The organism is Streptomyces spinosus, assembly GCF_020400655.1.
In the GTDB taxonomy this organism is placed as follows: domain Bacteria; phylum Actinomycetota; class Actinomycetes; order Streptomycetales; family Streptomycetaceae; genus Streptomyces; species Streptomyces argyrophylli.
Genome location: NZ_JAINRC010000007.1, coordinates 171470 through 228734, shown reverse-complemented (window position 1 = coordinate 228734; position 57265 = coordinate 171470). Strand labels below are relative to the sequence as shown.

At 74.1% G+C, this 57265-nt stretch carries 51 protein-coding genes and 1 pseudogene (2 of these 52 cut by a window edge); 29 read left to right on the top strand and 23 right to left on the bottom strand.

From position 1 onward, the window contains the following. Together LG395_RS15565 and LG395_RS15560 are read right to left on the bottom strand one after the other, a co-directional pair. Positions 1-592, bottom strand: partial view of a glutamate-cysteine ligase family protein gene (locus LG395_RS15565; RefSeq protein ID WP_171150310.1) — the 5' portion only. It extends 887 nt beyond the left edge of the window; only the first 592 of its 1479 coding nucleotides appear in the window; the start codon lies at positions 590-592; its stop codon lies off the left edge, out of view. A 360-nt stretch (positions 593-952) separates the two neighbouring features. Further along, complete coding sequence (locus LG395_RS15560; protein ID WP_225810137.1) at positions 953-1750, bottom strand: SAM-dependent methyltransferase; 798 nt, start codon at positions 1748-1750, stop codon at positions 953-955. A 622-nt stretch (positions 1751-2372) separates the two neighbouring features. Here LG395_RS15560 and LG395_RS15555 point away from each other — a divergent pair. Both LG395_RS15555 and LG395_RS15550 read left to right on the top strand, forming a co-directional pair. Next, positions 2373-3077, top strand: coding sequence for an SDR family oxidoreductase (locus LG395_RS15555; RefSeq protein ID WP_225810136.1), 705 nt, complete (start codon positions 2373-2375; stop codon positions 3075-3077). 126 nt (positions 3078-3203) lie between these two features. Further along, positions 3204-4655: a WGR domain-containing protein gene (locus LG395_RS15550; RefSeq protein ID WP_225810134.1), complete on the top strand. Its 1452-nt coding sequence runs from the start codon at positions 3204-3206 to the stop codon at positions 4653-4655. 358 nt (positions 4656-5013) lie between these two features. On the opposite strand, the gene LG395_RS15545 is transcribed toward LG395_RS15550, so the two are convergent. Next, a complete protein-coding gene (locus tag LG395_RS15545; protein WP_225810133.1) occupies positions 5014-6594 on the bottom strand; it encodes a glycerol-3-phosphate dehydrogenase/oxidase in 1581 nt (526 codons plus the stop codon). Continuing rightward, a complete protein-coding gene (locus LG395_RS15540) occupies positions 6591-7202 on the bottom strand; it encodes a TetR/AcrR family transcriptional regulator (protein WP_171150305.1) in 612 nt (203 codons plus the stop codon). The genes LG395_RS15545 and LG395_RS15540 overlap by 4 nt, the downstream gene beginning before the upstream one ends. A gap of 126 nt (positions 7203-7328) precedes the next feature. On the opposite strand from LG395_RS15540, the gene LG395_RS15535 reads away from it, so the two are divergent. From LG395_RS15535 to LG395_RS15520, 4 genes are all read left to right on the top strand, one after another. Further along, positions 7329-8921, top strand: a complete 1593-nt coding sequence (locus LG395_RS15535) for an FAD-binding oxidoreductase (RefSeq protein ID WP_171150304.1) — start codon at positions 7329-7331, stop codon at positions 8919-8921. Between the two features lie 39 nt (positions 8922-8960). Then, positions 8961-9842, top strand: a complete 882-nt coding sequence (locus LG395_RS15530; RefSeq protein ID WP_225810132.1) for a diacylglycerol kinase family protein — start codon at positions 8961-8963, stop codon at positions 9840-9842. 78 nt (positions 9843-9920) lie between these two features. Then, positions 9921-10289 carry an NUDIX domain-containing protein gene (locus LG395_RS15525; protein ID WP_225810131.1) on the top strand — a complete coding sequence of 123 codons (369 nt, stop codon included), beginning with the start codon at positions 9921-9923 and terminating at the stop codon, positions 10287-10289. A 188-nt stretch (positions 10290-10477) separates the two neighbouring features. Continuing rightward, positions 10478-12991, top strand: coding sequence for an ATP-dependent Clp protease ATP-binding subunit (locus tag LG395_RS15520; RefSeq protein WP_225810130.1), 2514 nt, complete (start codon positions 10478-10480; stop codon positions 12989-12991). A gap of 24 nt (positions 12992-13015) precedes the next feature. Here LG395_RS15520 and LG395_RS15515 read toward each other — a convergent pair whose 3' ends face one another. After that, on the bottom strand, positions 13016-13420 hold the full coding sequence (locus LG395_RS15515) for an STAS domain-containing protein (protein ID WP_171159493.1): 405 nt from the start codon (positions 13418-13420) through the stop codon (positions 13016-13018). 240 nt (positions 13421-13660) lie between these two features. On the opposite strand from LG395_RS15515, the gene LG395_RS15510 reads away from it, so the two are divergent. The 3 genes from LG395_RS15510 (at position 13661) to LG395_RS15500 (ending at position 17214) form a co-directional block, all read left to right on the top strand. Next, positions 13661-14707 carry a class I SAM-dependent methyltransferase gene (locus LG395_RS15510; protein WP_225810127.1) on the top strand — a complete coding sequence of 349 codons (1047 nt, stop codon included), beginning with the start codon at positions 13661-13663 and terminating at the stop codon, positions 14705-14707. A 129-nt stretch (positions 14708-14836) separates the two neighbouring features. Beyond that, positions 14837-15145 (top strand): hypothetical protein, encoded by a 309-nt coding sequence (locus LG395_RS15505; RefSeq protein ID WP_225810125.1) that lies wholly within the window; start codon positions 14837-14839, stop codon positions 15143-15145. Between the two features lie 356 nt (positions 15146-15501). Further along, positions 15502-17214 (top strand): LCP family protein, encoded by a 1713-nt coding sequence (locus LG395_RS15500; RefSeq protein ID WP_225810123.1) that lies wholly within the window; start codon positions 15502-15504, stop codon positions 17212-17214. Between the two features lie 20 nt (positions 17215-17234). On the opposite strand, the gene LG395_RS15495 is transcribed toward LG395_RS15500, so the two are convergent. Then, on the bottom strand, positions 17235-18080 hold the full coding sequence (locus LG395_RS15495; protein ID WP_225810120.1) for a DUF1206 domain-containing protein: 846 nt from the start codon (positions 18078-18080) through the stop codon (positions 17235-17237). Between the two features lie 178 nt (positions 18081-18258). Here LG395_RS15495 and LG395_RS15490 point away from each other — a divergent pair, with 178 nt between their 5' ends. Next, positions 18259-18870, top strand: a complete 612-nt coding sequence (locus LG395_RS15490) for a hypothetical protein (RefSeq protein ID WP_225810119.1) — start codon at positions 18259-18261, stop codon at positions 18868-18870. A gap of 242 nt (positions 18871-19112) precedes the next feature. Beyond that, complete coding sequence (locus tag LG395_RS15485; protein ID WP_225810115.1) at positions 19113-19730, top strand: sigma-70 family RNA polymerase sigma factor; 618 nt, start codon at positions 19113-19115, stop codon at positions 19728-19730. A gap of 90 nt (positions 19731-19820) precedes the next feature. Here the strand turns inward: LG395_RS15485 and LG395_RS15480 are convergent, their stop codons facing one another. Then, complete coding sequence (locus LG395_RS15480) at positions 19821-20954, bottom strand: MFS transporter (protein WP_263982625.1); 1134 nt, start codon at positions 20952-20954, stop codon at positions 19821-19823. Between the two features lie 291 nt (positions 20955-21245). Between LG395_RS15480 and LG395_RS15475 the strand changes: the two genes are divergently transcribed. The 3 genes and pseudogenes from LG395_RS15475 (at position 21246) to LG395_RS15465 (ending at position 24681) form a co-directional block, all read left to right on the top strand. Then, complete coding sequence (locus LG395_RS15475) at positions 21246-21908, top strand: ScbR family autoregulator-binding transcription factor (RefSeq protein ID WP_225810111.1); 663 nt, start codon at positions 21246-21248, stop codon at positions 21906-21908. 163 nt (positions 21909-22071) lie between these two features. Continuing rightward, positions 22072-22383: pseudogene (locus tag LG395_RS15470) on the top strand (SAM-dependent methyltransferase); the annotation flags it as partial. A 117-nt stretch (positions 22384-22500) separates the two neighbouring features. After that, positions 22501-24681, top strand: a complete 2181-nt coding sequence (locus LG395_RS15465) for an MMPL family transporter (protein WP_225810110.1) — start codon at positions 22501-22503, stop codon at positions 24679-24681. 306 nt (positions 24682-24987) lie between these two features. On the opposite strand, the gene LG395_RS15460 is transcribed toward LG395_RS15465, so the two are convergent. Then, positions 24988-25911 (bottom strand): SDR family oxidoreductase, encoded by a 924-nt coding sequence (locus tag LG395_RS15460; protein ID WP_225810108.1) that lies wholly within the window; start codon positions 25909-25911, stop codon positions 24988-24990. Between the two features lie 85 nt (positions 25912-25996). Between LG395_RS15460 and LG395_RS15455 the strand changes: the two genes are divergently transcribed. Further along, positions 25997-26563, top strand: a complete 567-nt coding sequence (locus LG395_RS15455; protein ID WP_171150293.1) for a TetR/AcrR family transcriptional regulator — start codon at positions 25997-25999, stop codon at positions 26561-26563. Positions 26564-26637: 74 nt separating this feature from the next. On the opposite strand, the gene LG395_RS15450 is transcribed toward LG395_RS15455, so the two are convergent. Beyond that, positions 26638-27042, bottom strand: coding sequence for an ACT domain-containing protein (locus LG395_RS15450; RefSeq protein WP_171150292.1), 405 nt, complete (start codon positions 27040-27042; stop codon positions 26638-26640). 196 nt (positions 27043-27238) lie between these two features. Here LG395_RS15450 and LG395_RS15445 point away from each other — a divergent pair, with 196 nt between their 5' ends. The 5 genes from LG395_RS15445 to LG395_RS15425 all read left to right on the top strand — a co-directional run bounded on the left by LG395_RS15445 (position 27239) and on the right by LG395_RS15425 (position 30347). Further along, positions 27239-27961, top strand: a complete 723-nt coding sequence (locus LG395_RS15445) for an FAD binding domain-containing protein (RefSeq protein ID WP_225810106.1) — start codon at positions 27239-27241, stop codon at positions 27959-27961. A gap of 64 nt (positions 27962-28025) precedes the next feature. Continuing rightward, complete coding sequence (locus LG395_RS15440; protein WP_225810104.1) at positions 28026-28607, top strand: AAA family ATPase; 582 nt, start codon at positions 28026-28028, stop codon at positions 28605-28607. Between the two features lie 90 nt (positions 28608-28697). Then, entirely contained in the window at positions 28698-29621 is a 924-nt protein-coding gene (locus LG395_RS15435; protein ID WP_225810102.1) for a glyoxalase, read from the top strand. Positions 29622-29632: 11 nt separating this feature from the next. After that, a complete protein-coding gene (locus LG395_RS15430) occupies positions 29633-30082 on the top strand; it encodes a DUF5709 domain-containing protein (RefSeq protein WP_171159490.1) in 450 nt (149 codons plus the stop codon). Between the two features lie 34 nt (positions 30083-30116). Next, complete coding sequence (locus tag LG395_RS15425; RefSeq protein WP_225810100.1) at positions 30117-30347, top strand: hypothetical protein; 231 nt, start codon at positions 30117-30119, stop codon at positions 30345-30347. Positions 30348-30408: 61 nt separating this feature from the next. Here the strand turns inward: LG395_RS15425 and LG395_RS15420 are convergent, their stop codons facing one another. From LG395_RS15420 to LG395_RS15380, 9 genes are all read right to left on the bottom strand, one after another. Continuing rightward, positions 30409-31224 carry a carbohydrate ABC transporter permease gene (locus LG395_RS15420; protein WP_225810099.1) on the bottom strand — a complete coding sequence of 272 codons (816 nt, stop codon included), beginning with the start codon at positions 31222-31224 and terminating at the stop codon, positions 30409-30411. 11 nt (positions 31225-31235) lie between these two features. Beyond that, positions 31236-32162, bottom strand: coding sequence for a carbohydrate ABC transporter permease (locus LG395_RS15415; protein WP_225810097.1), 927 nt, complete (start codon positions 32160-32162; stop codon positions 31236-31238). Then, positions 32134-33384 carry an ABC transporter substrate-binding protein gene (locus LG395_RS15410; RefSeq protein WP_225810095.1) on the bottom strand — a complete coding sequence of 417 codons (1251 nt, stop codon included), beginning with the start codon at positions 33382-33384 and terminating at the stop codon, positions 32134-32136. The genes LG395_RS15415 and LG395_RS15410 overlap by 29 nt, the downstream gene beginning before the upstream one ends. A 133-nt stretch (positions 33385-33517) precedes the next feature. After that, positions 33518-34222 carry an alpha/beta hydrolase gene (locus LG395_RS15405; RefSeq protein WP_308071261.1) on the bottom strand — a complete coding sequence of 235 codons (705 nt, stop codon included), beginning with the start codon at positions 34220-34222 and terminating at the stop codon, positions 33518-33520. A 124-nt stretch (positions 34223-34346) separates the two neighbouring features. Next, the gene (locus tag LG395_RS15400; protein ID WP_225810093.1) at positions 34347-37094 is read right to left on the bottom strand and encodes an ATP-binding protein; all 2748 of its coding nucleotides are present in this window, start codon (positions 37092-37094) and stop codon (positions 34347-34349) included. A gap of 134 nt (positions 37095-37228) precedes the next feature. Further along, positions 37229-38293, bottom strand: a complete 1065-nt coding sequence (locus LG395_RS15395; RefSeq protein WP_225810092.1) for a helix-turn-helix domain-containing protein — start codon at positions 38291-38293, stop codon at positions 37229-37231. 124 nt (positions 38294-38417) lie between these two features. After that, complete coding sequence (locus LG395_RS15390; protein WP_225810090.1) at positions 38418-39269, bottom strand: NmrA/HSCARG family protein; 852 nt, start codon at positions 39267-39269, stop codon at positions 38418-38420. 1117 nt (positions 39270-40386) lie between these two features. Continuing rightward, positions 40387-40962 (bottom strand): Dps family protein, encoded by a 576-nt coding sequence (locus LG395_RS15385; RefSeq protein WP_030640487.1) that lies wholly within the window; start codon positions 40960-40962, stop codon positions 40387-40389. Between the two features lie 134 nt (positions 40963-41096). Beyond that, the gene (locus tag LG395_RS15380; protein WP_225810088.1) at positions 41097-41540 is read right to left on the bottom strand and encodes an SsgA family sporulation/cell division regulator; all 444 of its coding nucleotides are present in this window, start codon (positions 41538-41540) and stop codon (positions 41097-41099) included. A 272-nt stretch (positions 41541-41812) separates the two neighbouring features. On the opposite strand from LG395_RS15380, the gene LG395_RS15375 reads away from it, so the two are divergent. From LG395_RS15375 to LG395_RS15340, 8 genes are all read left to right on the top strand, one after another. Then, the gene (locus LG395_RS15375) at positions 41813-42802 is read left to right on the top strand and encodes a pirin family protein (protein WP_225810086.1); all 990 of its coding nucleotides are present in this window, start codon (positions 41813-41815) and stop codon (positions 42800-42802) included. A 21-nt stretch (positions 42803-42823) separates the two neighbouring features. Then, a complete protein-coding gene (locus LG395_RS15370) occupies positions 42824-43162 on the top strand; it encodes a GNAT family N-acetyltransferase (protein ID WP_225810084.1) in 339 nt (112 codons plus the stop codon). 266 nt (positions 43163-43428) lie between these two features. Next, positions 43429-45705, top strand: coding sequence for a xanthine dehydrogenase family protein molybdopterin-binding subunit (locus LG395_RS15365; protein ID WP_225810083.1), 2277 nt, complete (start codon positions 43429-43431; stop codon positions 45703-45705). After that, positions 45702-46634, top strand: coding sequence for an FAD binding domain-containing protein (locus LG395_RS15360; RefSeq protein WP_225810081.1), 933 nt, complete (start codon positions 45702-45704; stop codon positions 46632-46634). Before LG395_RS15365 ends, LG395_RS15360 begins: the two co-directional genes overlap by 4 nt. Next, positions 46631-47113, top strand: a complete 483-nt coding sequence (locus tag LG395_RS15355) for a (2Fe-2S)-binding protein (RefSeq protein WP_225810080.1) — start codon at positions 46631-46633, stop codon at positions 47111-47113. The genes LG395_RS15360 and LG395_RS15355 overlap by 4 nt, the downstream gene beginning before the upstream one ends. A 65-nt stretch (positions 47114-47178) precedes the next feature. Further along, a complete protein-coding gene (locus LG395_RS15350) occupies positions 47179-48168 on the top strand; it encodes an amidohydrolase family protein (RefSeq protein WP_225810078.1) in 990 nt (329 codons plus the stop codon). A gap of 20 nt (positions 48169-48188) precedes the next feature. Continuing rightward, complete coding sequence (locus LG395_RS15345) at positions 48189-49427, top strand: XdhC family protein (protein WP_225810077.1); 1239 nt, start codon at positions 48189-48191, stop codon at positions 49425-49427. A gap of 78 nt (positions 49428-49505) precedes the next feature. Then, positions 49506-51248, top strand: coding sequence for a pyruvate dehydrogenase (locus LG395_RS15340; protein WP_225810074.1), 1743 nt, complete (start codon positions 49506-49508; stop codon positions 51246-51248). A 12-nt stretch (positions 51249-51260) separates the two neighbouring features. On the opposite strand, the gene LG395_RS15335 is transcribed toward LG395_RS15340, so the two are convergent. Beyond that, a complete protein-coding gene (locus LG395_RS15335; RefSeq protein ID WP_225810072.1) occupies positions 51261-52910 on the bottom strand; it encodes an MFS transporter in 1650 nt (549 codons plus the stop codon). 202 nt (positions 52911-53112) lie between these two features. Here LG395_RS15335 and LG395_RS15330 point away from each other — a divergent pair, with 202 nt between their 5' ends. Continuing rightward, positions 53113-54078 carry an AraC family transcriptional regulator gene (locus LG395_RS15330; protein WP_225810070.1) on the top strand — a complete coding sequence of 322 codons (966 nt, stop codon included), beginning with the start codon at positions 53113-53115 and terminating at the stop codon, positions 54076-54078. Positions 54079-54150: 72 nt separating this feature from the next. Here LG395_RS15330 and LG395_RS15325 read toward each other — a convergent pair whose 3' ends face one another. From LG395_RS15325 to LG395_RS15310, 4 genes are all read right to left on the bottom strand, one after another. Then, entirely contained in the window at positions 54151-54888 is a 738-nt protein-coding gene (locus tag LG395_RS15325; protein ID WP_171150273.1) for a YoaK family protein, read from the bottom strand. Next, on the bottom strand, positions 54869-55393 hold the full coding sequence (locus LG395_RS15320) for a DoxX family protein (RefSeq protein WP_171150272.1): 525 nt from the start codon (positions 55391-55393) through the stop codon (positions 54869-54871). The genes LG395_RS15325 and LG395_RS15320 overlap by 20 nt, the downstream gene beginning before the upstream one ends. A 51-nt stretch (positions 55394-55444) precedes the next feature. Further along, positions 55445-56107, bottom strand: coding sequence for a hydrolase (locus LG395_RS15315; RefSeq protein ID WP_171150271.1), 663 nt, complete (start codon positions 56105-56107; stop codon positions 55445-55447). A 109-nt stretch (positions 56108-56216) separates the two neighbouring features. Beyond that, positions 56217-57265, bottom strand: the 3' portion of a protein-coding gene (locus LG395_RS15310) for an amidohydrolase (RefSeq protein ID WP_225810235.1). Its footprint extends 820 nt past the window's final position; 1049 of the gene's 1869 nt are visible here — the last part of the coding sequence; its start codon lies beyond the right edge, outside the window; the stop codon is at positions 56217-56219.

The window sequence follows — 57265 nt, the reverse complement described above, 5'->3', positions numbered from 1 at the left end:
GGGACACCTGGAGATGAAACTGCGTGCTCGTGCACGCGGCCTCCGGGGTGATCGTGTCCGCGTAGGTGCGCAGCCGGTCGGCTCCGTCGATCTCGATGCGCAGGTCCTCGCCGCGGGCCGCGAAGACCTGGTCGTTGAGCAGGCGGTAGCGGGGGTTCTCCGACAGGGTGTCCTCGCCGATGTCCTCCTGCCGCAGCGTGGGCAGGATGCCGACCATGAGCAGGCGGGTGCCGAGCGAGCGGGCCCGCCGGTCGGCGTGGTTCAGCGCGGCCCGGATCTCCGACTCCCAGGCGTCCGGCCCGCCCGCCGTCAGCCGCCGGGGCGGCACGTTGATCTCCAGGTTGAACCGGCCCAGCTCGGTGGACCAGGCCGGGTCGGAGATCGCCTCCAGCACATCGCTGTTCCGCATCGCCGGCTCGGCGTCGTCGTCGACCAGGTTCAGCTCGATCTCCAGGCCGACCTGCGGCCGCTCCGACTCGAACCGTGCCTCGCGGAGCATCTGCGCGAAGGCGTCCAGGCACTCCTGCATCTTGATCCGGTACCGGCGGCGGTCCTCGCGGGTGAAGACGAGCGCCGGGACGTCACGCCCCATCGACCCTCCAGCGTCCCTCGTCGGACCTCTCCCCCCAGCGTGGCACCAGCGGCCGACGGCCACCATGCGGACGAGGGCCGAGGGCGGGGAACCCGGCCCGGCTTCGCAAGGGGACGCGGTGGATACGGCGCGGGTGTGCGTACGACGGGCGGCGGTTCCGGCTCGGCACCGCCGAGGCCGTGGGCCCGAGCGGGCGGGAGGCCGCTGCCGATCCGGGCGAGGCCACCGGACGACCCGCCGGGTCGGCGGCGGCCCCCGCCCCGTGGTGCGGCCGTGGAGCCGGCCGCTGCCGTGCCGTCGGCCCGCGCGCCTTCGCCCTCACGGATCCGCGCACCGCGAGGAGGTGCGCGGGTCCGTCGGTCAGGCGGTCTTGCGGGCCACGCCGCCGTAGAAGCCGATCTCCGCCGAGTGGGGCGGCGGCGGGGTGTCCGGGCGCCAGAAGGGCACCTGGGCCAGGCCCGGTTCGACGAGGTCGAAGCCCTCGAAGAACCGCTCCACCTCCGCGCGGGCGCGCAGGTTCAGGGAGGCGGTCGCGTTGGAGTACACGGCCTGCGCGTCGCTGCGGTCGGCGAAGTCGCCGGTGGCGTGCGAGAGCACCAGGAAACTGCCCGCGGGCAGCGCGTCGCGCAGGGTGGCGACGATCTCGGCGGGCCGCTCCTCGTCGGTGAGGAAGTGCAGGATGGCGACGAGGAGCAGGGCGACCGGCTGGTCGAAGTCGATCAGCTGGCGGACGTCGGGGTGGTCCAGGACGGACCGCGGCTGCCGCAGGTCGCCCAGGATGATGCGGGTCGTGCCGGACCGGCTGAGCAGGGCGTTGCCGTGCGCGGCCACGATCGGGTCGTTGTCGACGTAGGCCACGCGGACGTCCGGGGCCACCGACTGCGCGACCTCGTGCACGTTGGGCGAGGTGGGCAGCCCGGTGCCGATGTCCAGGATCTGGCGGACCCCGCTGCCCACGACGTACCGGACGGCGCGCTGCAGGAACGCCCGGTTGGCTCGCACACCGATCCGCGCCTCGGGTGCCGCGGCGGCGAGCCGGTCGCCGGCCTGCTGGTCCACCTCGTAGTTGTCCTTGCCGCCCAGCAGGTAGTCGTAGATCCGCGCGGGGTGCGGTTTGCTGGTGTCGATGTCCACGGCCTCGAAGCCGTCCTGTGTCACGCTGAGCTCCTCTCGACGACCGTCACGGCCCGGGTCCGCGCACGGCCGGGCACAGCTTCCCACATCAGCGCTCAACTCCCCTCACCGCGTCGGGAGTTCCCGCAGGTTGCCGGCACCGTGCGGGAGAGGGCCGCCGGTGCCGGACCCGCGCCGCGCGCGCCGGGGCCGGGCCGCGCGTGCGGCGCCTCACCCCGCCGGACCCTTCCGGCTGGCGCGTACGGGCCCGGCGCCGCAGGGTCGGAACAGGACCGGGCTCCCGGCACGTCCGCCGAGGGCGGACCCCACGGACCGGCACGCCGCCCTGCCGTGCGGCGGCGGCGGGCCGGTCCGGCGGGCGCGGGGAACGGTTAATCCATGCGCTCGGGCCGTTCCCCGCCCCGCCGGACACCCCACGCTCGCACCTCCGCTCGACCCCCCCGGTCACGCCCCCGCTCGCCCCCGGTCACGCGGCCCGCCCGAGCCGCCGCGTCACGCCGGCCGGCCGAGCCGTACCGGTGGAGACGTCCGCGGCAGCCCGACCGTGACGAACGCCCCCACGTGCGTGCCGTGACGGGCTTGCCCTTGGAAACCGATCGGTTTACGGTGAGGGGAAACAGATCGGTTTCCATTTGTGGAGAGAGACATGACGTCGATCAAGAACTCTGTCGCCCTGGTCACCGGCGGCAGCCGCGGACTGGGCAAGGCGCTGGTGGAGGAGCTGTACGCCCGCGGCGCCGCCAAGGTGTACGCCACGGCCCGCGACCCGCGCAGCGTCACGCACCCCGACGCCGTACCTCTCGCGCTGGAGGTCACCGACCCCGCGTCCGTCGCGGCGGCGGCGGCGCGGGCCGAGGACGTCACCGTCCTGGTCAACAACGCCGGCATCTCGGTCGGCGCCCACTCCTTCCTGGACGCCGGGCTCGAGGACGTGCGCCGGGAGTTCGAGACCAACTTCTACGGACCGCTGCTGGTCACCCGCGCCTTCGTGCCGGCCATCGAGCGCAACGGCGGCGGACACCTCCTCAACGTCCACTCCGTCCTGTCCTGGATCGGCATCGCCGGCTCGTACAGTGCCACCAAGGCGGCCCTGTGGTCGCAGACCAACTCGCTCCGCCTGGAGCTGAGGGACCGCGGCATCGGGGTCACCGGACTGCACGTCGGCTACGTCGACACCGACATGGCCGCACACGTGGACGGGCCCAAGTCCGCCCCCCGGGACGTCGCCGCGCTCGCCCTCGACGGCGTGGAGGCCGGGGCGTACGAGGTGCTGGCGGACGACATCAGCCGGCAGGTCAAGGCGGGCCTCTCCGGAGACCTGGCCGCGCTGTACCCCCAGCTGTCCGCCTAGGCCGCCGGGCCCCGGGTCCGGGCCGGCCCCGGGGCCCGGGGCGATTGTCAGTGGGTGCCCCTACGGTGAGGAGCAGTCGAGGACCTGCTGGAACGGCCGCGGGTCCGCCTGGGGGAGGGGTGTGCCATGTCCACGGCGTCCGCGGTGTCGACGACGTACCTGGAGCTGTCGCAGGAGGGCGACGGCGCCCACAAGTTCTACGAGGTCACCGTCGACGGACAGGTGGTGACGGTGCGGTACGGCAGGATCGGCGCGGCCGGACAGACGCAGACGACGACGTTCCCGACCGCGGAGAAGGCCCGGGCCGCCGCCGCGCGGAAGGTGGGGGAGAAGGTCCGCAAGGGATACGCCCCGGCGGTCCGGGGGCAGCGCGCGCCCCGCGCGGTGACCCGCCGTCAGGTGAGCTCCGCGCCGTCCACCGCCCGTGCCGTGGCCCCGGTCCTGTGGCGCTTCCGCACCGGCTCCGCCGCGTTCGGCATCCATGTCGACGACGACCGCTGCTGGGTGGGCAACCAGGCGGGCGACGTCTACACCCTGGACCACCAGGGCGCCGTCCTGGCCCGGTTCAGTCTGCCCGACGGGGTCAAGTGCCTGGTCGCGGACGACTTCTGGATCTACGCCGGCTGCGACGACGGCAAGGTCTACGACCTGTCCTCCAAACTTCCCTTCGCCGCCTACGACATCGCCGCCGACGTCGACATCTTCTGGCTGGACATCCACGAGGGCGTCCTGGACGTCTCCGACCGGGACGGCCGGCTCACCGTCATCGACCACGAGGACGAACACCAGTGGTCCCGGCGCAGCCAGGGCGAGCACGCCTGGATGGTCCGCGCCGACGACCGGGCCGTCTACCACGGCCACCACCGTGGCGTCACCGCCTACGCCCCCGACGGCGGCGGCGAGCTGTGGCACACGTCCACGAAGGGCGGCGTGCTCTTCGGCTGGCAGGAACAGGACGCGGTGTACGCGGGCACCGCGCACCGCGTGGTCCAGCGACTGTCGAAGGACACCGGCGCCATCGAGGCGACGTACGCGTGCGACAGCGCGGTGTACTCGTGCGCCACCTCGCCCGGTGGCCGGTTCGTGTTCGCCGGGGACGCGGCGTCGTCCGTCTACTGCTTCGACCGGGACGGCACACGCCTGTGGAAGCTCGGCACGGGCGGCGGCTCGGCGCTGTCGATGCAGTACCGCGACGGACGGCTGTACCTGGTCACCACCGACGGTTCGCTGGTGTGCGTCGACGCGAGCGAGGCGGCCGTCTCGGCGGCCCAGCAGGGCACGGTACCGGTGGTGCGGGACGTCAAGCTCGCCGCCGCGACGCCGACGTACGCCCCGGCCACGGCGGTCGCCGCGGTGGCCACGGTCGCCCAGGCACCCGCCGGCGCGGTGGTGGTCGAGTGCGTCCAGGAAAGCGGCCGACTGCGCGTCCACGTGGTCTCCGGCGGCTACGACCCCTCCTGGAACGTGCAGTTCCCGCGGGCGATACGCGAACCCGGCGCACGGTACGTGGTGGACGCCCTGCACCCGGCGGCGGGCGGCTTCTACCGCGTCCGCGGTGACATCCGGCGCCTGCTGTGACGCCGGGGCACCCGGCGGTGCCGCGGGGGAGACGGGGCAGCGGGTCCCGTCGAGGCCTCCAGGCGCTGCCGGTGCCCAGGCGGGGCGGCGGCCCGGTCCGCTGTCGTGGCGCGGGCACTGCGGCCCAAGGACGCCGCCGGGCGGGATCGGCTGCCGGCGCCGACTGCCGGTCCGACGCCTCGCGCACGACTCCTCCGGCCCGCCCGGCGCCCTCGCCGAGCGGCGCCGCACGACGACCGGGAAGGGGCGGCACGGGACGCGCCGCCCCTTCGGACACCGGCGGAGCGGGACGTGCCGCCCGGGCGCGGGCCCGGCACCATCGAGTACCGGGCGCGCGCGTCGGCCGCGCGCCGGGGTGTCAGGGGCGTGCCGGCGCCGCCCTGTCCAGGACGTCCCGGGCCGTGGGCAGCGCCTGGGCGCGGTCCTGAGGGACCACGCCGATGCGGGTGCGGCGGTCCAGGAGGTCGGACTCGTCCAGGGCGCCCTCGTGCCGCACCGCCCACAGCAGTTCGGCGCGGGTGACGGGATGGCCGGGGAGCACCGGCTCGGCCAGGGCGGGGTCCCGGGCGGCGAGGGCGTGGACCGCCACGGCCTCGGTGCCGTAGCGGCGGACCAGGCGGCGCGGTGCGGGCAGCGTGCGCAGGCGTTCGGGCGCGGCGGCGCCGATCAGGGGCAGCGCGGCCGTGGGGGAGGGAGCGGCGCGCAGGCCGCGGGCTCCGGCCGCCGCGTCCACGGCGTCCTGCGCCATCCGCCGGTAGGTGGTGAGCTTGCCGCCGACGACCGTGGTGACACCGTCGGGCGAGGTGAGCACCGCGTGCCGCCGTGAGATGTCGGACGTGCGGGGTGCCCCCTCGGGGCCGTCGTGGCCGGAGGTGTCCAGCAGCGGGCGCAGTCCGGCGAACGCGCCGACGACCTCGTCCCGGGACACGGGGGTGTCGAGGGCAGAGCCGAGCACGTCCAGGAGGAAGCCGATGTCGGTCTCGGGGACCTCCGGCACGTCCGGGACCGCGCCGTCGACCGGTTCGTCGGTGAGGCCGACGTAGACCCGGCCGTCCCCCTGGGGCAGGACCAGCACGAAGCGGTTGCTCTCCCCGGGGATCGGGATGTGCAGTCCGGCCGGCAGGGCGCCGAGCCGTTCGGAGCGCAGGACGAGGTGGGTGCCGCGGGAGGGCCGTATCCGGATGCCGTCGGTGAGGGCGCCCGCCCACACCCCGGTGGCGTTGATGACGGCGCGGGCCCTGATCTCGCCTTCCTCGCCGGTGAGTTCGTCGCGGATCCGGGCGCCCGCCCCGGTCAGCTCCCATGCCCGCACCCGGGTCAGCACCCGGGCGCCGTGCGCGGCGGCCGTCCGGGCCAGGGCGGTCACCAGACGGGCGTCGTCGGTCACCTTGCCGTCCCAGGAGAGCAGCCCGCCGCGCAGCCCGGCCGCGCGGACCGAGGGGGCGAGGTGCCGGGCCTCCGTCGCCGAGAGCCGGCGGGGCACGGGCAGCACCTGGCGCGGGGTCCGGGCGGCCAGCCGCAGCACGTCCCCGGCCCGGAGCCCGGCCCACGCCAGCGAGGCCTGGGCCCGGGACACCAGCGGGGTCAGCGGCAGCACGAACGGCTGGGCCGCCACCAGGTGCGGGGCCGTGCGGGTCATCAGCACCCCGCGCTCGACCGCGCTCTCGTGGGCCACGTCGAACTGCGCGGAGGCCAGGTAGCGCAGCCCGCCGTGGATGAGCTTGGAACTCCAGCGTGAGGTGCCGAAGGCCAGGTCGTGGGCGTCCACCGCGACGACGTCCAGTCCTCGGGCCGCCGCGTCCAGCGCGGCTCCGGCGCCCGTGGCGCCCAGTCCGACGACCAGGACGTCGACCGTCCGGCCGTCCGCGGCCTCGGCCAGTTCCCGGCCGCGCCGGTGTGCGCTCAGGGACGAGCCGGGCGCGGCCTCGGTGTGGCTCATGGCGTCAGGGTCCTCTCCAGGAGGGTGCGCAGCTCGGCGAGGAGCGCGGCGGAGTCCAGCTCCGGATCGTCCTCGTCGGCCATGGTGCGCAGGGACAGGGCGAAGGACTGCACGGTCAACAGCAGGACGCGCGCCTGCCGTTCGGTGTGGCCGGGCCGTACGGACCCGTCCGCGTGGCCCTCGCGCAGCGCGTCGGCCAGCAGCGCCAGCAGCGCCTCCTGGCTCGCGCCGCGCCGGTCGAGCACGTAGGGCAGGAGCAGTTCCGGATCGACGTCGACGATCTTGCGGAAGAGGGGGTGCGCGCGGAACGCCCCGACCCCGGCCACCAGTCCGTCCACGATCCGGGTGCGCGTGGCCGTGCCGGGCGTCGGCTCCGGTATGGCCCGGGTGGCCACGTCGATCCACTCCCGGGTCATCAGGTCGCCCACCAGGCTCCGCAGGTCCGGCCAGCGCCGGTACAGCGTCATCCGGGAGACGCCGGCGCGGCGGGCCACGTCGGCGAGCGTGGTGCGCCGTACGCCGACGGCCAGCACACAGTCGCGTACCGCGTCGAGCACGTGATCGTTGTCCGAGCCGCTGCCCGAACCGTTGTGACGAATGGGCGTCATGTGTCACAGTGTAACGCCCCGGCGCCGGCGGAGGCGGACGGGCCCCGCGGACGGCCGCCCGGCCGCGCGGACCGGGCACCCCGACCGCACCCCGACCAGCACACCCACCTGTGAGGACGACCGTTCATGGACATGCTGTGGAACGGCTGGGGCGACCCGGCCAAGGCGGCGCCGCTGCCCGACTCGGTGACCGGGCTGCTGCGCGACCTGCTCGGCGTCAAACCGCGCAGCACGCCCGCGCTCGCCCTGGAGGACATCCGCCTGCCCCCTCCCACCCTGGGCGGCGCCGCCCGCACGGCGCTCGCCGCGGCCGTCGGCGGCGAGGAGCACGTCCGCACGGACACCGAGAGCCGCATCCGGCACACCCGGGGCAAGTCCACCCCGGACCTGCTGCGCATCCGCGCGGGCGACGTCGCCGACGTCCCGCAGGCCGTCGTCCTGCCCGCCGGCCACGACGAGGTGCTCGCGGTGCTGCGCGCCTGCGCCGCGCACGGCCTGGCCGTGGTGCCCTTCGGCGGCGGCACCTCGGTGGTCGGCGGACTCGCCCCGCAGCGCAGCGCGTTCGTCGCCCTGGACCTGCGCCGCATGAACGGCCTGCTCGACCTGGACCCCGTCTCCCGCACCGCCGTCCTCCAGCCCGGCCTGCGCGCCCCCGAGGCCGAGGCCCTGCTCGCCGGGCACGGTTTCACCCTCGGCCACTTCCCGCAGTCCTTCGAATGGGCCACCATCGGCGGCTTCGCGGCGGCCCGCTCCAGCGGACAGGCCTCCGCCGGGTACGGCCGCTTCGACGAGATGGTCCTCGGCCTCACCCTGGCCACCCCCGAGGGCACCATAGAGACCGGCCGTGCCCCGCGCTCCGCCGCCGGACCGGACCTGCGCCAGCTGATCCTCGGCTCCGAGGGCGCCTTCGGCGTCATCACCTCCGTCACCGTACGGATCCGTCCGCTGCCCGAGACGCGGCTGTACGAGGGCTGGCGGTTCGGCTCCTTCGAGGAGGGCGCCACCGCACTGCGCCGGCTCGCCCAGGACGGCCCCCGGCCGACCGTGCTGCGCCTGTCCGACGAGACCGAGACGCTCGTCGGCCTGGCCCAGCCGGACGCCATCGGCACCGACCCGGCGCAGGGCGGTGCGGGGTGCCTGGCGATCACCGGATACGAGGGGACGGCCGAGGACACCGCACACCGCCGGGAACGGGCGGCGGCCGTCCTGACGGACTGCGGGGGCACCCCGGCCGGCACCGGACCCGGCGAACGCTGGGCGCACGGCCGCTACTCCGCGCCCTACCTGCGCGACGCCCTGCTCGACACCGGCGCCTTCGCCGAGACGCTGGAGACCGCGGCCTTCTGGTCCCGCCTCCCCGGCCTCTACACGGCCGTCCGCACGGCGCTCACCGACACCCTCACCCAGGCCGGCACCCCACCCCTGGTGATGTGTCACATCTCGCACGTGTACGAGAACGGCGCCTCGCTGTACTTCACCGTCGTCAGCGCCCAGGGCGAGGACCCGGTGGCCCACTGGGCGCCCGCCAAGCACGCGGCCGGCGAAGCCGTGCTCGCCGCCGGGGGCACCATCTCCCACCACCACGGGGTGGGCACCGACCACCGCGACTGGTACGTCCGCGAGGCCGGCCCGCTCGGCGTCTCGGCCCTGCGCGCCGTCAAGCGCCGCCTGGACCCGGAGGGACTCCTCAACCCCGGCGTGCTGCTGCCCACCGACTGACCCCACCCGATCCGTCCGCCTGCCTCGAAAGGCCCACCGATGCGCCAGTTCACCGCCGTCGTCAACCCCACCGCGGGCGGCTCCACCGGGGCGGCGACCCTGCTCCGGCTGGCCCGGCTGCTCCGCGAGGGCGGGGCCGAACTGGAGACGGAGTACAGCCACAGCCTCGCCCACGCCCAGGACATCGCCCGCGCGGCCGGTGCGCGCGGCCGCGTCGTCCTGGCCGTGGGCGGCGACGGCATCGCGGGCGGCATCGGCGGCGCGCTCAGCGGTACCGGAACCGTCCTGGGCCTCGTACCGGCCGGACGCGGCAACGACTTCGCCCGCGCGCTCGGCCTGCCCGCCGACCCGGCCGCGCTCGCCGGCGTCCTGCTGCACGCCGAGCCCCGGCCCGTCGACACGATCGAGGTGGAGTCGGCCGCGCATCCGCGCACGGTGGTCCTCGGCAGCGTGTACGCCGGCGTCGACGCGTTGGCCAACCGGCACGCCAACAACGCCCGGCTGCTGCGCGGTGCCGCCTCCTACTACGCGGGCGGCCTGCGCGCCGTGACCACCTGGCGGGCGGCCGACTACCGCGTCACCGTCGACGGGGCGGAACACACCCACCGCGGCTACACCGTCGTCGCGGCCAACTCCCCTTATTACGGCTCCGGCCGGCTCATCGCGCCCGGCGCGCGCGTCGACGACGGCCTGCTGGACCTCGTGCTGATCCGCGAGGCCCCGCGCCGGCTGTTCTTCACCCTGATGAACGAGCTGAAGACCGGCGCCCACGTCCGCCGCCCCGAGGTGAGCGTCCTGCGCGGCCGCGAACTGCGCATCGAGGCGGGCCGGCCCGTCCCCTACGGCGCCGACGGCGAGGTGGAGGCCACCCTGCCGGTGACGCTGCGGGTACGCCCCGGGGACCTGCCGGTGCTGTACTGACGCGCACCGCACCGGCGTTCACGGCGCATCACCCGCGCGCCGCTGGGTAGGCAAGGAGTGCCTGGGGAGGGGAGCCATATGTCGCTGGAGCAGGCCGAGGGTGTGGTGCGGGCGGTCGTCGTGTACGACGGGCGGCTGCTGCTGGTGCCGGAGGGAGACGGCTGGGCACTGCCCTCGGGCACCCCGGAACCGGCCGAGAGCGCCCAGGCCACGGCGGCCCGTGCCGTCTACGAGCTGACCGGTTACCTGGTCGACGGCACCGAGCCGCTGGAGCCGCGGGACGCGGCGGGGGAGACGGCCGTGGTCTGCCAGCTGCTGAGCGGGTCACCGTCGGACGGGGGCCGCTTCGCACCGGAGCAGGTGCGCTGGGCACCGATGGAGGAGACCGCCGGCACGCCGCTGCCGGCGAGCGTGCGCACGTACCTGCGGGGGCACACCCCCGTGTGAACACCCGCGGCCGGCCGGGGAACCGCGGGCCGTGGCAGGGAGTGTGCCGTCGGCCCCGCGTGCGGACGGCGGGCCGGATCCCATGCCGGTCCCTTCCGGTTGCGGGGCCGTCCCGACGGGGGTTCAGTGAGTAGGGGCCGTCCGGGGGCCTCGATACCGCTGCTGCTTCCGCCGTACCAGGAGCTGTCATGTCGATGTCGTTCGGTGCGCCGTTCGGTTCCTCGGATGCGTTCAACGAGCTGCTGAATCGTTTCTTCGGAATGTCGCCGACGTCATCGCCCCCCGCCGTGCAGCGCGTGCCCATCGGACGGCTGCTGACGGATTCTTCCCGGCAGCTGCTGAACCTGGCCGCGCAGCGCGCCGCCGACGACGGCACCTCCGACCTGGACACCGAGCACCTGCTCTGGGCGGCCACCCAGGTCGACCCCTCACGCCGGCTCCTGTCCCAGCTGGGCGTGGACCCCGACACGGTCGCCGCCGAGCTGGCCAAGGTCCTCCCGCGCGAGTCCGCCGAACCCTCCGCACAGCCGGGCCTCACCCCGGCGGCCAAACGCACCCTCGGCGCCGCCTACGCCCGGTCGCAGGCGGCCGGCGTCTCCTACATCGGTCCCGAGCACATCCTCGGCGCCCTGCTCGGCGACAGCGACACGGGCGCGGCCCGGATGCTGCGTGCCGAGGGCCTGGACACCGAGCGCGTCGCGGGCCTGACCGAACAGCCGGCGGCGCGCGCCGAAGGGGCCCCCGCCGAACGGAAGAAGCCGGCCACGACCCTGGACGAGTACGGCCGCGACCTGACCGAGGAGGCCAAGGCCGGCAAGCTCGACCCGGTGGTCGGCCGGGCCGAGGAGATCGAGCAGACCGTCGAGATCCTCTCCCGCCGCTCCAAGAACAACCCGGTGCTCATCGGCGAACCCGGAGTCGGCAAGACCGCCATCGTGGAGGGCCTCGCCCAGCGCATCGTGGCGGGCGAGGTCCCCGACGTCCTGAAGAACAAGCGTGTCGTCTCGCTGGACCTGTCGGGCATGGTGGCGGGCGCGCAGTACCGCGGACAGTTCGAGGAACGGCTCAAGAAGGTCATCGAGGACGTCCAGGCGGCCAGCGGCGACATCATCCTCTTCATCGACGAACTGCACACGGTCGTCGGCGCCGGCGCCACCGGCGAGGGCTCCATGGACGCGGGCAACATGCTCAAACCCGCGCTCGCGCGCGGTGAACTCCACGTCGTGGGCGCGACGACCATCGACGAGTACCGCAAGTACATCGAGAAGGACGCCGCCCTGGAACGCCGGTTCCAGCCCGTGATGGTGCCCGAGCCCACGGTCGAGGAGACGGTGCAGATCCTCGAAGGGCTCCGCGACTCCTACGAGGCGCACCACCAGGTCCGCTTCGACGACGAGGCCCTGGTCGCCGCCGCCGAACTGTCCGACCGGTACATCAGCGACCGCTTCCTGCCGGACAAGGCCATCGACGTGATGGACCAGGCAGGTGCCCGGGTGCGGCTGCGCAGCGCCGGACGCTCCACGGAGATCGTCAGCCGCGAGGACCGTATCGCCAGGCTGCGCCGTGAACTCGAACAGGCCGTCTCCGCCGAGGACTTCGAGAAGGCCTCGGAGCTGAAGCGGGAGATCGCCGAGGCGGAGGGGGAACTCGCCGGCATCGAGGAGCGCCGCGAGGGCGTCGTCTCCGTCACGGCCTCCGACATCGCCGACGTCGTCTCCCGCCGCACCGGCATCCCGGTCTCCCAGCTCACCGCCGGCGAGAAGGAGAGACTGCTCCGGCTCGAAGAGGAGATGCACGCGCGGATCGTCGGCCAGGACGAGGCGGTCACCGCCGTCTCGCAGGCCGTGCGCCGCAACCGCGCCGGCATGGGCGACCCCCGCCGCCCCGTCGGCTCCTTCCTCTTCCTCGGCCCGACCGGTGTCGGCAAGACCGAACTCGCCAAGACCCTCGCCGCCCTGCTGTTCGGCGAGGAGGACCGGATGATCCGGTTCGACATGAGCGAGTTCCAGGAGAAGCACACCGTCGCCCGGCTGGTCGGCGCCCCTCCCGGATACGTCGGCTACGAGGAAGCGGGCCAGCTCACCGAGAAGGTCCGCCGCCGGCCCTACAGCGTGGTGCTCTTCGACGAGGTGGAGAAGGCCCACCCCGACGTCTTCAACACACTGTTGCAGATCCTGGACGACGGGCGGCTGACCGACGCCCAGGGCCGCACCGTCGACTTCCGGCACTGCGTCGTCATCATGACGTCCAACATCGGCGCGCGCCGCATCCTGGAGCACAAGGGCGATGTCTCCGCACTCAAGGACGAGTTGATGGAGGACCTGCGCTCGCGGTTCCTGCCGGAGTTCCTCAACCGGATCGACGACATCATCGTCTTCCACGCCCTGACCGAGGACGACCTCGGGCAGATCGTGGACCACCTGCTGGACCAGAGCAGGCGCAAGGTGCGCGCGCAGGGCCTGGACCTGGAGGTCACGGAAGCGGCCAAGAAGCTCCTCATCGCCCACGGCCACCAGCCGGAGTTCGGCGCGCGCCCGCTGCGCCGCACGATCCAGGCGGAACTCGACAACCGCATCGCCGGCCTGCTGCTCGGCGGCGAGGCCGACCCGGGCGACACGATCGTCGCCGAGGTCCGCGACGACTCGCTGCACTGCACGGTACGCAAAAGCGGCTCCGGTGAACCGCCGTCCCGGGAAGGCTGAGAGAGCAAGTCCCCGGCGCGCCCCTCAGCCTCCCAGTGCGTCGTGCACGCTGGGGTAGCAGGCGAGGAGGGGGGTGAGGCCGACGATCTCCAGGGTGCGCAGGACGGGCCGCCGTACGCCCGCCAGACGCAGCCAGCCCCCCGGGGCGTGGGCCTGATGGGCGGCTATGAGGACGTTGATGCCGCTGGAGTCCATGAACGGCACACCGCTGAGGTCCGCGACGGTACGCGTGCCGTCGGGGTCCGCGGGGGCGAGAGCCCTGCGGAGGGCGCCGGAGGTGTGGTGGTCGACCTCACCGGTCACCGTGACGACGGTGACACCGTCCACGTCGGTCCGCGTGACCGACAGCGGCTCCGGCCCCGCCTGCTCGTTCGTGTCTGCCGTGTCTGCCACGCGTCCCTCGTCCACGCTCACCCGATCCTTGCCCAGAGCTTCCCTTCCCGTCAGGCTGCCCAGGATCGCCCGGAGGATGCAGGCCGGCCCCTGCGGCCGCCTGGTGACCGCCGGGGCGCGCGAGGACGGCGGGGCTCCGCGCCGCGCGGTCCGGGAGGGCGTCGGGCCGGTGGCGGACATAGGCTGAGGTGGCCAGGAGTCCCGTCGAGGACGGCCGAGCCATGAGCCTTCCCTGATGTGACGGCCCGACCCGGCCGACGGGAAGGAAGAACCGGGATGGATCAGGAGAGGACCAAGCGGTTCCTGGACCGCTTCGTCACCGACCTCGCGTCCACCGAGGCCGCCGGCAGCATCGCGCTGGGGCACCGGCTCGGCCTGTACCGGGCACTCGCCGAGGGCCCGGCGACACCCGAGGAGTTCGCCGCACGCACGCGGTGCCATCCGCGTTACCTCACCGAGTGGCTGCGCGGCCAGGCCGCCGGCGGATACGCCGAGTACGACCCGGCGACCGGCCGGTTCTCGCTGGGCGAGGAGCAGGCGTTCTGCCTGGCCGACCCGCACGGTCCCGACGTCGCCGCCGCCTTCCGCTTCGCGCTCGGCACGCTGCGCGCCGAGCCCCGCATCGCCGAGGCCTTCCGCACCGGCGAGGGCGTCGGCTGGCACGAACACGACGCCGAGGTGTTCTTCGGGGTGGACGCCTTCTTCCGCGCCGGTTACGAGGCCGAGCTGGTCCCGAACTGGATCCCGGCCCTGGACGGGGTCGACGCGAAGCTGACCGCCGGGGCCCGGGTCGCCGACGTGGGATGCGGTCTCGGCTCGTCGTCGATCCTGCTGGCCGAGGCGTATCCGCGCACGGAGGTCGTGGGGTCCGACTACCACGGCGAGTCGATCGCGCTGGCGCGTAAGAGGGCCGCCGAGGCCGGCGTCGCCGGGCGCGTCACCTTCCAGGTGGCCACCGCGCAGACCTTCGAGGGGGCGGACTACGACCTGGTGGCGATGTTCGACTGCCTGCACGACATGGGCGACCCGCTGGGGGCCGCCCGACGGGCGCGCGAAGCGCTCGCCGCGGACGGCACGTGGCTCCTCGTGGAACCGCTCGCGTCCGACCGCGTCGAGGAGAACTTCCACCCGGTGGGCCGGCTGTACTACAGCGCCTCCACGTTCCTGTGCGTGCCCAACGCCCTGTCCCAGCAGGGCGGTTACGCCCTGGGCGCGCAGGCCGGCGAGGCGGCCGTCCGCGAGATGGCCACCGAGGCGGGCTTCACCCGCTTCCGCAGGGCCACGCAGACCCCCTTCAACGCGGTGTACGAGATCCGGCCGTAGACCACGGAGCGGCGAACGCGGCCCCGCCCGGTCCGCCGGAGCGGCGAACGCGGCCCCGCCCGGTCCGCCGTGAGGGAAGGCCGGGGTCTCCAGGACCCGCCCGCGGAGGCGCCGGCCGCGCCCGCTGTGGTGATCGCGACCTCAGTGGGGGTGCTGGTCGCGGCGGCCGTGGTGTCCGCGGCGTCCGTGGGGGTGCCGGCCGCGTCCGCTGCGGTGCTCGCGACCCCATGGGCGGTGCTGGCCGCGCCCGTCGTGGTGCTGGCCGCGCCCGCCGTGATGTCCGCGACCCTCGCGCACGTGCTCGCGGCGCCCTCCGCCGCACCGGTCCGGCTGTGTCCGATGTGGGCCGGGTCGCGGGCCGGAGAGCGGTGTCGCGTGTGCCACGTCGGCCGGATGGGCGCTCCCCGCCCGCCCTCGGTCGGCACCTGGCGCGGCTGAAGCCCGCCGGACCGCTCCGCCCCGTCGCGATGACCGGCGGCGGATCCGCCGCGTCGACGGCCCGGACGCCATGACCCCGGTCCATGCCGTGGCGGGATGACCTGGTCCATGCCGCGGCGGGCGGGGGCCGGCCGCGCGCGTACGCCGCTCCGTCCCGGCGCGGGATTCACGCCGGACGCTTACCAAGGGCACGTACACTCCGCCTGCCGTGCCGCTCCGGACGCGGACGGCCTCGCGATGAGATGGCCTCGCCTGTGCGTCGGCTGTGGATCCGCGCTGTTCCGGCAACGTGTTTGCTAGATTGCGCAACCACGCAACCGATGTGCCGCAGGCCCGACCGTTCAGGGAAGTGGGAGATGAGCGACCCGTGGGACGGGCCGGCGGGCCACGGCACGCGCAGCCGTGGCGCGCGGGTGCCCCGGCAGCGCGCGGCGGAGCCGGACGGCGCGCGTCCGCCGGGCGGCCGGGCCGCGGCCCGCGCGGCCTCGCGGGCGCGCGGCGGCAAAGGGTCCCGCCGGGCCCGGCCGGTACGGCGCGGCAGGCGGGTGCTGAAGATCCTCGGGATCGGCCTGTCCGTCCTGATCGTGGTCACCGCCGGCGCGGGCTGGTGGTTCTACGAGCACCTGAACGGCAACATCCACAGCGTCTCCCTGGACGGCAAGGGCGGCTCGGAGAAGGCCGACGCCTTCGGCCGCACCCCCATCAACATCCTGGTCATGGGCTCCGACGGCCGGACCAGCGCGACGGACTGCAAGCTCGGCGGCGGCTGCGCGAAGACCGGCGTGCAGACCGGCAGCAACGCCGACGTGGAGATGGTGCTGCACATATCCGCCGACCGCTCGAACGCCACCGTCATGAGCATCCCCCGCGACACCATGACCAAGGTCCCGGCCTGCCAGGACAGCGAGTCGGGGCAGTCCACCAACGGCTACTACGGCCAGATCAACAGCGCGCTGCAGTACGGGCCCGCCTGCCAGGTGGCCACCGTCCACCAGCTCACCGGCATACCCATCGACCACTTCGTCAAGCTCGACTTCTCCGGCGTCGTGAAGATGTCCGACGCGGTCGGCGGCGTCTCCGTGTGCGTCAGCGACGACGTCTACGACACCTACTCCCACCTGAAGCTGTCCAAGGGCACCCACACCCTCAAGGGCGTCGCGGCCCTGGAGTTCGTCCGCTCCCGGCACGGCTTCGGGGACGGCAGCGACCTCGGCCGCACGGTCTCGCAGCACATCTTCCTCAGCGCGATGATCCGCAAGTTCAAGAGCGCGGGCACGCTCACCGACCCCACCGCGGTCTACGACCTCGCCGACGCCGCCACCAAGGCGCTGACCGTGGACGACGGCCTCGGCACGGTCAAGAAGCTGATCTCGCTCGCCGACGACGTGAACAAGGTGCCCACCAGGCGGATCACCTTCACCACCATGCAGACGGCCCCCGATCCCGGCGACAGCGACCGGGTGGTGGTGGGCCCGGGCGCCAAGAGCCTGTTCGCCACCATCGCCGACGACCAGGCCCTGACCACCGGCTCCGGCAAGAAGTCCGCGGCGGCCTCCGCGACCGCCAAGGCGAAGGCCACCGCCTCCGCCGTGCCGGCGGCCGGGATCGCGGTGACGGTAGAGAACGGCACCGCGATCACCGGCCGCGCCTCCGCCCTCGCGACCGCCCTGACCGGCCAGGGCTTCAGCCCCGCCACGACGACGGCCAACGCCCCCAGCCCCGCCGGCAGCACCACCCTCACCTACGGAACCGGCGAGAAGGCCGCGGCCCGGACGGTGGCCAAGGCGCTCGGCCTGCCCTCGTCCCATCTGGTGCAGGGCACCGGCAGCGGCCTGACCCTGGTGATCGGCGGCGACTGGCCGAGCGGCACCAGCTACCCGGGCGGTTCGTCCGCGCCCCCGCCCGCCGACACCAAGGCCGCCGTCGGAGGCGCCCACGCCTCCACCGCCGACCAGGCCAAGACCTGCGCCAAGGTGAGCCCCTACCGGACGGTCACGTACGGCGGCGTCCCCATGACACCGTCCCAGGCCTACGCCGCGGCGCGGAGCAAGCCCGACTCCGACGCCTGAGCGGTCGCGGGAGCACCGGGTCAGAGCTTGCGCCAGCGCGCGTTGCACCACGAGAAGACGCCGAACGCGGCCAAGCCGAGCGCGACCAGGGCGAGCAGCCAGGGCCCGGCCGGCAGGTCGCGGAACGAGCGCAGGGTGTCGTCCATGCCCTTGGCCTTGCCCGGCTGGTGCTGGACGGCCGCGACGAGCGCGAACACACCCGCCGTCGCGAAGACCACGCCACGGGCCGTGCCGCCCGTCACCCCGAGGCCCTCCACCACCGGCCGGACCCGGGCGGACATGGCCTCGGTCCGCAGCTTGTCCCGGAACTTGCGCCGCACGGCCCGCACCGAGATCCACCCGCCGGCGATCACCACGGCGGCCCCCGCCAGCCCGAGGAGCCACTGGCCGCCGGGCCACTCCAGCACCCGTGCGGTGACGTCGTCGGTGTTCCGGTCGGAGGAACCGCTGCCGCTGCCCCGCTCCCCGGCCGCGTAGGAGAGCACCGAGTAGGACACGAAGCAGTAGAAGACGCAGCGGCCAAGGGCCGCCGCCCGCCGGGAGAGCTTGGACCCGTCGGGGCCGTAGCCGCCGAACGCCGCCTCGGACAGCCGCCACAACGCCATCCCGGCGAGCGCGACGCCCACGATCCACAGCATCACCGAACCGAACGGCTTTCCGGCCAGCTCGCCGAGGGCACCGCCGCGGTCGGCCTGCTGCCCGCCGCCGTCACCGCCGAAGGCGATCTGCACCGCGATGACGCCCACCAGCACATAGATCAGCCCACGCGCGGCGAAGCCCGCCCTGGCCGCCGCGTCCACGGCCGGGCTGTTCGCCGCCCGCCGCGCCCGGGACCGACCCCGCAGTGTCCATGTGTGTGCATCCATACAGCGCCGGATGCCCCCGGGCACGAGTCCGACACCTGCCCCGCCGCGTGCCCCGTCCCGAGGGGAGGCGGAGGGCCCGTTGAGCACCGGGGCGGGCGGTTTGCGTACCTCCCCGTGGAGAACGGTTCCCGGGTGCCAGGACGGGGGGTCATGACGGCAGGGTGGGGTGTGCGCACGGTTGCGTACGGCCGTGTTCGCGGCCGTCTGCGTCGTACTCGCCGCCCTGGGGCACGTCCTGATGTCCGGCCGTGACGCGCCCGCGTGGGCGCTGGCCGCCGGCCTCGCCGGCACCGGTGGCGCGGGCTGGTGCCTGACCGGCCGTGAGCGTGGCCCGGCGCTGGTCGTCCCGCTCGTCGTCGCCGCCCAGGCGGCCCTGCACTCGGCGTTCTCCCTCGCGCGGACCGCTGCCCCCGGCACCCCGTCGCCCCCCGTGCCGGCGGGCATGGGCGCCATGCCGGCGGACGCCGTGGACATGGGCCACATGGCGCACATGGCGCACTCCACGGACGGGACCGGCTGGCCGGCGTCCGGGATGCTCGCCGCGCACCTGCTCGCCGCGCTCCTCACCGGACTGTGGCTGGCGTACGGCGAGCGGGCCGCCTTCCGCGTCCTGCGGGCGGTGGCCGGCCGGCTGGCCGTGCCGCTGCGCCTGCTGCTGGCCCTGCCCGCCCCCGCCGACCACCCCGGCCCCCGCCCGCGCCGGCCCCGCTCGGACCGGGCGCCGGGCCTCGAACTGCTCTGCCACGCGATCACCTCGCGCGGGCCGCCCACGGGGACCGCTGTCGTCTGAGGACAGCCGGTACACCGGGGCCGCCTCCGAGCGCCTCGGTCCACGGCCCCGCGCCCGCGCACGCTCCGGCGGCGCGGCAGCCGCTCACGCCCGTCGCCGGGTGCGGTCGCACCCCGGCACGCCCGTACCGGCGTGCCGTCGGCCACGGCCCGTGTGCGTGCCGCAGGGCCGTTCCCCCCACCGGACCGGCAAGCGCCAGGCGTGCCCCGGTCCGGTCACGGTCGGCCCGAGAAGGACACCAGGTGATCACTCCTGTCCTGCCCACAGCACGGACCGCGTACGGCCGGACGGCAGCCGCCGACGAGTCGGAGACCGCGTGGGCGCTGGCCGCCCGTCACGGTGACGCCGACGCGGTCGAGCACTTCGTCCGCGCCCTGCACCGCGACGTCCAGCGGTACGTCGCCCACCTCTGCGCCGATCCCCAGGCCGTCGACGACCTCGCCCAGGACACGTTCCTGCGCGCCCTCGGCAGCCTGCACCGCTTCGAGGGCCGCTCCTCGGCGCGGGCCTGGCTGCTGTCCATCGCCCGCCGGGCGGTGACCGACAGCCATCGCCACGCCGCGGCGCGGCCCCGGCTGTCCGACGCGGCCGACTGGCAACGGGCGGTCGAGTCGGCCCAGCCGCGCGGCCTGCCCGGATTCGACGACGGCATCGCGCTGCTGGACCTGCTCGCCGGGCTGCCGGCCGAGCGCCGGGAGGCGTTCGTCCTCACCCAGCTGCTCGGCCTGCCCTACGCCGAGGCGGCCGAGGTCGGCGACTGCCCCGTCGGCACGGTCCGCTCCCGCGTGGCACGTGCCAGGGCGACGCTGATCCGCCTGCTCGAAGCGGCGGAACAGCCCGCCGGCCCGCCGGCCGCCTGAACGCCCGGCCCGGTGGGACCGGCGCGCCGCCGGCCCCACCGGGACCAGGGCGGGGCCCGACACGGGACGGAGGCGGACGGTGGACCCTGATCAGCGCGCTTCCGCGTCCGCTCCCACGCCCCGCCGCCCACGTCCGCCGACCAGCAGCACCACGCAGGCGCCGGCCGTCAGCAGCCCGCCGGCGAGGAAGGTGCCCCGCGCACCGGCGAGCGGCAGGATCAGGCCTCCGAGCGCGGCGCCCGCCGCGATACCGGCGTTGTAGGCGCCGGAGTTCGCCGCGAGGGCGAGGTCCGTGCGGCCCGGCGCCCAGTGCAGCATCGCGTTCTGGGCGGTCATGAACACCGGTCCGAGCGCACCGCCCATCAGCACCAGGCAGAGCACCGCCACGGCCTGACGGCCGCCCGCCGCGGACAGGCCGAGCATGCCGAGCGCCTGGGTGGCCACGGCCGTGGGCAGCGCGACGTGCGGGAACCGGTCCAGCAGCGCCGCGGTGACGCTCACCCCGGCCAGACAGGCGGCACCGAAGACCGCGAGCAATGCGCCGGCCGTGCGGGGGGCGAACCCGCTCACGTCGTCCAGGAACGTCACCAGGTAGGTGTATCCGGCGAACGCCCCGGTGGCGGAGAGGAATCCCGCCGCCAGCACGGTGGTGAACCGGCGGACGTCGGGGCTGCCGCCGTAGGCGGCGGGCTCGTCCTCCGGGCGCGAGGCGGGCAGCAGGGCGGCGATGGTCACGAGGCAGACCAGCCCCGGAACCGCCAGGCAGGCGACCGGCACCGGCCAGCCGTGCTGCCGGCCCAGCCAGGTCCCCGCGGGGACACCGAGGACCAGGGCGAGCGAACCGGCGACGGACAGCGCCCCGACCACACGCCCGCGCACCTCCGGGGCGAACAGGCCCACCGCGACCGGTCCCGTGACCGCCCAGAACAGCGCCTGCGCGAGGGCGGTCAGCAGCCGTGCCCCGAGGAGCGGCCAGTACGAGCCGGCCACGGCCCCGCCCAGGCTGGACACGACCAGCGCGGCCAGCACCCCCGTGAGCACGTGACGCCGGGGCACGGCCCGCAGGGCGTGGGCGAGCGGCAGGGAGGCGACGGCCACCGTCACGCCGTACCCGGTGACCAGCAGCCCGACGGCCGGCAGGGACACCCCGAGGCTGTCGGACACGAGGTCGAGGAGGCCGATGGGCAGGTTCTCCGCGGTGTTGAAGGTGAAGGCGGCCAGCATGAGGGCCGCGAGCACCGCCGGGCCGCGCCATGCGGCCGGTCGTGCGCGGACCGCACGTTCTCGTCCCGGCCTGGTCCACCGCGCCGGCTCCGTGGCACCGCCCATGCGCTCAGCTCACCGGCCGCACCGGTCCCGCCGCAACCGAATTGCGGCTCACCGCCATGGCCGGAGCGTTCCGTGCCGGGCGCATGTGCCAAGTCCCCGTCGACCGCCTTGGCCCGCCCTTCCGTTCGGACGCCGTGCGGTAGGGTACGAGCTGTTTGGTTTAATTTTCAGCTTGGGGGAGGGTCCATGGCTCAGCAGGAGCGAGCTGTCCGGACCCGACGTGCTGTTCTGGAAGCGGCCGCCGCCGTCTTCGCGGAACGCGGATACGCGGCCGCCACCATCGCCGAGATCCTGAACCGGGCCGGTGTCACCAAGGGCGCCCTGTACTTCCACTTCGACTCCAAGGCGGCCCTCGCCCGTGGCGTGCTGCAGGAGCAGTTGCGGACCGAGTACCACCTGCCCCGCGAACTGAAGTTGCAGGAGTGGGTGGACGCGGGCATGACCCTCGCCAAGCGGCTGCCGCAGGAGCCGGTCCTGCTCGCCGGCGTCCGGCTCTCGGCCGACCTCCAGGGCCACGACGTCCTCGGCAGCGCCTGGCCCGCCTGGGCCCGGTTGACCTCGTGTGTGCTGGCGGAGGCGAAGGAACGCGGCGAGGTGCTGCCGCACGTGGACCCGGAGGAGACCGCCCAGGTCTTCCTCGGCGCCTGGATCGGCGTGCAGTTCGTCTCGCAGGCCGTGGCCGGCTGGGCCGACCTCGACGACCGCATGTCGGCGCTGTACGGGCACCTCCTGCCGGCCATCGCGGCCCCGGCCGTCCTCGTCCGGCTGGACACCGCTCCGGACCGGGGCGCCCGCGTGATCGCCGAGGTGCGGCGGAACTCGGCGGCCCTCGCCGGCGTCTCCGCCTGACGCCGGCGCCGCGCCCGCCTCTCACCGACGGCTGTCTCCGAGACATCGCGGAGGCACTCGTACCGGCATGTACCAAACCGTCAGGACGGTTTGCGCGGGGCCTCGTCCGAGCCCTGCGTCCGAGGGGCCGGCAACCGGTCACGCCCGTCCGGCCGCGGGGACCACGCCGGGAGGTGAGGCGGCGGTGTTCTCCGGGGCCGGATTCGCGGGCCCGGAGCGGCATGTCGTACCCGGTGGACAGGCGCTGGTGCGCACCACGGACGACGTCGTCGCCTGGACGTTCTCCATGTCCTTCGCCGCCCCGCCCCTGTTCGGCCCGGACCGCGCGGTCTTCGAGACGGACCTGCGCCGTCTGCTCGGCAGCGCCTCCCCGGCGGGCCGGTTCGCCGAACGGGTCCCGAGCACCGAGGTGTTCGTCTGGCACCGGCCGCCTGACGCCTATGTCGATGAGAGGATGCAGGTCCGCGGTCACTAGGATGTGAGGCCAAGACAACCATGCGACCGGCCGCTCGTCACGGGCCGGTCGGGGTCGCCGATGCCAGGGACCGCTCCCCGGGCTGCGGTGATCTTCCTTCCCAGGAGGACCCTCCGCATGTTCCGAAGAATAGGCAACGCCGTCGTCCGTCATCCCATTTGGACGATCGTGGCGTGGCTGATCGCCGCGGTGGCCATCGTGGCCACCGCTCCGAGTCTGCCCTCGAACAGTGACGAGAGCAGCTTTCTGCCCAAGAGTTACGAGTCGATCCAGGCGGCGCAGCTGCAGGAGAAGGCGTTCCCCAGCGCCTTCACGCCGTCGGCGATCGTGCTCTACCAGCGCACCGACGGCGGCAAGCTCACCGCCGCCGACGTGCGCGATGTCGCCCGGATCACGTCCGAGCTGGGCGAGAAGCACATCGACGAGGTACAGAAGGTCGTCCCCGGCCGGCCGTCCAAGGACGGCAGGTACGACCTGACCCTCGTCCAGATGGACAGCAAGACCGCCGGCCAGCCCAAACAGGCCGACGCAGCCAAGGAGTTGCGTGACGAGGCCAAGAAACTGGCCAAGGGCACGGACCTGGAGGCCAAGCTCGGCGGTTCCGCCGCGCAGGCGCTCGACCAGCAGGACTCCTCCAAGCGGGGCGAGGCGCTGATCGGCATCGGCACCTTCGGGATCATCCTGATCACCCTGCTGATCATCTTCCGGGCACCGATCCTCGCCGTGCTGCCCCTGCTGCTGATCGGACTGGTGTCCGCCGTCGCCAACGGGCTGATCGCCTACGCCACCAAGCTGTTCGGGCTGGAGGCCAACAGCTCGATCTCCTCCATCCTGATCGTGGTGCTCTTCGGCGTGGGCACCGACTACTTCCTGTTCCTGATATTCCGTTACCGGGAGAGTCTGCGGGCCGGTGACGAGCCCAAGGAGGCCATGGTCAACGCGGTCGGCCGGGTCGGCGAGGCCATCGCCTCGGCGGCCGGCGCGGTCATCATCGCGTTCCTCGCCCTGGTGCTGTCCACGCTGGGCTTCCTCAAGCAGATGGGCCCGGCGCTCGCCATCGCGGTCGGTGCCACGCTGGTCGCGGGTCTGACCCTGATCCCCGCCGTGGTCTCCCTCATCGGACCGAAGGTCTTCTGGCCCTCCAAGTCCTGGAAGACGGAACCCGAGAACGCCCGCTTCGCCGCTCTCGGCCGGGGTGTCCAGCGCCGCCCGGCGCTGACCGCCGTCGTCTCGGGCCTCGTCCTGCTCGTCCTGTCGCTCGGCACCCTCGGCTACAAGGCCACCTTCGACCTGGCGTCGGGCTCCATGCCCAAGACCAAGGAGTCCATGGTCGTCCAGGACGAGATGCAGAAGGCGTACTCGGCGGGCGCCGCGGCGCCGACCGACGTCTACCTGTCCAGCACCGACGGCAAGCCGCTCGACAAGTCCGTCTTCGACGCGTACGCGGGCAAGCTCGGTGCCGTGGACGGTGTCGCGAGCGCCCGCCTGACCCAGGTGAACAAGGCGGGCACCACCGCGGACTTCACCGTCACGCTCAAGTACGAGGCGTCGACGGACAAGGCGATCGACGCGGTGGGCAAGGTCCGTGACGTCGCGCACTCGTCGGCGCCCGGGGGCACCAAGGCGCTCGTCGGCGGCATGTCCTCGATCTACAAGGACATCGACGCGGCGGTCAACCACGACTACCGGACGGTCTTCCCCGTCGCCGCCGCCCTGATCATGGTCATCCTGGGCCTGCTGCTGCGCAGTGTGGTCGCGCCCTGGTACCTCATCGCCTCGGTGGGCCTCGGCTTCGGCGCCACCCTCGGTGCCACGGTGTGGATCTTCCAGGACGCGCAGGGTCACTCCGGCCTGATGTTCATGCTGCCGGTGATCATGTACCTCTTCGTGGTCGCGATCGGCACCGACTACAACATCCTCATGATCGCCCGGTTGCGCGAGGAAGCCCGTGAGGGCCGGGAGCCGCGCGAGGCCGCCGGCATGGCGCTCCGGCACGCCGGGCCGACCGTGGCCGCGGCGGGATTCATCCTGGCGGCGACCTTCGCCACGATGATGCTGGCCGGCAACGCGCTGCTCTCGGAGATGGGCTTCGCGGTCTCCTTCGGCATCGCGGTGGCCGCGTTCGTCATGGCGATGTTCTTCACCCCGAGCCTCACGGCCCTGATCGGCCACGCGGCCTGGTGGCCGGGCCACGCCGACCGGGCGGTGGTGCCGGCCGCCGGCACCGGTGCCGGGACGACCGGCTCCGGGCCGGTCCGGGGCGAGGAGGACCGGGATCCGGCCGGGCGCCGCGGTTAGGGTCTCTCGTTCGGATCAGGCCGGTTCAGGCCGGTTCAGGCCGGATCAGGGCGCGGTGCCAGGGCCCGCGAGCCCGGCACGATCCGAACGGCAGGCCCGGGCGGCGGCCGGTGGGAACCGGTGAGTTCCGCCGCGCGTACGGGCGGTGGATGACACCGGCCGGTTCCGCCGCGCGCCGCGACGGGCTGCGGGCGGCCTGAACGACGAGTCCTGCCGGGCCACATGGCCCGGCAGGACTTTTTCCTGCCCGGGAACCGCTCCGTGACCGGGGCGAGGACCGCCCGGAGCGAGGACGGGCCTGCGCGGTCAGCCGGTGGTGGCGGGGCCGCGGAAGTAGTGGCCCTCGTCCAGGTCCGCGAGGAGACCGGGCTGGACCGGTTCCCAGCCCAGCAGTTCGCGGGTCAGGGCGCTCGACGCGACGGCGTCGAAGCCGAGGGGGCCGCTCAGCCAGCCGAAGTGCTCGGCGGCGTCCTCGGGCGCCACGGAGGTCACCGGCACCTGAAGATGACGGCCGATCACCTCCGCGATGTCACGCAGCGCGACACCCTCCTCCGCCGCACCGTGCAGCACCGAACCGGCGGGCGCCTTCTCGGCCGCCAGCCGGAACAGCCGTGCGGCGTCGAGGCGGTGCACGGCCGGCCAGCGGGTGGTGCCGTCGCCCGGGTAGCCGGAGACGCCCCTGGCGCGGGCGACGGCGACCAGGCTCGCGGCAAAACCGTTGTCCCCCTCGCCGTGGCAGGTGGGGGAGAGCCGCACCACGGACGAGCGGACACCGCGTTCGGCGAGGGCCAGCGCCGCCTCCGCGGTGGTCTGCCGGATGGCGAAGTGCGAGCCGTGGAGCGCCGGCCTGTCCCGTTCGGTGGCGAGCCGCCCGGGTGCGACCCCGAGCAGCCCGGAGGCCAGGACGAAGGGCCGTCCGGTGCCGGCGAGGGCGTCGCCGAAGGCGTCCACGGCCCGGCGGTCGGCCTCGGCCGCCTCCTGGAACGCGCCGCTGAAGGCCAGGTCGTGCTTGAAGGCCAGGTGGATCACCCCGTCCGAGGCGGTGGCGGCGTCCCGCAGCACGGCGAGGTCGTCGACGGTGCCGCGGACGACCTCCGCTCCGGCCGCGGTGAGCGCGGCGGCGGAGGCGTCGGAGCGGGCCAGCCCGACGACCTGGTGTCCCGCCTCGACGAGGTCGGGCACGAGGGCGGAGCCGATCCAGCCGGACGCCCCGGTCACGAAGAAACGCATGGGAGAACCCCAGACTCTTGATGTCAGTGACTGTCATGGACCTTAGCACTCTATGTCAGTGACTGTCATCGCGTAGGATCTCCGCATGGGCAGATGGCAGCCGAACGCGCGCGAGCGCCTGGCGGAAGCGGCGTTGGAGCTCTACGGCGAACGCGGGTACGAGCAGACCACCGTCGCCGAGATCGCCAAGCGCGCCGGACTGACCGAGCGCACCTTCTTCCGCCACTACGCCGACAAACGCGAGGTGCTGTTCGGCGGCGCGGGGGAGCTGGAGGACCTGTTCGTGCGGGCGGTCACCGGCGCGTCGGCGGACGCCGCACCGATCGAGGCGGTGGCCGCCGGGCTCGACGCGGTCTCGGAGGTCTTCGCCGACCGCCGCGCGTTCGCGCGCGCCCGGCACGCCGTGATCACGGCGAACGCGGAACTCAAGGAGCGCGAGCTGATCAAGCTCGCTTCCCTGTCGACCGCCCTCGCGGGCACCCTGCGCGGGCGCGGCGTCCCGGAGCCGGCCGCGAGCCTCGCCGCCGAGGCCGGGGTGGCCGTCTTCAGGGTCGGCTTCGAACGCTGGTTGGCGGCGCCCGGGGACCGCGACCTGACCGGCCTGGTGCGAGAAGCGCTGACCGAGTTCAGGGCGGTGGCCGCCGGCGGCTGAGCCGCGGTGCAGGCCCCGGCCGCTCCCGGCAGGCGCCGGTCGCGTGCCCGCGCGCCGCGGCGCGGCCGGTGCCGCTACGGCTCAGGCGTGGCGTCCGCCAGTCGCCGCAGGACCTCCACGGCCCGCTCGGCCTGGTCATGGGGCACGAAGAGGTGGTCGTGGTGGAAGCCCGCCACGACATTGCAGCTCAGACCCGCGTCCGCGAGCGCCCGCGAGACCGCGGCGGTCAGCCCGACCGCGTCCAGCGCGGAGTGCACGCGCAAGGTGATCCACCCGGCCACGTAGTCGTACGCCATCCCGGCCGCGTCCGCGTCCGCCTGCGGCAGTACGAGGGTGAGGCCCTCCTGCTCGGCGACCGTGACCACCGGGGAACAGCCGGACGGTACGCCGCCCTCGGCCATGGTGAAGACATAGCGGCCCGGGTTCAGCTCCGGCCGCATGCCGCCGAGCAGGGCGCGCAGATCGGTCTCGCCTGTCACGGGTCCCACCCTACGGGCCGTGCCGGGGGCCGGCCGCCCGGCCGGGCGCCCCGGTGCGCCGACGGGACGGGAGCGCGGTGCGTGCCCGTGTGAGCCCTGTACGCGCCCCCGTTCGTGGGACAAGACTGCGCTGTCGGCGGGCGGCGGCCGGGCGCGCCCGCGCATCGTCCGAGCCCAGGAAGGCAGGTCGGCCGCCGTGCTGTTGCGTCTGCCCACGTCCGTGGCGGAAGCCCAGGAGTGCCTGGCCGAGGGGGCCGTGCCGGTAGGCGGGGCGACCCTCGTGTGGGCGACCTGGCAACGCGAGGGATTCCCCGGACTGGCCATGTCCCTGCGGGAGTTGCCGGAGGCGAACGTCCTGGGCCCGCAGACCGTGGGCGGCGCCGTGATCCTGTGCCGGATCGACGTACGGGTGCCGGACGTCCTGCGGCTGGCCGCCGCCACGGTCGGCACCGGCGCCGTACGGCGGACGGCGACCGTGGGCGGCAACATCGCGGGCAGCACGCTGCGCTGCCTGCTGCCCGCCGCGCTCGTCCTGGACGCCCGCGCGACGGTCCTGGAGGCCGACGGCGTCCGTGAGGCCGGCCTGGCCGAGGTGGTCGCCAAGCGGCCGGTGCTGATCGGCCTGCGCTGGCGCACGCCGACCGCCTCGGCGTACCGCAAGCTGCCGGCCCAGGCGGGCGGCGCGCCGCCCCTCGTCGTCGCCTCGGCCCTGCACGCCGGGCCGGGCGGGCCCCACCGGGTGCGGGTCGCCGTACGGGACGGTTACGAGGTGCTCAGCGGAACCGCCCCCGGCGACGCCGGCGCCGGCGAGGCCCTCGAAGCACTGCGCGGCACCGCCCTCGGCGAGCTGCCGGCCGCCGCGTGGGACGTCGTACGCCCCCAGGTCGTCGGCCTGCTGGAAAGGCGCGGCACGGGCTGAGGGGGGCGGCTGAGGAGGGCGACTGCACCCCGCGGTCGTGCACGGGCGTGTCATCGTGGCGGGTATGGCGACGAAACCGGACGTGGCGGTGCTGGTCGGTTTGCAGGCCGCCGGCAAGTCCACCTTCTACGCGCAGTGCCTGGCCGGCCGGTACGCGCTGGTCGGCAAGGACCTGTTCGCACGCGGTGCCCGGAACAGGCAGGGCCGGCAGATGCGGCTGGTGGCCGAGCATTTGGCCGCCGGACGGGCCGTGGCCGTGGACAACACCAATCCGTCACCGCGGGAGTGGGGACCGCTGGTGGAGGCGGCCCACGCCCACGGGGCGACCGTGACGGCCTACTGGTTCCCGCCGGACGTGACGGGCTCTCTGCGGCGCAACGCCGCGCGCGAGGGCCGAGACCGGGTCCCCGACATCGGCGTCCTCGCCACGGCGAAGCGGCTGCGCAGGCCGTCGCCGCGGGACGGCTTCGACGCGGTGCGCGAGGTCCGGTTCGACGGGCGGGGAGGCTTCCGGGTGCGGGACCGGACCGACGGCACGCGGTCCGCGGGGGCCGACCGGGAAGCGGCGCGTCCGGCGCCCGCCGCGGCCCCGCCCGTCCAGCGTCACGGGCGTCCGCCGGTGACGGGACGCCGCACTGTTCCCTGACAGGCAACACCCGGGGCGCTGTCGGGATCAACGCCCCCGCGCCGGGCTCCTACCGTTTCGGTGCACAGGGTCCGAACGAAGGGGACGGGAATGAAGCGCAAGGCGACGGCATGGGTGCTGCCCGCGTTACTGGTGGCGCTCAGCGTGGTGGGCTCCGGGGCTCCGTCCTCGGCCCAGAACGAGGACCGGGCCGCGGCCACAACCACGGCGGTCGGACCGCAGTACGACACCACGCACGTCTACGTCACCCCCGGCGCCACGGACGCGTTCGTCGCGAGCTGGGAGGCGACCTTCGGCGGGAGCCACACGGCCAAGGTCGTCACGACGGTCACCCCGACGCCCAGCACCACCGAGTCCGAGCTGGTCTTCTCGCCGGTCGGGACCCTGTCCGTCTTCGACTTCCACACGCCCGTGCCCTATCCGTTCGGCAGCGAACGGACGGGCTGGCTCATGAGCGACTTCGACACGGGCGTCCGCCTCGCCCGCAAGAGCGGGGCCCAGGTCGTCGTCGAGCCCTTCGACGACCCCATCGGCCGGGACGCGGTCGTGCAGTTCCCGGGCGGGGTCAACGCCCAGTTGTACTGGCACACCAAGGTGCCGTCGTACGCGCCGCTGGAGACCGTGCCGGACAACCGCGTCTATCTGACAGCGGACTCGGTGGACGCGTTCCTCCGTTCCTACCTGCGCTTCACCGGCGGCCGGATCGTCGCCGACCAGCGCGCGGCGGACGGCGGTGACCTCGGCCGGCCGGGGGAGACGTACCGCCGTCTCGCCCTGCGCTCCCCGTACGGCAACACGGTCGTCAGCGTCACCGACGGCCACCTGCCCTACCCCTTCGGCCGGGAAACCACCGGCTACGCGGTGAAGGACCTGCCGGCGACGCTGCGCAGGGCCGGGGCGGCGGGCGCGAAGGTGCTGTGGGGGCCGTACGCTTCGGGAGGCCGGTCCTCCGCGATGGTGGAGTTCCCCGGTGGCTATGTGGCCGAACTGCATCAAGGAGGGGATCGCGGGTGACCGACGCGACGATGGGGGATGACGTCTACCAGCCGGACGGGTCGGAGGTGCAGGACGACGCCGGCCTGCTGGACGCGTCCGACACCCTGGACTACCGGAGCGGCGAAGAGGCCCTGGACGAGGGCTATTCGCCCCCGGAGCGCCCCTGGGGCGTGGAGCACACCGGTGTCACGGCGGCGGAACGGTGGCGGGGGGAGAGCCTGGACGAGCGCCTCGCCGAGGAGGTGCCGGACATCGGCGTCCCCGAGGGCGACGGCATCGGCGACACCTGGGGCACGGACGGAGAGCTCGTCGACGACGAGGTCGGCGACGAGCGCGCCGGACGGCTCGTCGCGCCCGACGAGGGCAGCCACGAGAACACCGAGTCCGACCTGTTCGCCTCCGACCGCGGCCTGGACGGCGCCGGGTCCTCGGCGGAGGAGGCCGCGATGCACGTGATCCCCGACTCCGAGAGCTACTGACGCCCACCGCGGGCCCGACACGGAGGACCACCCGATGAGCAGCGCGGAACCAGGGCAGGACACCGGCCACCACCACCTGCGGCACCTCCGGGAACGGATGGCGGAGCATCACCGCCGTGCCCAGGCCGAGCGGGAGGAGTCCGCGCTGGAGGACGTGATCGACGGGGCGGCCTTCGACCTCGCCGCCGACATCGCCCGTCCCACCGCCGGCGGGCCGGAGCCCGGCTACGACGTCGACACGGACCTCGGCGTCGACCGGCGGTAGCGGCACCCCGCGCTCCGTGCGTGGACACCGCCGGCCGGCCCCGCTCCGGGGCCGGCCGGTCTCATCTGAGGGCTCCGCCGGTGATCCCGGCGGCCAGGTGACGCTGGGCGGCGACGAGCAGCGCCGCCGCCGGGACGGACGCCAGGACGGCGGTGGCCATGACGGCGTTCCACTGGTTCGTGTGGGCGCCGAGGTACTCGTAGACGCCGACGGTGACCGGCCGCACCGAGTCCGTGGTGTTCAGGGTGAGCGCGAAGAGGAAGTCGCTCCAGGCGAACAGGAAGCTGAAGAGGCCGGCGGTGATCAGCGCGTTGCGGCTCAGCGGGAGCACCACGGACCACAGCACGCGGAGCCGTCCGGCACCGTCCACGCGGGCGGCGTCGATGATCTCCCCGGGGATGCTCCGCATGAACGCGCGCAGGACGAGGACCGCGAAGGGCACGCCCGTGGTCGAGTCGGCGAGGATCAGCCCGCCGTAGGAGTTCAGCAGTCCCAGGTCGGTGTAGGCGCCGTACAGGGCGTTGGCCACGACGATGCCCGGCACCGTCTGGGTGACCAGGATGCCGAACAGCACGGCCGTGGCGCCCCGCAGGCGGAGCCGGGCGAGCGCGTAGGCCGCCGGTACCGCGAGGCCGAGGGTCAGCACCACGGTGCCGAGCGCCACGACGAGGCTGGTGACCAGGTTGCGTCCCTGGTCGCGCAGGGCGGTGGCGTAGCCGCCGAAGTCGGGGTGACGGGGGAACCAGCCCGCCGTGAGCATGGTGCCCGCCGGTTGCAGGGAGGCGTTCACCATCCAGTACACCGGGAAGAGCATCACCCCGAGCAGGAGGACGCCCACGAGGGTGGACAGGGAGCCGCGTGCGGGTCCGTGCTTCACCGCGGGGCCCCTCAGCTGTTCCGGGCGCGCCGGTCGGCGCGCAGGTGGACGAGGGCGAAGGCGAGCGAGACGAGGACGAGCACGTTGCCCGTCGCGGCGCCGCGCCCGAACTCGAACTGCTGGAAGGACAGCTGGTACGACCGGGTGGCCAGGGTCTGCGTCGCGTCGGCGGGTCCGCCGCCCGTCACCACGAGGATGATGTCGAGCACCTTCACCGTGTAGACGACGCCCAGCACCAGCACCACGCCGGCCACGGGCCGCAGCAGCGGCCAGGTGACATGCCGGAACGACGCCAGCCGGCCGGCGCCGTCCAGCTTCGCCGCCTCGTACAGGTGCGCCGGGATGTCCTGGAGCCCGCCGTACAGGATCGCGGTGTTGAAGGGGATGCCCACCCAGACGTTCACCAGGATCACCGACACGAGCGCCTCGGAGGTGCCGGTCAGCCAGGGGATGCCCGAGGACAGCAGGTGGAGGTCGCGCAGCGCCTGGTTGACGACCCCGCTGTCCGTGTCGAGCATCCACCTCCACGTCGTCCCGGAGACGACCAGGGGCAGCAGCCACGGCAGCAGCAGGAGCGACCGCAGCAGGCCGCCGAGCGGGAACCTCCGGTGGAAGAACAGGGCGAGGGCCAGCCCGAGCACGAACTGCCCGGCGAGCGAACCGGCGGTGAACAGGACCGTGGTGAGCAGGGCCCGCCAGAACGCGTCCGCGGACAGGGCGGTCGTGTAGTTCCGCAGACCCACGAAGGGCGCGGCACCGGTGTAGAACGTCGTCACCGAGTACTCCTGGAAGCTCATCACGACGTTCTTGACGACGGGGTAACCGAAGAACAGCGACAGGTGGGCCAGGGCGGGCAGCAGGAACAGCCACCGGGAGACCCGCGCCCGCAGCCGGGCCCGGGCCGCCCCGTCAGGAGCCGGTCGCGATCCGCTGCGCATGCCTGAGCGCTTCCTCGGGGGTCTGCTCGCCCGTCAGCGCGGCCTGCACGGCGGTGTAGATCCCGGTCGCCGCTCGCGGCCACTTCACGCCGAGCTCGCCGGTACGGGCCCGGGCTCCCTGCACGCTCTTGACGAAGGCGGCCATCGACGGGACCCGCTCGGCGTACCGGGACGCCACCGAGGAGCGGGAGGGCACGGTGTGGTACTGCTCGGCCAGGGCGAGCATGTTCGCGGGGTCGTTGAGGCAGGCCAGTACCCTGGCGGCCGCGCGCTGCCGGGCCTCGGAGGAGTTCCGCGGGACCGCCCACACCTCGCCGCCGAGCGGGGTGAGCAGTTGCTGGCCGAGCCGGCGGACGGGCAGGGGTGCCACGCCCCAGTGCAGGTTCTCCGTCCTGTCCATCGCGGAGATCCGCCAGGGGCCGTTGACCATCATGGCCGTCCGGCCGGCGACGAACTGGTCGTGGACGTCGGCCTGGGTCCAGTTCAGCACCGACTTCGACATGGACCCGCTCCTGACCAGGTCCACCCAGAGCTGGAGGGCCTGGGCGGCCTGCGGGCTGTCCAGCCGTTTCTCGTCCCCGCCGTTGGACCACAGGAAGGGCAGGAACTGCCAGGTGCCCTCGAAGGTGGCGTTGGCGTCCACGGCCATGCCGTAGCGGCCCGGCCGGGTCAGCCGGGCCGCGGCCGTCCTCAGCTCGTCCCAGGTCTTCGGCACGGCGACACCGGCCTCGGCGAGCATGTCCTTGTTGTAGAAGAGGGCGACCGTGCTGACCGTGGGCGCGAGCCCGTACACCTTCCCCCGGTAGGTGCCCGCCGACCGGATGCCCTCGGCGTAGCCGTCGGCGTCGATGCCGTACCGGTCGAGCGGGGTCAGCGCTCCGGTCCGCGCTATCTGCTGAAGGTCGGGGTTGTCGAGCATCAGCAGGTCGGGCAGGGTCCGCGACGACGCCTGCCGCAGCACCTGCGGGACCAGGGAGGCCCCCGGCACGCTCCTGTGCTCGACGGTGACACCGGCGGCCTTGCCGCAGGCGGAGAGCCGCTCACCCCACTGGGCGTGCTCGGTGGCATCGGTGTAGTAGTCGAGGGCGGTGATGGAGGTCACCTTGCCGCCGGCCGATCCGGAGCCGGTTCCCCCGCCGCACCCGGCGGCGGCCAGTACCAGGGCGACGGTTCCGAAGAGGGCGGTGATCCGCCGCGCCGACGGTCTGACCGCTGTGTTCATGGGGTGGTGCCTTCCGAGCGCTGCTGGTACCGGGCTTCCCGAGTCCGGATGAGTGCGTCCATACCGGCATGTTCCAGCCCGAGCAGGGATGGTACCGGAAGCAGACAATCGGAAGATCAGCAGATTTCGTCCGTCAGTACAGGGCTCCGTGGTCAGCGCTCTGGCCCGCGGCTTCCCGGATCATCGCCGCCACCGCGTCCGGCCGTGACAGGACGACGGCGTGCGAACCGTCCACGACGTGTTCGGTGGCCGCCATGCGCTGGGCCATGAAGCGCTGGGCGGTCGGGCTGAGCATCCGGTCGGCGGCGGCGATGGCGTACCAGGACCGCTTGCGGGCCCACGCGGGCGGTCCCGACCTCGCGGTCAGCGCACCCCGCGCGATCGGGCGCTGCGTCACGGACAGCACGCTGCCGACCCCGGGCGCCAGGTCGGCCGCGTACACGTCGAGGAAGCGTTCGCGGCGGAGGTACAGCTCGCTGTCCGGGCCGGCGGGAGACTTGGCGGGAAGCCGGCGGGCGACGGTCGGATCCGGCCCCGGCATGGGGGAGAAGCGGTGTGTGACGTCCAGCAGCGACTCCCCGGCGTCCAGCCCGAAACCCGCGACGTAGCACAGCGCCACGACGTCGTCGGTGTCGGCCGCGGTGATGACCGCGCCCCCGTAGCCGTGCCCGGCCAGCACGACCGGGGCGCCGATCTGGCCCACCACGCTCCTGAGGTAGGCGGCGTCGTGCGCGAGGCCGCGCAGCGGGTTCGCCGGCGCGTACACCGTCAGCCCGGAGGCGTGCAGACGACGGACGACCCCCGACCAGGACGAGGCGTCGGTGAACGCACCGTGCACGAGCACGACGGTCGGCGGTAAAGGCGTGCGTCCGGGCACCTCGGTGACCTCCGGTGGGGGGTGGAGGCGTCCAGCCAAGCCCATCCGGGTCGCGTCGGCATCGCGCGAACGTACCAGGAACCGCTCACTCGTCGGGCAAGGCCATGACCAGGTTGGCCAGCTGCACCCGGGAATTGACCGACAGCTTGCGGAAGGCGGACGTCAGGTGCGTGTTGACGGTGTGCGGGGAGACGACGAGCAACTCCGCGGCCGCGCGGTTGCTGTGCCCCTCGGCGATCAGCCGCGCGACCTTCTTCTCCGAGGCGGTCAGGGCCTGCCAGCCCTGGACGGGACGCTGCCCGTCCCCCGTACGCCGTCCGCCGGCCCCCGCACGCCGCAGATCGCGCTGGACGTGGGCCGCCACGGCGTGCGCTCCCGCCGCGGTGAACGCGTCCTGGGCCCCGGTCAGGGCCGCCACCGCCTCGTCCCGCCGGCCCGCCGCCAGGAGCGCCCGTCCGAAGTCGGCGGAGGCCGCGGCCCGGACCAGCGGGCGAGGGCTCTCCCCGAGCAGGGCGACGGAACGTTCCAGCAGAGGCAGATCGTCGGACACCAGCCCTCGGGCGCGCGCCGCGAGACCCGTGGCGGTGGGCACCGTCGGATTGCGCGCGGCATGGGCCTCGGCCTGCCCGGCCAGGTCCTCGGCGAGCGCCCGGTCCGCGCCGCGCAGGGCCACGCGGATCGCGGTGCCGACCCACGTGCGCAACAGCCGCCAGCGCAGGAAGGGCCCCTCCCGCTGCACCTGCCGGACCCGGTCGACGGCGCGTCCGGCGTCCCCGTCGGCCTCCGCGTGGACCGCTTCCAGGAAGCGCACCGCGGCCGTGTTGCCCGGGTTCGGCTTGACCGCCAGCCGCTTCCGCGCCTCGGCCAGGTGCTGCCGCGCGGCCTCCCGGTCACCGCGCAGCAGGGCGATCCGGGAGCGGATCACCCGGCCGTTCACCTGCTGGACGTGCGCCTGGACCTCCTCCTCGAGGCGCTCCATCGTCACGAAGTCGGCCTCCGCGTCGTCCAGCCGGCCCAGCTCCAGATGCTGCTGTCCCTGTGCCCACAGCAGCATCGCCTCACGTATCCCGCCCGATTCGTCCGCCGCCCTCGCCAGCAGCCGCCCGCTGGTGACGAAGTCGTCCATGTGCTGGTACGCGACGATCTCCTCGGGGAAGAAGGCGGGGTCGACGGCGCTGAGCGCGGTGAAGCGTTCCAGCGCGAGGGCGTTCTCCCCCGCGTTGAGCGCGGTCTCCCCGAGCGCGAACAGGGCCTGGACATGGGCCTCCCGGTCACCCGTCGCCACGGCGGCACGCAGCGCCTCCTCGCCGGCCTCCCGCGCCGGTGCCAGGTCCTGCGCCCGGGACAGCGCCAGCGCGCGCAGACCGGCCAGCCGCGCCTCCACCTCCGGGGCCGCGCCGCCGACCGCGAGGGCCGCCTCGGTGCGGCGGCGCAGCTCGTCGGCGAGGTCAAGGTTCCACAGCGTGCCGCCGAGGGCGGCGTGGAGCCGGCCGAACGTCTCCATGGGCGGCCGGTACGCCAGGAGCCGGTCCCCGGTCGCGAGCGCCTCACGGTTCCGGCCGGCCCGGGTCAGGGACACGATCGCCTGCTCACCCACGGCGAACCACAGCGGCCGTGCCGGCGGCACCAGGTCCAGGGCGCGCTGGAGCAGGTCGGCCGCGAGGCCCGGCGTGACCGGCAGCACGTCGGCGGCGGCACGCCTGAGCAGCGCGACCGCCTCCTCGTCTCCCGGCTGGGCGCCCCTGAGGATGTGCGACACCACGTCGATCGGCTGGTGGCCCGCGGCGACGAGCCGCCCCGCGGCCTCCCGGTGCAGCACCTTCCGGACGGAGGGCGGGACGTCCACGTAGACCGCCTGGCGCAGCAGGTCGTGCCGGAAGACGAGCCGGTCGCCGTCGTCGTCCAGAAGCCCCGCGCGCACGGCCTCCTCCAGCGCCGGGAGCAGCGCGACCGACGGCCGGCCACAGAGCGCGGCGGCGTCCTGGAAGCCGAAACGGCGGCCCAGGACCGCTCCCATCTGCAGGAAGCGCAGCGTGTCCGGGTGCAGCGAGCCGAGCCTGCCGCGGACGCCCACCACCAGCCCCGGGGGCACGGGTTCATCCGAGACGTCGGAGGTCCGCAGCCCCGCGAGCATCTCGACGGCCAGGAACGGGTTCCCGCCCGCCCCGGCGAGCAGCTCGCGCACCCGCTCGCCGACGGCCGCCCCCAGGGTGTCATCGGCCAGCTGGCCGATGGCCGCGCCGGACAGCGGACCCAGGGACAGGGTGCGCACCGGGAGCTCGTCCGCCACGGCCGCGGCGATCTCCTGCGCCGGTCCGCCCACGCCCTGCCGTTCGGCCAGCAGCCACAGCACGGGGGAGGTGCGCAGCCGGCCGGGCAACTGCTTCAGGGCGAACCGGCTCAGCGGGTCGGCCCACTGCACGTCGTCCAGGGCGATCAGCAGCGGCGTGCCGCCGGCCCGCTCCTCGATCGCCTCCGCGAGCCGCTCCACCAGCCAGATCCGCTGGTCGTGCCGGCGGGTGAGGTCGATCAGCGCCTCGCCGGACAGCAGCGGCCGGTCGCCGTGCAGGACGCAGGTCGCCAACGACGACAGCGGTACGAGGTGGTGCAGCTCGTCGGCCTTGCCGAGACCGACGCAGAACCCCGCCGCCCGCGCACGGGTGACGGCTTCGGTCAGGAGCGTGGTCTTGCCGATGCCCGGTTCGCCGCGGAGCACGGCGAGCGCGCCGCCGCCGGTGCGGCCCACCGAGTCGATCAGTGCCCGCAGCACGTCCAGTTCGGCCTCCCGGCCACGCAGCCCGCTGCGCGACAGCGGTCCGCCTGACCCCGCCACCTGAGCCCTCCCCGTCCGCACGCGCCGGTCGGGCCGGCGCCCCAGGGCCCTACTATGGCAAAAACGGCAGCTCAGCGCATTGTGGGAAGGCGACGACGCGTGACCCCGCTCACTGCTGGGCTCATCCGGCCGGCTCAGGCCGGCACGGCCGGTGCGACCGGCAGCGAAGCGGGGTGTACGGGCGTCCCGCCCCGGAGCGACGCGGCCCGCGGACGCAGGGCGGAGTCGCGCCACGCGGCGGGGGAGGTCCCGTAGGCGGCCCGGAACACCCGGCTGAAGTGGGAGGCGCTGGTGAAGCCCCAGCGGTGCGCCACCGCGGCGACGGTCAGGTGCGCCGTGTCCCGGCGGGCCAGGTCGCGACGGCAGTGCTCCAGCCGGCGCTGCTGGATCCACCGGCTGACGGTGATGTCCTCCAGCTCGAACAGCTTGTGCAGGTAGCGCACGGAGATGTGGTGGGCCCGCGCGATGGAGTCCGGCGACAGCTCCGGGTGCGCGAGGTGCCGGTCGATGTACGCCCGGATCCGGACCAGCGACGTCCGCGCGCCGCTCGCCGAGTCCTCGGCTCCCCTGCCGAGCCGCTCCTCGGCCAGGGTCTGCACCAGGTCCACCACATTGCGGGCGATCAGCTCGCCCGTCCGCTGCGGATAGCTCGCCGCGCTGTCCACGAGCCGGGACAGGAGCGGGGTCAGCAGGCCGCCGACCGCCGATTCGGAGCCGAGCGGGGCCGCCGTGATCTGCCGCAGGTCCGGCTCGCTCAGGCCCAGCACCTCCCGGGGCAGCACCAGGGACTTCGTCCGGAAGCGCTCGGGGAGGGTCAGCCGGACGGGCCGCGCCATGTCGTAGACGAAGAGCTGCCCCGGACGCACGTGGGCCTCACGGTCGTCCTGTTCGATGCGGGCGGCGCCTCCGCAGAGCAGCTTCACCACGACGTAGTCGTCGTTGTCGCTGCCCGCGATGAGCCGCCGGGTGCGGTGCGCCCGCAGCGGATCGCCGTCCACCGTGACGGTCTGCACCGCGCCCAGTGCCGCCGTACGGATCGTGCCGCGGTCGACCTCGTCGGGAACGCCCATGTCCACGGCGCCGAACGTCTGGGACAGGGCCTCGCGCCAGTACGCCCGCCGCCGGTGGGCGGGAACCGTCTTCGTGGTGTAGAGGGTGCCCGAGGTCCCTGGGTCCGGTGTCGAGGGATCCGACGACATGATCTCCGCCCTTCGGCCGTTGCGCTTTCGAAAACGCAGCGTGTCAGGGTGGCCGGATGACCACATCGCGTGAACGCGTGAGATCAGGAGTACGGGACGACGAGCCGTTCTCGGGCCGGCCCGTTCAGCGGGCCCCCGTCCAGGCGCGGCGTGCCCAGTCCGCGAAGGAGGTCCAGCGGACCTCGGGGTGGGCGGCGTGCAGGGCAGGGATGTCGACGCGGTAGCCGGGTCCGTTCAGGAAGGCCCACATGGCGTGCATGTCGGGATTGCCGATCGCCTCCAGCGGGACGCGTTCGTGCCGGACCTCCCGCCCGAGCGCCGCGCCGAGCGCGGCCGCCATCTGGGCGGGGGTGGGCGCGTCGCCGGCCAGCTCGATGCGCCGCCCGGTGTAGGGGGCGGGGTCGAGCAGCACCTGGGCCGCGAACGCGCCGAGGTCCGGACGGGCGAGCTGCTGCAGCGGCCGGTCGGGCGGCAGCGGAAGATCGAGGACGCCGTCCAGGATGCGCTCCGCTCCGCCCAGCGCGTTGTCGAAGAAGTAGGTCGGCCCCAGGATCGTGTACGGCACGTCGCCGGCGGCCAGCTCCGCCTCGATGCGGGCCTTGCTCTCGAAGTGCGGCACCCCGCTGTCCTGGTCGGCCCCCGCCACGGAGCTGAACACGAGATGGGCAACGCGTGCGTCCGTCGCGGCGGCGAGGATGGCCCGCCCCTGCTCCACCTCCGCGTCGACCCCGGCCTCGAAGGGGGTGGTGAAGGCGAAGACGCCCGCCACCCCCCTCATCGCGGAGGCCAGCGACGCCCGGTCGCTCAGCGATCCCGCCACCACCTCGACGCCCCGCTCGGCCAGTTCCCGGGCGGAGCCGCGGCCCGGGTCACGGACCAGCGCGCGGACCCGCGCCCGGCGGCCCAGCAGCGCGTCGGTCACCGCGCCGCCCTGTCCTCCGGTCGCCGCGAGCACCAGAACCGGTTGGTCGTTCATCGGGGATCTCCCTCTCTCGTACGTGGTGATGGGCGTCGGCCGGAGCGCGCCGCCCCGGCCACCTTCCACCCCGGCCCGCCGTAGCCGGCGTCACGGCGCGCGGGTGACGTGGACCGTCCCCGGGGCGGACGACCTCGGCCGGTGCCCGGTCCGTGGCGGCCGGGGGTGCCGCCCGGCACGGACGGCGGCCATCAGGGTCACCGGCCGGCCGGGTGCCGCGGCCACGGCGGCGAACGGCCGCCTGCCTGCCCGGGACGTCGGCCGCGCCCGTGGTGTGTCCGCCCTCCCGCCGGGTCCGGTGCGGCCGGTGCCGGGCACGACCACCGCCGTTGCCGTGGCTGCCGTGCGCAGCGTCGGCTGGTACGGCGGGTCCGGACCGGGACGGCGATCGAGCGCTTCGCGTCGTGGAAGTGGGTGGGTGTTCGGTTGGCGGGGATGGACGCCAGCGGGGCCGAGCGCGGGGCGGGCCGGCTGTGGTGGCCGGGGCCGGCAGGCGGCGCCGCCCGTGGTGCTCTTGCCGCCCTGCCGAAGCCGCCGTGAGCGGCGATCGCCCGGTACGGCGGGTCCGACCCGGGATGGGCCATCGAGCTTCCGTTCCCGTGCCGGAACGGGTCTGCTCCGTCGGCGGGGATGGACGCCGCCGGGGCCGAGCGCGTTCGCAGGGCGGGTTCGCTGTGGTGGCCGGGCCAGCAGGAGGCGCCGCCCGTGGTGCTCTTGCCGCCCTGCCGAAGCCGCCGTGAGCGGCGATCGCCCGGTACGGCGGGTCCGGCCCGGGATGGGCCATCGAGCTTCCGTTCCCGTGCCGGAACGGGTCTGCTCCGTCGGCGGGGATGGACGCCGGCGCGGACGAGCGCGTTCGCAGGGCGGGTTCGCTGTGGTGGCCGGGGCCGGCAGGCGGTTCCGCCCCCCCCGGAGCCTCCGCCCCCCGCCGGGGCCGGTGTGCCCGGCACCGGGCGCGCGATTCTGGCGGACGGCCGTCGCGAGCGACGCCCCGCCGGGTCGCGGTGCCCGGCGGTGGTGTGCTTCTGCCGGCGCAGTCCGCGCGGCGTGGCGGCGGGGCGGGCGGGGTCGCAGTCGGACGCGCCGCCCGTTCCGCCGTGGGTGGTCTCCGCCGGGCTCAGGAGCGGACGAGCGGGGTGTCCACCAGGTGCTCGGCCAGGAACCAGGCCTGCAGTTCGCCGGTGCGGATGATCTGGGACACCAGCAGGTCGTTGGTGCCGTCGTCACCCAGCTCGGCGGTGCGGGCGGCGGCGTCGTGGGCCTCGGTCAGGATGGTCTCGTGGGCCTCCAGGAGCCGCGAGAGCATCGCCGGGACCTCCTCCACACCGTCCGGCGGGCGCGGGATCGACGTGATCTCGGCGACGTGCCGGGGGTCGCCCACCGCGACGCCGCCCAGGGTCTGGACGCGCTCGGCGAGGGTGTCGACCAGTTCCAGCTGCTCGCCGGCGTGCTTGTCCAGCAGCAGGTGCAGCTGGTAGAAGGTCGCGCCCCGCATGATCCAGTGGTGCTTCTTGTAGAGGCCGTAGAGGATCTGGGTGTCGGCCAGCACCTTGTTCAGGCGCTGGCAGGAGTACATGCGCGCCTCGTAGGACAGGGCGATGGGGAACTGCTTGACGGTTCCGAACTCCTGGATGACCGCGCCCTTCTGGTGCAGCCAGGGCTGGCTGCTCGGGGGCTGGGTACCGGTGGTCATGACGTGCCTCCTGCGGATGGCGTGCTTGCGTACGAGGTCGACGCTAGGTGCCGTGGCGGCAGGCGCGTTGCCCGGGAGCGCACGCGTTGGTGCTCGTCAGCGCACCGCGCGGAACCCGCGGCACGTCCGGAGGGTCACTCGCTGCCGGCCGTGAGCTGTTCCACGACACGGTCGAGGTCGATGTGGCGGTGCTCGGTGCCGGGCGGCACCAGTACCTCGGTGCGGTGCAGGAAGGCCGTGACGGAGGCGCTCGCCAGCTCCAGGAGCGCCGATCCGGCGCGCGTCCGGAGCAGGACGCGGATCGAGCCCGGCCGGCCCTGGTGCCGCGGGTAGACCACCACGTCCCCGGCCCCGGCGGGCCGGCGCAGCCCCTGGGCGAGGAGCGACCGGGCGAAGACCCACTCGACGCAGAGCGCGGAGGGGGCGCCCAGGGACAGGCGGACGGCGTACGGATCCGCCGCGGAGTACCGGAGTTCGGCCGGTACCGGTATCGGCAGTTCGTCGGCCACGGTGACGTGGACGCTGGTCTTGCATACGATCGGGTCCTCGTCCGCGGCCCCGGCAGAATCGTTTCTCATGCCGTCCCCCTGTCTGCGACGGTTCGGTTCGGTGTGTCGGCCCGTGCCCTGAGGGGCCGGGGTGCTGACGACGGTACGGCGGGACCCGGGGAGTGGCTTGCCGACGAGCGCACGGGTTGTTGTCCGAAGAAGAAGCACCCCGCGCGCACCCCGCGCGCCTCCTGCGCGGACGGTCCGCGGGGCAGCCGGGACCCGGTCCGCCTGGTGCCCGGGCAGGTCCGGCCGGATGATGGTTGAATGTAAAACAATTACTGGGTGGAGAGGTGATCCCGATGAGCAATGTCGAGACGGAGCCCGCCGAAGTGCGCTGCGGCACCGAGGCGGACGGCGGGCCGCCGGCCGGGACCCCCCGGGTCGACGTGCTGACCCCGCGCGACGTCCCCCTGGGCGGCCCGCGCGCGATGACCGTACGGCGCACCCTGCCGCAGCGCGCCCGGACCCTGATCGGCGCCTGGTGCTTCGCCGACCACTACGGCCCCGACGACGTCGCCGAGACCGGCGGCATGGACGTCGCCCCGCACCCCCACACCGGGCTGCAGACGGTGAGCTGGCTCTTCAGCGGGGAGATCGAGCACCGCGACAGCCTGGGCAGCCACGCCCTGGTACGGCCCGGCGAGCTGAACCTCATGACCGGCGGGTACGGCATCAGCCACTCCGAGGTCTCCACCCCGCGCACCACCGTCCTGCACGGCGTCCAGCTCTGGGTGGCGCTGCCGGAGGAGCACCGCGCCACCGCACGGGACTTCCGCCACCACGTCCCCGAGCCCGTACGGACCGGCGGCGCCGAGATCCGGGTCTTCCTCGGCTCCCTCGCCGGCAGTACCTCCCCGGTGCCGGCCTTCACGCCCCTGCTCGGCGCCGAGATCGTCCTCGAGCCGCACGCGTCGCTCACGCTCGCCGTGGACCCCGGCTTCGAGCACGGTCTCCTGGTCGACCAGGGCGCCGTCCGCCTCGCCGACGTCCTGCTGAAGCCGGCCGAGCTGGGCTACGTGCACCCCGGGCCCGGCACGCTGACCCTGACCAACGCGTCGGACGACATCGCGCGGACGGTCCTCCTCGGCGGAACGCCTTTCGAGGAGGAGATCGTCATGTGGTGGAATTTCATCGGCCGGAGCCACGAGGATATCGTCAGGGCCCGCGAGGACTGGCAGAACTCCTCCGACCGCTTCGGCGCCGTCGAAGGATATCCGGGAGACCGTCTTCCCGCCCCCGTCCTGCCGAATGCCACCATCACCCCGCGCAGGAATCCGCCGCGTCACTGACGCCCATCCGAAAGGCATCCCATGAGCCAGCCTTCCGCCACCCCGGTCGTCGAGCGTGTGGACGCCAGGAACCGCTACGAGATACACGTCGACGGCAAGCGTGCCGGGCTGACCGCCTACCGCGACCGCGACGCGCAGCGCGTCTTCTACCACACCGAGATCGACGACGCCTTCGCCGGACAGGGCCTGGCCTCCCGGCTGGTCCAGGAGGCCCTCACCGACGTCAGGGAATCCGGGAAGCGGATCGTTCCCGTCTGCCCGTACGTGGCGAAGTTCCTCAAGCGGCACGAGGAGTTCGCCGACCTCGTCGACCCCGTGACGCCCGACGTCCTGCGGTGGCTGGAGACCGAACTGGGCTGACCGGCCGCCCCCGGCCGCCCGCCCGTCCAGGGCCGGCGGCCGGCTGTCCGTCCAGCGCACCGGCTCTGGCCCCACAGCGCACACCGCCCGTGTTCCCCTCGCCCCGCGGACGCCTCCGCGGTTAGTGTCCAGGCAGTCGAATTCCACCGGCGTGGCGTTCCCCGCGAACGCCCACGCGGCGACGGGCCGCATATCCCGCACACCTTCGCATTCGGATACGGCCGTCGCCCGGTCAATTCCCGCCACCACACGAACGAGGTGTTGTCGTGGAGCGATGGACAAGGCGCGAGGACGAACGGCTGCTCACCGGGAAAGGCCGGTACGTCGCCGATATCCGGGTGCCCGGCTGCCTGGACGCCGCATTTGTGAGAAGCAAGCTCGCCCACGGCTCGCTGCGGAGCGTGGACTGTGCCGCGGCGCGTGACGTGCCCGGTGTCGTGGGCGCCTGGTCGGCCGCGGACCTGCCGGACCTGCCACCGGTCCCGCACACCCTGCTCGCCCGGCTGTCCACGCAGGAGGCCGTCGCGGGCCGCGAGTGGCCGGCGCTCGTCAAGGACCGGGTGCGCTATCCGGGCGAGGCGCTGGCGGTGGTCCTCGGCGAGGACCGCTACCGGGCCGAGGACGGGGCGGCCGAGGTCACCGCCGTGATCGATCCGCTGCCCGCCGTGGTGACACCGTCCGCGGCGCTGGACGACTCCGTCCGCCTGTTCGACGGCCTCAGCAACACCGCCCTGCGGGGCGAGGCCGGCGCACCCGTCGACCCGGCCGTCTGGCAGGACGCCGCCGCCGTGGCCGAGGCCACCTACCGGCAGCAGCTGCTCATGCCCAGCCCCATGGAGTGCCGCACGATCCTCGCCGTGCCCGAGGGGGACCGGCTGACCGTGTGGTCGGGCCACCAGATGCCGCACCGGCTGCGCCGCGAACTCGCCGCGCTGCTCGGCTGGTCCGCCGACCGTGTCCGGGTCGTCGTACCGGACACCGGAGGCGCCTTCGGCTCCAAGAGCGCCGCCTTCCCCGAGTTCGTGGTCGTCGCCTACCTGGCCGTCACGCTCGGCCGGCCCGTGCGCTGGATCGAGGACCGCCTGGAGTCCATGCTCGTCGCCACCCGCGGCCGGGGCCAGGACCAGACAGTCCGGCTCGCCGCCGACGCCGAAGGGCGCCTGCTCGCCTACGAGTTGACGATCAACGCGGACGTCGGCGCCTATCCGCACCTCGGCGTGGGACTGCCCATGCAGACGGCCTGGATGGCGCCCGGCGCGTACACCACCCCGCACGTCCACGCGACCCTGCGCTCGGTGCTCACCAACACCATGGTGACCTACCCCTACCGCGGCGCCGGACGCCCCGAGGCCGCCATCGCCATCGAGCGCACCATGGACCTGCTCGCCCGGCGGCTCGGCATCGACCCGGTCGAGCTGCGGCGGCGCAACTTCATCCCGCCCGACGCCTTCCCGTACGACACCCCCACCGGCCGCCGCTACGACAGCGGGAACTACGCCGCCGCACTGGACCTCGCGCTGGAGACCGTCGGCTACGACAAGTGGCGCGCGGAGCAGGCCCGCCGCCGCGGCGACCCGGACGCGCTGCCGCTCGGCATCGGCGTCTCCTGCTACGTGGAGCGCTCCGGCGGCGAACCCGGCGGACTGCACGAGTTCGGCAGCCTGGAGGTCCACGAGGACGGCACCGTCACCGCCCGCTGCGGCGCCGCCCCCAGCGGCCAGGGGCACGAGACGGTGTTCCCGGCACTCGTCGCCAAGGCCCTCGGCATCCCCGAGGCGCGGGTCCGTCTGGTCGAGGGCGACACGGACGAGCAGCCCGAAGGACTCGGCTCCTTCGCCAGCCGGTCGGCACAGGTCGACGGCGCGATGTTCCAGCAGGCGGCCCGCCTCCTGGTCGAGCAGGCCCGCGAGCGGGCGGCCCGGCTGTGGGACCTGCCGGCCGACGAGGTCGCGTGGGCCGACGGCGCCGTGCACGCGACCTCCGGCGGCCCGGCCGTCCTGGGCCTGGCCGAACTGGTCGGGGCAACCGGGCCGCTGCGCGTCGAGACCCGCTACGAGGCCGGGATGGCCTTCCCGTTCGGCGCGCACGTCGCCGTGACCGAGGTGGACCCCGACCTCGGGACCGTCAACGTCCTGCGGCTGGTGGCCGTGGACGACTGCGGAGTGGTCCTCGACCCCACCGTGGTGCACGGACAGGCGTACGGATCCGCCGTGCAGGGCATCGGCCAGGCCCTCTACGAAGGCATGACGTTCGACGCGGACGGCGTACCCCACCTGGCGAACGGATTCCTGGACTACCTGCTGCCCACGTACACGGAGATCCCGCCCATCGAGATCAAGGACACCTGCACCCCCGGCCCCGGCACCCCGCTGGGCGCCAAGGGGGCGGGCGAGTCGGGCTGCATCGGCACCCCGGCCGCCATCGTCAACGCCGTGGCCGACGCCCTGCGCGTCGCCGACCCCGACCTGCTCCAGATGCCGCTCACGCCGGACAGCGTCTGGCGGGCGGCCCGCGCCCCCAAGCACGAGGAAGGTGTCCGGTGAAACCCGCGTCCTTCGACTACGCCGTCCCCCGCACGGTCGCCGAGGCCGTCCAGGCGCTCGGCGACACCGGCCGCGCGGCCCAGGTGCTCGCCGGAGGGCAGAGCCTGATCCTGGAGATGCACCTGCAACGCGTCCGGCCGCAGCTCGTCGTCGACATCAACCGCATCGCGGAACTCGACGGCATGCGCGTCGACGGTGACGAACTGCGCGTCGGCGCCCTCGTCCGGCACGCGGCCTTCGAGCGGGCCGGTGCCGTCCCCGGCCCGCTCGGCACCCTGCTGTCCCGGGCCGTCGTCAACATCGCCCACCCGCCCATCCGTTCCCGCGGCACCATGGCCGGCAGCTACGGCTGGGCCCACCCCGCCTCGGAGTGGTGCGCCATCGGCGTCGCCCTCGACGCCACCGTCGAGGTCACCGGTCCCGACGGTGCCCGCTCCATCCCCGCGCGGAACTACTTCCTCGGGCCGTACCGCACCGCGCGCCGGCCGCAGGAGCTGATCACCGCCGTACGCCTGCCGCTGCTCGGCGGGAACACCGGCGTCGGCTTCGTCGAACACCGCCGCACCCACTTCTGCTTCGCCCAGGTCGCGGTCGCGGCGGCCCTCACCGTGACCGACGGCGTGATCAGCGACGCACGCATCGGGCTGGTCAACGCCGCCGACCGCCCCCTGCGGGCCCGCGCCGCCGAACAGACGCTGATCGGCACCGGCTTCGCACCGCTCCCCGAGGGGTCCCGGCTCCCCGACGGCCATCCCTTCGCCCGCGCCGGCCGGGCCGCCGCCCAGCAGGACGCCGCACCCGTCGCCGAACCGTACGCCGACGTGGAGTACAAGCGGCAGGCCATCGCCGTCCTGGTCGGCAGGACGCTCACCGAGGCGGCGACGGACCTGCGCCCGCGTCTCGCCCCACGACAGGGAGGCCCCCGATGAAGATCACGCTCACCGTGAACGGCACCGCGCACGCCCTCGACGTCGAACCCCGCCGCCTGCTCGCCGACGTCCTCCGCGACGACCTGGGCCTCACGGGGACCCACCTGGGCTGCGAACACGGCGTCTGCGGGGCGTGCAGCGTGCTCATCGACGGCGAGGCGGTCCGCGCCTGTCTGGTGCTCGCCGTACAGTGCGACGGCCGCTCGGTCCGCACGGTCGAGGGGCTCGCCGGGCCCGACGGCGAACCCCACCCGCTGCAACGGGCGTTCTCCGCCGAGCACGCGCTCCAGTGCGGCTTCTGCACCCCGGGCTTCCTCATGGTGGCCGCCGGAGCGCTCGACGCCGACCCCGACCTCGCCGACAAGCCCGAGGCCGTCGAAGGCGTCGTCGGCTCCAACATCTGCCGGTGCACCGGCTACGAATCCATCCGGCGCGCCATCGCCCGCGCGGCCCGGGAACAGCGGGAGACCACCGCCTGACACCCGCCGGCCCCATAAGGACCGCTCCCGCGAGGCGCGGCCCAGGACCGACCGAGGAGACACACATGAACGGCGACATCCGCGCCGGAGTGATCGACGTGCACGCCCACTGGCTGCCCCGCGACCTGCTCCCCCTGCCGCCCGGGAACCCGCTCGGCGGCATGAACGACCGCGACGGCGAACTCTTCCTGGGCGACGTCCCGCTGTCGTTCCCGACCACCGCGATGACCGACGTCGACACCATCGTCGCCGACACCCTGAAGGCCGGACTCGGCGCGCGCGTCATCTCCGCACCCCCCTTCGCCTTCCCCGTGCACGCCCCCGCCGAGGCCGACGACTACGTCGCCGCCTACAACGAACAGCTCGCCGACGCCGTCTCCCGCACGGACGGCACCCTCGTCGGACTCGGACTGGTCCGGCTGGACGACGCCGACGCCGCCCGCAGGGAACTGACCCGGCTCGCCGCCGCCGACGGCATCGCGGGCATCGCCGTCCCGCCCGTGGTCGACGGCCGCTCCTACGACCGGGGCGTCCCCCGGCAGATCCTCGGCATCGCCGCCGAACTGGGCCTGTCCGTCCTCGTCCACCCGATGCAGCTGCCGCGCCCCGAATGGGACCACCATTACCTGGTCAACCTCGTCGGCAACCCGGTGGAGAGCACGACCGCCGTGGCCGGGGTCCTGCTCGGCGGCGTCCTGGAGGAACTCCCCGGCCTGCGGATCTGCTTCGTCCACGGCGGCGGCTGCGCGCCCGCGCTGCTGGGCCGCTGGGGACACGGCTGGCGCACCCGCGAGGACGTGCGCCGCGGCAGCGGCCGGCCCCCGGCGGAGTCCTTCGGCCTGCTCTACTTCGACACGGTCACCCACGACCCCGAGGCCCTCACGCTGCTGCGGGCCCACGCCTCGCCCGACCGCATCGTCTGCGGCAGCGACTACCCCTTCGACATGGCCCAGCCGGACCCGGTCGGCTTCCCGTCGGCGCACGGCATCGACGCCGCGGCGCTCGAGGCGAACGGCCGCCGGTTCCTCGGGCTGACCCCCGCGAACGACAGCTGATGGCAGATCGGAGACATCCCATGCGAGACCTGGCGCCCCGCCTGCTGGAGTGGCAGGCCGCCGGAGCGCGCTGCGCCCTCGCGAGCGTGGTCGCCGTCCGGGGCAGCGCGCCGCTGCGCACCGGAGCGGCGCTCTGCGTCCACGAGGACGGCACGGCCCTCGGCAGTGTGTCGGGAGGCTGCGTCGAAGGCGCCGTCTACGACCTGGCCCGGGAAGTGCTGGACTCGGGGCAGGCGCGGTGCGTGTCCTTCGGATACGCCGACGACGACGCGTTCGCCGTGGGGCTGATGTGCGGAGGCGAGATCGACGTCCTCGTCCAGGCCGTGGACCACGGCACGGCACGGGTCCTCGCCGCCGCCCACCTGGCCGCGGCGGCGCGGCGCCCGGTCGTCGTGGCGCGCGTGCTGCCGGGTGCGGACGCGGGTGCCGGCTCCGTCGCCGTGTGGCAGGACGGCCACCTGGGCAGCACCGGCGATCCCGCCCTGGACATCGCCGTCCTCGCCGACGCCCGCCGCCTGCTCGACCGGGACGGCACCACCGTACGGACGTACGAGGCCGACGCGTCACGCAGGTACGAGGCCGGTGCGGACCGTTCCCACGACGCCGGCGCGCCGCACGGGTCACGGGCCCCGCGCGTGCTGTTCGAGTCCTGGGCCCCGCCGCCCCGGCTGCTGGTGTTCGGCGCCAATGCCCACGCCGCCGCGGTGAGCCGCATCGGCGCCCTCCTCGGCTACCACGTCACGGTCTGCGACGCCCGGGCACCCTTCACCACACCCGAGCGTTTCCCGGACGCCGACGAGGTCGTGGTCGACTGGCCCCACCGGTACCTGGCGGCCACGCGGACCGACCACCGGACCGTGGTGTGCGTGATGACGCACGACGCCAAGTTCGACGTCCCCGTCCTCACCGAAGCCCTCGGCCGCCCCCTGGCCTACGTCGGGGCACTCGGCTCCCGCCGCGTCCAGGCACGCAGGCGGGAGGACCTCGCCGCGGCCGGCGTGTCGCCCGACGCCCTCGCGCGGCTGCACGCGCCCCTCGGCCTCGACCTCGGCGCGTCGACCCCCGAGGAGACCGCCGTCTCCTTCGCCGCGGAACTCGTCGCCGTCCGCTCCGGCCGCACCGCCCGCCCGCTCTCCCTGCTGAACGGCCCCATCCACCCGGCCGGGGCAGCGGACCGTCCCGGCGCCGCCGGCGCCCGGTGCGCTGCCGGAACCGATCCCGTGCGCGGACGGACAACGGCGGCGCTGCGCGCTCACTAGCGTGGGCCGGGCGCGAGGCAGGCCCTCCGTGCCCCCGCCCGGAGGGTCGTGCCGCAAGGCCCGAACCCGAGGAGAGCCATGGCCAAGCAGACCATCGCCGAACAGTACGTCGACCTCATGGCGCGCGCCGGCGTGCGCCGCATGTACGGCGTGGTCGGAGACAGCCTGAATCCCGTCGTCGACGCGGTCCGGCGGCACGCCGACGTCGAGTGGATCCAGGTGCGCCACGAGGAGGTCGCCGCGTTCGCCGCCGGAGCGGAGGCCCAGCTCACCGGACGGCTCGCGGCCTGCGCCGGATCCTGCGGGCCCGGCAACCTCCATCTGATCAACGGCCTGTACGACGCCCACCGCTCGATGGCGCCCGTGCTGGCGCTGGCCGCCCACATACCCAGCGGCGAGATCGGCACCGGCTACTTCCAGGAGACCCACCCCGACCGGCTGTTCGCCGAGTGCAGCCACTACTCCGAGCTGATCTCCTCACCCCGTCAGATGCCCCGCGTGGTGCAGACGGCCATCCAGCACGCCGTCGGCCGGCGCGGGGTCTCGGTCGTCGCCCTGTCCGGTGACACCGCCGCCGAGGACTCCCCGGACGCGGCACCCGAACTCGCCATGCCCCTGGACCTGCCCGCCATCCGCCCCAGCGACCACGAGATCGCCCGGCTCACCGAACTGGTGGACGGCGCCGAACGCGTCATGGTGTTCTGCGGCCGGGGCGTCGCCGGAGCCCACGCCGAGGTGATGGAGTTCGCCGGGAAGGTCAAGGCCCCGGTCGGCCACGCCCTGCGCGGCAAGGAACACATCCAGTACGACAACCCGTACGACGTCGGCATGTCCGGACTGCTCGGCTACGGCGCCGCCTACGAGGCCATGCACGAGTGCGACCTGCTCGTCCTCCTCGGCACCGACTTCCCGTACACCGACTTCCTGCCCCGCCACGTGCGCACCGTGCAGGTCGACGTGCAGCCCGAGCGGCTCGGCCGGCGCACCCAGCTCGACTTCGCCGTCTGGGGAGACGTCCGCGAGACCCTGCGGTGCCTGACGCCCGCGGTGCGGGAGAAGCGGTCGCGCCGCTTCCTCGACCGGATGCTGGAACGGCACGCGCACGCCCTCGAAGGCGCCGTCGGCGCCTACACGCGCGACGTCGACCGGCACACCCCCATCCACCCCGAGTACGTGGCCTCGGTGCTCGACGAGGAGGCCGCCGACGACGCCGTGTTCACCGTCGACACCGGCATGTGCTGCGTGTGGGCGGCGCGTTACCTCACCCCCAACGGCCGCCGCCGCATCCTCGGCTCCTTCGTGCACGGTTCCATGGCCAACGCGCTGCCCCAGGCCATCGGCGCCCAGTTCCTCGACCGTGGCCGGCAGGTCGTCTCGCTCTCCGGCGACGGCGGGTTCTCCATGCTCATGGGCGACTTCCTCACGCTCGTCCAGTACGACCTGCCGGTCAAGGTGGTCGTCTTCAACAACTCCTCCCTCGGCATGGTCGACCTGGAGATGATGGTCGACGGCCTGCCCCCGCACGGCACGACCTACCCGCACGCCGACTACGCCGCCATCGCCACGGCCGCCGGAGCGCGCGGCATCCGGGTGGAGCAGCCCGGCCAGGTCCGGGACGCGCTGCGCGAGGCGTTCGCGCACGACGGGCCCGCACTGGTGGACGTCGTCACCGATCCCGCCGCCCTGGCCGTACCGCCCAAGATCACCACCGAGCAGCTCATCGGGTTCGCCCTGTCCGCGAGCCGGACCGTCCTGAGCGGGGGCGTCGGCCGCATGGTCCACCTGGCCCGGGCCAACCTCCGCAACATCCCCCGCCCCTGACCCGGCGCGGCCCTACCCGGCGAGCGCGGGGCCGGACCCGGCCGGTACGGCCGGCCCCGCCGCGGTGTCGAAGGCATGGGTCACCTCGGGCACCGTCCCCGGCGCGAGCAGCTCACGGGCCTGCTCCTCGCGCCGCCGGTCGGTGTCCGTCCACCGGACGTGGTGCTGGGCGAGGTGTTCCGCCCAGGAGCCGACCAGGTAGTTCTCCACGAAGCGCGCCGGGTCGTTGCCGTCCTGGTACAGCCCCCAGGACAGGGCGCCCGTACGGCGCCGGGAGCGGGCGACCTGGCGCATGCGGTGCGTGAACGCGACCCGGTTCTCCTCGGGGACGCGGTACACGACGGAGACCAGGACCGGTCCGTCGGCCTCCCCGGGCTCGAACACCAGGGGAGGGGCCGGCCAGTGGTCGGACGGCGTGGGGTTGATGCCCTCGGCGTCGTACAGCGGCCACCGGCGCACACTGGCCGCGCCGAGCAGCATCACCGCGCCCGCGACCAGCAGACACGCGCTGAGCCCCACCCAGTCGGCGACCGCGCCCCACAGCGGTGCCGCGAGCGCCTGACCGCCCTGGAAGACCAGCAGGTACACCGCGAGGCCACGCGCCCTGACCCAGCCGGGCAGCCGCGTCTGCACGGCCGCGTTCAGGGTCGACAGCACCGCGATCCAGGCGAGTCCCGCCGGCAGCAGGGCGAGCGCGACCAGCCAGGGTGTGCGGACGGTCGCCAGCACCGCGAGCACGCCGGCGAACACCAGGGCGCCCGCGGCGAGCGTGCCGTTGGCACCCAGCAGGGCACGCACACGCGGCAGCGCGAACGCCCCCGCCACGGCCCCCACGCCCACCGCGGCCAGCAGCAGCCCGTACCCGCCCGAGCCCAGGCCGAGGACGCGGCTCGCGGTCAGCGGCAGCAGCGCCCACAGCGCGGCACCGCCGGGGATGAACAGCAGTGTGCGCAGCAGCACCCGGCGCACACCGGGCGCGTTCCACACATACCGGCGCCCGGCGTACAGGGCCGCCAGCAGACCGCCGTCGCCGGAAGGGGTCACGGTGGCCGGCGGGCGCCGCCACGCCACGAGGACGGCCGCGATGCCCAGGTAGGAGGCCGCGTTGAAGGCGAACACCCAGCCCGCGCCCGCCGCCGCGACCACCGCCCCGCCGAGGGCCGGGCCGACGGCCCGGGCCAGGTTCACGTTCACCGCGCCCAGCGCCGCCGCCTGACCGAGCCGCCGGCGCTCCACCAGTTCCGGCTGGATCGCCTGCCACGCCGGGCCCATCAGCGCGGTGCCGCAGCCCAGCAGGAACGTGAGCACGAGCAGCACCGCCGGCGTCAGGGCGTCCAGGAACGCCAGCACGGCCAGCACACCGGACACGGCGAGCATCGCGAACTGCGCGGCCAGCAGCACCGAGCGCCGGTCGAAGCGGTCGGCGACCACCCCTGCGGGCAGGGCCAGCAGGACCACGGGGAGACCGGCGGCGGTCTGCACCAGCGTCACCAGCGCGGCACCGTGCCCGACCAGCAGCCACTGTGCGCCCACGGTCTGCATCCAGCTGCCGATGTTCGAGACCAGCTGGGCGATCCACAGGGCCCGGAAGACGCGCGCCGCGAGCGGCGCCCAGGGGGAGTCGGTCGCGGCGGGTGCGGAGGCTGAAGAGGGGCTGCTCATGTCCGGGACAGTAGGGGCCGCCGCCGCGCGGCTCTTGACCACGAGCGCATGGGCTGTGATCCGGCAGCGCAGCCCCCGGTCACTGTCTTGTCACTCTTTTCGCACATCCAGCGGCCTACGCTCCCGGCGAAGCGGAGCCGACTGCGGCTTCCCCGGTGCGGCCGCTTCAAACACGGCAACGGTTCGGAGGCAAGGGCGGTTCATGTCCCGCACAGGCACATCCCTCATCGGCAGGCACACGGCCGGCACGGCCACGGCCGGCACGTCACCGGGCAGCAGGGTGTGGCGGATGCCCATGGGCCTGGACATCGCCATCGGGGACGCGGTGCCCGCACGCCTGCCCCGGGAGGGGACGCCCGGCCGGCCGCCGGGTCCCACGGCACCCCTGCGGCGGCTGACCGCCCGGGAGAGCGGCGAGTACCTCTTCGTGGGACTGCGCGGCACCGGCGGCGCCTTACCCGTGCGGCAGCCCGCCACGGACCTCCTCCTCGGCCCCGGCGACATCTGCTTCTACGACGTGCACCAGCCCCCGCCGCTGGACTTCCCGCGCGCTGCCCGCCTGAAGGTGTTCCTGCTCTCGCGGCACCTGCTCGGCCTGGCCCGGTCGGACGTGCCCCGCCTCACACGCGCCCCGGTCACCCCGGCGTCCCGGCTGGGCGCCCTGCTCTCGCCGTTCCTGTCCGACTTCGCCGACACGGCGGCGGTGGCCCCGTCCGCGGTCGGCGACATGCTCGCCTGGAACGCCGTGAGCCTGCTGTCCACCCTGGCCGGCGAACACCTGGCCGACGAGGCGCGAGGACGGCGGCCGGACACCCGGGCACCGCTGATGTCGGACATCCTGGACTTCATCGACCTGCGGCTCAGCGACACGGACCTGTCCCCGGAGACGATCGCCCGCGCGCACCACATCTCCGTCCGCTACCTGCACAAGCTGTTCCGGGAGGAGGGCACGACGGTCGGCCGGCTGATCCAGCGCCGGCGGCTGGCCGAGTGCCGGCGCGTCCTCACCCTGCGTTCGGCGGACAACCTGACCATCGCGGCCGTCGCGCACCGCTGGGGCTTCGCGAGCCCCACCCACTTCAGCCGGGTCTTCCGCGCCACCTACGGCATGTCGCCCAGCGAATGGCGGGAGTTCGCCGGGCGGGGCGACCGGGGGACCGTGCGGTGAAGCCGTCCGGACGGCTCGCGTCCGGACGGCTTCCCTCGGGCGGGGGACCTCCGTCCGCACCGTGGCCCGCCGTCAGGACGGCGGCCGGGTCCACACGGGATCGCCGGCCGACAGACGGTGGGTCAGCACGGAGGTGACCGCCAGGAGCAGCAGGCACAGCACCAGGGTGGACACGAGGTGCCCGTGCAGGACGAGTTCGGCGCCGACGAGGGCGCCGAGCAGCATGGCCAGCACGGACAGGATCCGGCGGCCGGGCCTCGGCGCCGCACCGCCCGCCGCCGGCGAGTCCGCGGCCAGACCGGTGAGGGTCAGCGTCAGCACGGTCGTGGTGAGGTCGGGCACGCCCAGGCGCCGGGCGACCGCGTTCTGCAGCCCCATGGCGAGCCCGAGGCACACGATCAACGTGTACTCGACGCCGGTGGTGACCCGGCCGGCGGCGACCGCCGTGACGGCGACGGTGACGGCGACCAGCACCGTCTGCGCGGCGGTGGCCGTCTTCAGCAGGTTCCCGCGGTGCCCCGCGAACAGGGTCCCCAGCCGGCCGCCGGTCAGCGCGCCGGTGAGAAAGGCCGCCAGCGCGACGACGGAGGCGAGCACGGACAGGGTCTGGGCGCCCGCCAGGGCGAAGCCGAGGAACACCACGTTGCCCGTCATGTTGGCGACGAAGACGTGGCCCAGCGCCAGGTAGCTCACCGCGTCGACCAGACCGGTGACCACGGTCAGGGCGAGCATCAGGGGAGGCAGCGGGCCGTGCCGGTCGCCCTTGGGCGGGACCAGCGTGTGGGCCGCGTCAGTCAGCAGGCTGCGCATGGGTCTTTCCTTCCGGAGCCGGGGCCGGGCGGTGCAGCACCAGCCGGGTCAGCAGCCCGCTCGCCGGGCCGATCACGATGACGGCGACCGCGACCCACACCGGCCACGGCGTGACGCCGAGCGCGTGGTCGAGGGACCACGCGCCGGGCCCCGTGAGGGCCAGCGCCGCGGAGACGACCACGAGGACCAGGGGGTACTCGTAGCCGTCATTCTGCACCCACAGGCCCTTGGGCCACTTGACGGTGCCCGCGACCGTCATCACGCCCATGGCGGCCATCGCCGCCAGGGGAGTGAGCAGACCGGCGGTCAGGAACAGGCCGGCCCCGATCTGGCTGGCGCCCGCGACGACCGCGGTCAGCCGGCCCCCACGGAACCCGTCGTGCCGGAACTCCTCGGTTCCGCCTGCCAAGCCGTGGCCCCCGAGCCGGAAGCTCACCTTCTGCACCCCGTGGCCGGTGACGAGGAGTCCCGCCACCACCCGGAGGACCAGCAGTCCCGCGTCCATCTCTTCCTGCCTGTTCCTGACTCAGTCCTTGATCGCCGTCCTGGGAGGGGGTCAGCCGGCCGCGTGGCCGCCGATGAAGGTCTGGGCGTACACCAGGCCGAGGCCGTAGGTGCCGCCGTGCTCCTTCACGACCTCCGTCACCGGCACGTACGTCTCGCCGCGGGCCCAGTCACGCTGGAGCTCCAGCAGCACCTGCACCCAGGTGACCGGCACGGCGCCGCCCTGGATCATGCGCTGGACGGCGTGCTCGTGGGCCTGCGGGCTGACTCCGCCGGACGCGTCGGTGACGACGTAGACCTCGTAGCCCTGGGCGATGGCGGAGAGCACCGGCAGCACCACGCAGACCTCGGTCCACAGACCGGCGATGACGAGCTTCTTGCGGCCGGTCGCCTTGACGGCCTCGACGAACGCGGTGTCCTCCCAGGCGTTCATCGTGGTGCGGTCCACGATCTCGTGGTCCGGGAACACGTCCGCGAGCTGCGGCAGGATCGGACCGGAGAAGGACTCGGCGGCCACGGTGCTCAGCACCACCGGCACGTCGAACACCTTGGCGGCCTTCGCCAGACCCACGGTGGCGTTGATGATCGCGGTCCGGTCGCCGCTGCCGGTGCCGAAGAACATCTGCGGCTGGTGGTCCACGAACAGGACCGCGCAGTTGTCCGGGGTCAGCAGGTCGGGGCTGGGGGAAGCGGTGACCTGGGCGATGTCGGCCATGAGAGTGCCTTTCCATGGGTGGGTGACGGCGCGGACGGGTGCCCGCGCCGGACAACGACCGTCCTGGGGACGGGGTCTGGGGGTGGGGACGAAGCGGGGGAGGGCCGCTTCAGAGGACGAAGCAGGGATCGAACGGCATGTCGGCGGCGCCGGGGGTCAGACCGCGCCGTGCGCGCCAGGCGCGGTGCTGCTCCGACTCCGCGACGGCCTCGCCGAGGGCCTCGGCCTGGCGCACACCGTCACGCCGGGACGCCTGGTAGCCGCCGAAGTGCGCCACCGGGCTCCACGCGGGGGTGACGGGTGGCAGCTCCTCGTCCAGGCCCTCGTACTCGCGGGCGGCGTAGACGATCCGGCCGCCGGTCACCGTGAGCAGCGACTCGATGTGCGCGATCTCCGGCTCCGGCACGGTGAAGAAGTCGTCGGACAGCACCGCGAGGTCCGCGTAACACCCGGGCCGCAGCACGCCCTTGACCTGCTCCTCGCCGGTCAGCTCGGCGCCGGCGACGGTGAACATCCGCAGCGCGGTCTCCCGGTCGACACGGTTGCCGGGGGAGCGGAGCACCAGGTCGCCGATGTCCCGTCCGCTCACCAGCCAGTGCAGGGCGACCCAGGGGTTGTAGGTGGAGACCCGGGTGGCGTCCGTGCCGGCGGCCACGGTCAGCCCGCGGTCCAGCATGGCCCGGATGGGCGGGGCGTCCGCGGCGGCCCCGGGGCCGTAGCGGCGCAGGAACGCCTCGCCCTGGAAGTACAGCCGGTTCTGGACGGACATGGCACCGCCGAGCGCGGCGACCCGGTCGAGGCTCTGCGCGGACACGGTCTCCGCGTGGTCGAACAACCACCGGTTCCCGGCCGGGAAGAGACCCTCGGCGGCCAGCTTCTCGAACACCGCGAGATCCCGGCGGATGGTCTCGTCGTACGTGGCGTGCAGCCGGAACCCCCAGCCGTGCTCCATGAGGAGACGTACGGCCTTCTCGAACTCGGCCTCGTAGTCGCCCAGTTCGGGGCGCGGCTGGCTGAAGTTCTCGAAGTCCGCCGCCGCCCAGGTGAGGTTCTCGCCCGCGCCGTTGAGACGCAGCCACGCGTCCCCGTCCTCCGGGCGGGCCATCTCGATCCAGCGGGTGAGGTCGGCTATCTCCTGGCCCGCGGTCTGCGGGAAGA

Bases quoted from the DNA above. Each gene is read 5' to 3' on its own strand.
- LG395_RS15555 (WP_225810136.1), top strand. From the start codon at position 2,373: ATGACGTCGATCAAGAACTCTGTCGCCCTGGTCACCGGCGGCAGCCGC.
- LG395_RS15550 (WP_225810134.1), top strand. From the start codon at position 3,204: ATGTCCACGGCGTCCGCGGTGTCGACGACGTACCTGGAGCTGTCGCAG.
- LG395_RS15545 (WP_225810133.1), bottom strand. From the start codon at position 6,594: ATGAGCCACACCGAGGCCGCGCCCGGCTCGTCCCTGAGCGCACACCGG.
- LG395_RS15540 (WP_171150305.1), bottom strand. From the start codon at position 7,202: ATGACGCCCATTCGTCACAACGGTTCGGGCAGCGGCTCGGACAACGAT.
- LG395_RS15535 (WP_171150304.1), top strand. From the start codon at position 7,329: ATGGACATGCTGTGGAACGGCTGGGGCGACCCGGCCAAGGCGGCGCCG.
- LG395_RS15530 (WP_225810132.1), top strand. From the start codon at position 8,961: ATGCGCCAGTTCACCGCCGTCGTCAACCCCACCGCGGGCGGCTCCACC.
- LG395_RS15525 (WP_225810131.1), top strand. From the start codon at position 9,921: ATGTCGCTGGAGCAGGCCGAGGGTGTGGTGCGGGCGGTCGTCGTGTAC.
- LG395_RS15520 (WP_225810130.1), top strand. From the start codon at position 10,478: ATGTCGATGTCGTTCGGTGCGCCGTTCGGTTCCTCGGATGCGTTCAAC.
- LG395_RS15510 (WP_225810127.1), top strand. From the start codon at position 13,661: ATGGATCAGGAGAGGACCAAGCGGTTCCTGGACCGCTTCGTCACCGAC.
- LG395_RS15500 (WP_225810123.1), top strand. From the start codon at position 15,502: ATGAGCGACCCGTGGGACGGGCCGGCGGGCCACGGCACGCGCAGCCGT.
- LG395_RS15495 (WP_225810120.1), bottom strand. From the start codon at position 18,080: ATGGATGCACACACATGGACACTGCGGGGTCGGTCCCGGGCGCGGCGG.
- LG395_RS15480 (WP_263982625.1), bottom strand. From the start codon at position 20,954: ATGCTGGCCGCCTTCACCTTCAACACCGCGGAGAACCTGCCCATCGGC.
- LG395_RS15475 (WP_225810111.1), top strand. From the start codon at position 21,246: ATGGCTCAGCAGGAGCGAGCTGTCCGGACCCGACGTGCTGTTCTGGAA.
- LG395_RS15465 (WP_225810110.1), top strand. From the start codon at position 22,501: ATGTTCCGAAGAATAGGCAACGCCGTCGTCCGTCATCCCATTTGGACG.
- LG395_RS15460 (WP_225810108.1), bottom strand. From the start codon at position 25,911: ATGCGTTTCTTCGTGACCGGGGCGTCCGGCTGGATCGGCTCCGCCCTC.
- LG395_RS15455 (WP_171150293.1), top strand. From the start codon at position 25,997: ATGGGCAGATGGCAGCCGAACGCGCGCGAGCGCCTGGCGGAAGCGGCG.
- LG395_RS15440 (WP_225810104.1), top strand. From the start codon at position 28,026: ATGGCGACGAAACCGGACGTGGCGGTGCTGGTCGGTTTGCAGGCCGCC.
- LG395_RS15435 (WP_225810102.1), top strand. From the start codon at position 28,698: ATGAAGCGCAAGGCGACGGCATGGGTGCTGCCCGCGTTACTGGTGGCG.
- LG395_RS15430 (WP_171159490.1), top strand. From the start codon at position 29,633: ATGGGGGATGACGTCTACCAGCCGGACGGGTCGGAGGTGCAGGACGAC.
- LG395_RS15425 (WP_225810100.1), top strand. From the start codon at position 30,117: ATGAGCAGCGCGGAACCAGGGCAGGACACCGGCCACCACCACCTGCGG.
- LG395_RS15415 (WP_225810097.1), bottom strand. From the start codon at position 32,162: ATGCGCAGCGGATCGCGACCGGCTCCTGACGGGGCGGCCCGGGCCCGG.
- LG395_RS15410 (WP_225810095.1), bottom strand. From the start codon at position 33,384: ATGAACACAGCGGTCAGACCGTCGGCGCGGCGGATCACCGCCCTCTTC.
- LG395_RS15395 (WP_225810092.1), bottom strand. From the start codon at position 38,293: ATGTCGTCGGATCCCTCGACACCGGACCCAGGGACCTCGGGCACCCTC.
- LG395_RS15390 (WP_225810090.1), bottom strand. From the start codon at position 39,269: ATGAACGACCAACCGGTTCTGGTGCTCGCGGCGACCGGAGGACAGGGC.
- LG395_RS15385 (WP_030640487.1), bottom strand. From the start codon at position 40,962: ATGACCACCGGTACCCAGCCCCCGAGCAGCCAGCCCTGGCTGCACCAG.
- LG395_RS15380 (WP_225810088.1), bottom strand. From the start codon at position 41,540: ATGAGAAACGATTCTGCCGGGGCCGCGGACGAGGACCCGATCGTATGC.
- LG395_RS15375 (WP_225810086.1), top strand. From the start codon at position 41,813: ATGAGCAATGTCGAGACGGAGCCCGCCGAAGTGCGCTGCGGCACCGAG.
- LG395_RS15370 (WP_225810084.1), top strand. From the start codon at position 42,824: ATGAGCCAGCCTTCCGCCACCCCGGTCGTCGAGCGTGTGGACGCCAGG.
- LG395_RS15355 (WP_225810080.1), top strand. From the start codon at position 46,631: ATGAAGATCACGCTCACCGTGAACGGCACCGCGCACGCCCTCGACGTC.
- LG395_RS15350 (WP_225810078.1), top strand. From the start codon at position 47,179: ATGAACGGCGACATCCGCGCCGGAGTGATCGACGTGCACGCCCACTGG.
- LG395_RS15345 (WP_225810077.1), top strand. From the start codon at position 48,189: ATGCGAGACCTGGCGCCCCGCCTGCTGGAGTGGCAGGCCGCCGGAGCG.
- LG395_RS15340 (WP_225810074.1), top strand. From the start codon at position 49,506: ATGGCCAAGCAGACCATCGCCGAACAGTACGTCGACCTCATGGCGCGC.
- LG395_RS15335 (WP_225810072.1), bottom strand. From the start codon at position 52,910: ATGAGCAGCCCCTCTTCAGCCTCCGCACCCGCCGCGACCGACTCCCCC.
- LG395_RS15330 (WP_225810070.1), top strand. From the start codon at position 53,113: ATGTCCCGCACAGGCACATCCCTCATCGGCAGGCACACGGCCGGCACG.
- LG395_RS15325 (WP_171150273.1), bottom strand. From the start codon at position 54,888: ATGCGCAGCCTGCTGACTGACGCGGCCCACACGCTGGTCCCGCCCAAG.
- LG395_RS15320 (WP_171150272.1), bottom strand. From the start codon at position 55,393: ATGGACGCGGGACTGCTGGTCCTCCGGGTGGTGGCGGGACTCCTCGTC.
- LG395_RS15315 (WP_171150271.1), bottom strand. From the start codon at position 56,107: ATGGCCGACATCGCCCAGGTCACCGCTTCCCCCAGCCCCGACCTGCTG.